Annotated in this window: 58 protein-coding genes (1 of these 58 running past the window's edge); all 58 read right to left on the reverse strand. The window is 54.7% G+C overall.

What is annotated here, in order from left to right:
* Positions 1 to 294: 294 nt before the first annotated feature.
* Positions 295 to 2,190 (reverse strand): transcription-repair coupling factor, encoded by a 1,896-nt coding sequence (gene mfd, locus WC515_01490; protein MFA5146039.1) that lies wholly within the window; start codon positions 2,188 to 2,190, stop codon positions 295 to 297.
* A gap of 28 nt (positions 2,191 to 2,218) precedes the next feature.
* Positions 2,219 to 3,901, reverse strand: coding sequence for an arginine--tRNA ligase (argS, locus tag WC515_01495; GenBank protein ID MFA5146040.1), 1,683 nt, complete (start codon positions 3,899 to 3,901; stop codon positions 2,219 to 2,221).
* Between the two features lies 1 nt (position 3,902).
* Positions 3,903 to 4,322 (reverse strand): ribosome silencing factor, encoded by a 420-nt coding sequence (gene rsfS / locus WC515_01500; GenBank protein ID MFA5146041.1) that lies wholly within the window; start codon positions 4,320 to 4,322, stop codon positions 3,903 to 3,905.
* Between the two features lie 189 nt (positions 4,323 to 4,511).
* Entirely contained in the window at positions 4,512 to 4,655 is a 144-nt protein-coding gene (locus tag WC515_01505; GenBank protein MFA5146042.1) for a DUF5679 domain-containing protein, read from the reverse strand.
* Positions 4,656 to 4,774: 119 nt separating this feature from the next.
* Positions 4,775 to 5,344: a nicotinate-nucleotide adenylyltransferase gene (nadD, locus tag WC515_01510; GenBank protein ID MFA5146043.1), complete on the reverse strand. Its 570-nt coding sequence runs from the start codon at positions 5,342 to 5,344 to the stop codon at positions 4,775 to 4,777.
* Between the two features lies 1 nt (position 5,345).
* Entirely contained in the window at positions 5,346 to 6,602 is a 1,257-nt protein-coding gene (locus WC515_01515; protein MFA5146044.1) for a glutamate-5-semialdehyde dehydrogenase, read from the reverse strand.
* On the reverse strand, positions 6,599 to 7,687 hold the full coding sequence (gene proB, locus WC515_01520) for a glutamate 5-kinase (protein MFA5146045.1): 1,089 nt from the start codon (positions 7,685 to 7,687) through the stop codon (positions 6,599 to 6,601). The genes WC515_01515 and proB overlap by 4 nt, the downstream gene beginning before the upstream one ends.
* Entirely contained in the window at positions 7,680 to 8,660 is a 981-nt protein-coding gene (gene obgE / locus WC515_01525) for a GTPase ObgE (protein MFA5146046.1), read from the reverse strand. Before obgE ends, proB begins: the two co-directional genes overlap by 8 nt.
* Positions 8,660 to 8,890: a 50S ribosomal protein L27 gene (locus WC515_01530; GenBank protein MFA5146047.1), complete on the reverse strand. Its 231-nt coding sequence runs from the start codon at positions 8,888 to 8,890 to the stop codon at positions 8,660 to 8,662. Before WC515_01530 ends, obgE begins: the two co-directional genes overlap by 1 nt.
* 11 nt (positions 8,891 to 8,901) lie before the next feature.
* On the reverse strand, positions 8,902 to 9,222 hold the full coding sequence (gene rplU, locus WC515_01535; GenBank protein MFA5146048.1) for a 50S ribosomal protein L21: 321 nt from the start codon (positions 9,220 to 9,222) through the stop codon (positions 8,902 to 8,904).
* Between the two features lie 115 nt (positions 9,223 to 9,337).
* Positions 9,338 to 10,852, reverse strand: coding sequence for an Rne/Rng family ribonuclease (locus tag WC515_01540; GenBank protein MFA5146049.1), 1,515 nt, complete (start codon positions 10,850 to 10,852; stop codon positions 9,338 to 9,340).
* 3 nt (positions 10,853 to 10,855) lie between these two features.
* On the reverse strand, positions 10,856 to 11,182 hold the full coding sequence (locus tag WC515_01545) for a TIGR03936 family radical SAM-associated protein (GenBank protein ID MFA5146050.1): 327 nt from the start codon (positions 11,180 to 11,182) through the stop codon (positions 10,856 to 10,858).
* Positions 11,179 to 12,909: a secretin N-terminal domain-containing protein gene (locus WC515_01550; GenBank protein ID MFA5146051.1), complete on the reverse strand. Its 1,731-nt coding sequence runs from the start codon at positions 12,907 to 12,909 to the stop codon at positions 11,179 to 11,181. Before WC515_01550 ends, WC515_01545 begins: the two co-directional genes overlap by 4 nt.
* Positions 12,899 to 13,303 (reverse strand): hypothetical protein, encoded by a 405-nt coding sequence (locus tag WC515_01555; GenBank protein MFA5146052.1) that lies wholly within the window; start codon positions 13,301 to 13,303, stop codon positions 12,899 to 12,901. Before WC515_01555 ends, WC515_01550 begins: the two co-directional genes overlap by 11 nt.
* 1 nt (position 13,304) lies before the next feature.
* The gene (pilO, locus tag WC515_01560) at positions 13,305 to 13,898 is read right to left on the reverse strand and encodes a type 4a pilus biogenesis protein PilO (protein ID MFA5146053.1); all 594 of its coding nucleotides are present in this window, start codon (positions 13,896 to 13,898) and stop codon (positions 13,305 to 13,307) included.
* On the reverse strand, positions 13,895 to 14,599 hold the full coding sequence (locus WC515_01565; GenBank protein ID MFA5146054.1) for a PilN domain-containing protein: 705 nt from the start codon (positions 14,597 to 14,599) through the stop codon (positions 13,895 to 13,897). The genes pilO and WC515_01565 overlap by 4 nt, the downstream gene beginning before the upstream one ends.
* 13 nt (positions 14,600 to 14,612) lie before the next feature.
* The gene (gene pilM, locus WC515_01570) at positions 14,613 to 15,647 is read right to left on the reverse strand and encodes a type IV pilus assembly protein PilM (protein ID MFA5146055.1); all 1,035 of its coding nucleotides are present in this window, start codon (positions 15,645 to 15,647) and stop codon (positions 14,613 to 14,615) included.
* Positions 15,644 to 16,156, reverse strand: coding sequence for a hypothetical protein (locus WC515_01575; GenBank protein MFA5146056.1), 513 nt, complete (start codon positions 16,154 to 16,156; stop codon positions 15,644 to 15,646). Before WC515_01575 ends, pilM begins: the two co-directional genes overlap by 4 nt.
* 7 nt (positions 16,157 to 16,163) lie before the next feature.
* On the reverse strand, positions 16,164 to 17,660 hold the full coding sequence (locus WC515_01580) for a hypothetical protein (GenBank protein MFA5146057.1): 1,497 nt from the start codon (positions 17,658 to 17,660) through the stop codon (positions 16,164 to 16,166).
* 14 nt (positions 17,661 to 17,674) lie between these two features.
* A complete protein-coding gene (locus WC515_01585) occupies positions 17,675 to 18,295 on the reverse strand; it encodes a prepilin-type N-terminal cleavage/methylation domain-containing protein (protein ID MFA5146058.1) in 621 nt (206 codons plus the stop codon).
* On the reverse strand, positions 18,276 to 18,782 hold the full coding sequence (locus WC515_01590) for a prepilin-type N-terminal cleavage/methylation domain-containing protein (GenBank protein MFA5146059.1): 507 nt from the start codon (positions 18,780 to 18,782) through the stop codon (positions 18,276 to 18,278). The genes WC515_01585 and WC515_01590 overlap by 20 nt, the downstream gene beginning before the upstream one ends.
* A 3-nt stretch (positions 18,783 to 18,785) precedes the next feature.
* Positions 18,786 to 19,136 (reverse strand): prepilin-type N-terminal cleavage/methylation domain-containing protein, encoded by a 351-nt coding sequence (locus WC515_01595; protein ID MFA5146060.1) that lies wholly within the window; start codon positions 19,134 to 19,136, stop codon positions 18,786 to 18,788.
* Between the two features lie 61 nt (positions 19,137 to 19,197).
* Positions 19,198 to 20,646 (reverse strand): hypothetical protein, encoded by a 1,449-nt coding sequence (locus WC515_01600; protein ID MFA5146061.1) that lies wholly within the window; start codon positions 20,644 to 20,646, stop codon positions 19,198 to 19,200.
* On the reverse strand, positions 20,643 to 20,975 hold the full coding sequence (locus WC515_01605; GenBank protein ID MFA5146062.1) for a prepilin-type N-terminal cleavage/methylation domain-containing protein: 333 nt from the start codon (positions 20,973 to 20,975) through the stop codon (positions 20,643 to 20,645). The genes WC515_01600 and WC515_01605 overlap by 4 nt, the downstream gene beginning before the upstream one ends.
* 81 nt (positions 20,976 to 21,056) lie before the next feature.
* Positions 21,057 to 21,401 carry a prepilin-type N-terminal cleavage/methylation domain-containing protein gene (locus tag WC515_01610; protein MFA5146063.1) on the reverse strand — a complete coding sequence of 115 codons (345 nt, stop codon included), beginning with the start codon at positions 21,399 to 21,401 and terminating at the stop codon, positions 21,057 to 21,059.
* 278 nt (positions 21,402 to 21,679) lie between these two features.
* On the reverse strand, positions 21,680 to 22,900 hold the full coding sequence (locus WC515_01615) for a type II secretion system F family protein (GenBank protein MFA5146064.1): 1,221 nt from the start codon (positions 22,898 to 22,900) through the stop codon (positions 21,680 to 21,682).
* 4 nt (positions 22,901 to 22,904) lie between these two features.
* Positions 22,905 to 24,629 carry a GspE/PulE family protein gene (locus WC515_01620; protein ID MFA5146065.1) on the reverse strand — a complete coding sequence of 575 codons (1,725 nt, stop codon included), beginning with the start codon at positions 24,627 to 24,629 and terminating at the stop codon, positions 22,905 to 22,907.
* A gap of 4 nt (positions 24,630 to 24,633) precedes the next feature.
* Complete coding sequence (locus WC515_01625) at positions 24,634 to 26,370, reverse strand: ATPase, T2SS/T4P/T4SS family (GenBank protein ID MFA5146066.1); 1,737 nt, start codon at positions 26,368 to 26,370, stop codon at positions 24,634 to 24,636.
* Positions 26,371 to 26,820, reverse strand: coding sequence for a hypothetical protein (locus WC515_01630; protein MFA5146067.1), 450 nt, complete (start codon positions 26,818 to 26,820; stop codon positions 26,371 to 26,373).
* A 3-nt stretch (positions 26,821 to 26,823) separates the two neighbouring features.
* The gene (locus WC515_01635) at positions 26,824 to 27,888 is read right to left on the reverse strand and encodes a type IV pilus twitching motility protein PilT (protein ID MFA5146068.1); all 1,065 of its coding nucleotides are present in this window, start codon (positions 27,886 to 27,888) and stop codon (positions 26,824 to 26,826) included.
* 16 nt (positions 27,889 to 27,904) lie between these two features.
* Entirely contained in the window at positions 27,905 to 29,320 is a 1,416-nt protein-coding gene (locus WC515_01640; GenBank protein ID MFA5146069.1) for a diguanylate cyclase, read from the reverse strand.
* 143 nt (positions 29,321 to 29,463) lie between these two features.
* The gene (locus WC515_01645) at positions 29,464 to 31,209 is read right to left on the reverse strand and encodes a TIGR03960 family B12-binding radical SAM protein (protein ID MFA5146070.1); all 1,746 of its coding nucleotides are present in this window, start codon (positions 31,207 to 31,209) and stop codon (positions 29,464 to 29,466) included.
* A 22-nt stretch (positions 31,210 to 31,231) separates the two neighbouring features.
* Positions 31,232 to 31,501: a hypothetical protein gene (locus WC515_01650; GenBank protein MFA5146071.1), complete on the reverse strand. Its 270-nt coding sequence runs from the start codon at positions 31,499 to 31,501 to the stop codon at positions 31,232 to 31,234.
* On the reverse strand, positions 31,480 to 31,890 hold the full coding sequence (locus WC515_01655; GenBank protein ID MFA5146072.1) for a MazG nucleotide pyrophosphohydrolase domain-containing protein: 411 nt from the start codon (positions 31,888 to 31,890) through the stop codon (positions 31,480 to 31,482). Before WC515_01655 ends, WC515_01650 begins: the two co-directional genes overlap by 22 nt.
* An 18-nt stretch (positions 31,891 to 31,908) precedes the next feature.
* Positions 31,909 to 33,006: a rod shape-determining protein RodA gene (rodA, locus tag WC515_01660; GenBank protein MFA5146073.1), complete on the reverse strand. Its 1,098-nt coding sequence runs from the start codon at positions 33,004 to 33,006 to the stop codon at positions 31,909 to 31,911.
* Between the two features lie 70 nt (positions 33,007 to 33,076).
* Positions 33,077 to 34,798 (reverse strand): penicillin-binding protein 2, encoded by a 1,722-nt coding sequence (gene mrdA, locus WC515_01665; GenBank protein ID MFA5146074.1) that lies wholly within the window; start codon positions 34,796 to 34,798, stop codon positions 33,077 to 33,079.
* Positions 34,795 to 35,307, reverse strand: coding sequence for a rod shape-determining protein MreD (mreD, locus tag WC515_01670; GenBank protein ID MFA5146075.1), 513 nt, complete (start codon positions 35,305 to 35,307; stop codon positions 34,795 to 34,797). The genes mrdA and mreD overlap by 4 nt, the downstream gene beginning before the upstream one ends.
* Positions 35,295 to 36,068 carry a rod shape-determining protein MreC gene (gene mreC, locus WC515_01675; GenBank protein ID MFA5146076.1) on the reverse strand — a complete coding sequence of 258 codons (774 nt, stop codon included), beginning with the start codon at positions 36,066 to 36,068 and terminating at the stop codon, positions 35,295 to 35,297. The genes mreD and mreC overlap by 13 nt, the downstream gene beginning before the upstream one ends.
* Before the next feature lie 21 nt (positions 36,069 to 36,089).
* Positions 36,090 to 37,163 carry a rod shape-determining protein gene (locus tag WC515_01680; protein MFA5146077.1) on the reverse strand — a complete coding sequence of 358 codons (1,074 nt, stop codon included), beginning with the start codon at positions 37,161 to 37,163 and terminating at the stop codon, positions 36,090 to 36,092.
* An 86-nt stretch (positions 37,164 to 37,249) separates the two neighbouring features.
* Positions 37,250 to 38,524: a 3-phosphoshikimate 1-carboxyvinyltransferase gene (aroA, locus tag WC515_01685; protein MFA5146078.1), complete on the reverse strand. Its 1,275-nt coding sequence runs from the start codon at positions 38,522 to 38,524 to the stop codon at positions 37,250 to 37,252.
* Between the two features lie 45 nt (positions 38,525 to 38,569).
* Positions 38,570 to 39,493: an RluA family pseudouridine synthase gene (locus WC515_01690; protein MFA5146079.1), complete on the reverse strand. Its 924-nt coding sequence runs from the start codon at positions 39,491 to 39,493 to the stop codon at positions 38,570 to 38,572.
* Complete coding sequence (gene lgt / locus WC515_01695) at positions 39,475 to 40,227, reverse strand: prolipoprotein diacylglyceryl transferase (GenBank protein MFA5146080.1); 753 nt, start codon at positions 40,225 to 40,227, stop codon at positions 39,475 to 39,477. Before lgt ends, WC515_01690 begins: the two co-directional genes overlap by 19 nt.
* 14 nt (positions 40,228 to 40,241) lie before the next feature.
* Positions 40,242 to 40,679, reverse strand: a complete 438-nt coding sequence (lspA, locus tag WC515_01700; GenBank protein MFA5146081.1) for a signal peptidase II — start codon at positions 40,677 to 40,679, stop codon at positions 40,242 to 40,244.
* A 1-nt stretch (position 40,680) separates the two neighbouring features.
* On the reverse strand, positions 40,681 to 41,106 hold the full coding sequence (locus tag WC515_01705) for a TraR/DksA C4-type zinc finger protein (GenBank protein MFA5146082.1): 426 nt from the start codon (positions 41,104 to 41,106) through the stop codon (positions 40,681 to 40,683).
* Positions 41,107 to 41,110: 4 nt separating this feature from the next.
* Positions 41,111 to 43,930, reverse strand: coding sequence for an isoleucine--tRNA ligase (ileS, locus tag WC515_01710; protein MFA5146083.1), 2,820 nt, complete (start codon positions 43,928 to 43,930; stop codon positions 41,111 to 41,113).
* 66 nt (positions 43,931 to 43,996) lie between these two features.
* Entirely contained in the window at positions 43,997 to 44,866 is an 870-nt protein-coding gene (gene mtnP / locus WC515_01715) for an S-methyl-5'-thioadenosine phosphorylase (protein ID MFA5146084.1), read from the reverse strand.
* A gap of 12 nt (positions 44,867 to 44,878) precedes the next feature.
* A complete protein-coding gene (locus tag WC515_01720) occupies positions 44,879 to 45,178 on the reverse strand; it encodes a YggT family protein (protein ID MFA5146085.1) in 300 nt (99 codons plus the stop codon).
* A 2-nt stretch (positions 45,179 to 45,180) separates the two neighbouring features.
* Complete coding sequence (gene proC / locus WC515_01725; GenBank protein MFA5146086.1) at positions 45,181 to 46,014, reverse strand: pyrroline-5-carboxylate reductase; 834 nt, start codon at positions 46,012 to 46,014, stop codon at positions 45,181 to 45,183.
* A 2-nt stretch (positions 46,015 to 46,016) separates the two neighbouring features.
* Positions 46,017 to 46,700, reverse strand: coding sequence for a YggS family pyridoxal phosphate-dependent enzyme (locus tag WC515_01730; protein MFA5146087.1), 684 nt, complete (start codon positions 46,698 to 46,700; stop codon positions 46,017 to 46,019).
* Positions 46,701 to 46,870: 170 nt separating this feature from the next.
* Complete coding sequence (locus WC515_01735) at positions 46,871 to 47,944, reverse strand: hypothetical protein (GenBank protein ID MFA5146088.1); 1,074 nt, start codon at positions 47,942 to 47,944, stop codon at positions 46,871 to 46,873.
* Positions 47,941 to 48,747 carry a cell division protein FtsQ/DivIB gene (locus WC515_01740; GenBank protein MFA5146089.1) on the reverse strand — a complete coding sequence of 269 codons (807 nt, stop codon included), beginning with the start codon at positions 48,745 to 48,747 and terminating at the stop codon, positions 47,941 to 47,943. Before WC515_01740 ends, WC515_01735 begins: the two co-directional genes overlap by 4 nt.
* Positions 48,744 to 49,673, reverse strand: coding sequence for a D-alanine--D-alanine ligase (locus tag WC515_01745; GenBank protein ID MFA5146090.1), 930 nt, complete (start codon positions 49,671 to 49,673; stop codon positions 48,744 to 48,746). The genes WC515_01740 and WC515_01745 overlap by 4 nt, the downstream gene beginning before the upstream one ends.
* On the reverse strand, positions 49,670 to 51,964 hold the full coding sequence (gene murC, locus WC515_01750) for a UDP-N-acetylmuramate--L-alanine ligase (GenBank protein ID MFA5146091.1): 2,295 nt from the start codon (positions 51,962 to 51,964) through the stop codon (positions 49,670 to 49,672). The genes WC515_01745 and murC overlap by 4 nt, the downstream gene beginning before the upstream one ends.
* Before the next feature lies 1 nt (position 51,965).
* Positions 51,966 to 53,066 (reverse strand): undecaprenyldiphospho-muramoylpentapeptide beta-N-acetylglucosaminyltransferase, encoded by a 1,101-nt coding sequence (gene murG / locus WC515_01755; GenBank protein ID MFA5146092.1) that lies wholly within the window; start codon positions 53,064 to 53,066, stop codon positions 51,966 to 51,968.
* Entirely contained in the window at positions 53,063 to 54,157 is a 1,095-nt protein-coding gene (gene ftsW, locus WC515_01760) for a putative lipid II flippase FtsW (GenBank protein ID MFA5146093.1), read from the reverse strand. The genes murG and ftsW overlap by 4 nt, the downstream gene beginning before the upstream one ends.
* Positions 54,154 to 55,545: a UDP-N-acetylmuramoyl-L-alanine--D-glutamate ligase gene (gene murD / locus WC515_01765; protein MFA5146094.1), complete on the reverse strand. Its 1,392-nt coding sequence runs from the start codon at positions 55,543 to 55,545 to the stop codon at positions 54,154 to 54,156. Before murD ends, ftsW begins: the two co-directional genes overlap by 4 nt.
* Positions 55,546 to 55,553: 8 nt before the next feature.
* Complete coding sequence (gene mraY / locus WC515_01770) at positions 55,554 to 56,642, reverse strand: phospho-N-acetylmuramoyl-pentapeptide-transferase (GenBank protein MFA5146095.1); 1,089 nt, start codon at positions 56,640 to 56,642, stop codon at positions 55,554 to 55,556.
* 24 nt (positions 56,643 to 56,666) lie between these two features.
* Positions 56,667 to 57,671, reverse strand: partial view of a UDP-N-acetylmuramoyl-tripeptide--D-alanyl-D-alanine ligase gene (gene murF, locus WC515_01775; GenBank protein ID MFA5146096.1) — the 3' portion only. The gene runs 366 nt beyond the window's last position; the window shows 1,005 of its 1,371 coding nt (coding positions 367–1,371); its start codon lies beyond the right edge, outside the window; it ends in the stop codon at positions 56,667 to 56,669.

Genomic DNA, 57,671 nt, shown 5'->3' on the forward strand with positions numbered 1-57,671 from the left:
TAGATAACCTTCGGCGAAATCCGCCGAAGCACCCGGCCTATTTAGCATTGAATGCGAAGGCGGAATTTACGTCGAGCGAATGCAGGAACTGACCGAGGCAAGAGATGAAAGGATATATGCACCCGTACAGAGGGGATTTATCAAGTAACGAGTTATTGATACAAAGGCCGAGGGAATTCCTGCAAATTCGCGAGACGTAAACCGCAGTGCACGGCGAAAAAATTCAGGCCGTGAACAGGACCCTGAAGTGCGGCAGGGACCGTAACTTCTATGGCCTGCACAAAATATTTTACGCTACCTTTCCTTTCCATACCCATCGATGGCGCTCTTGAGGAGGCGGCAATAGAGGTCGAACCCGACCGCGTGTATGTAGCCGTGCTGCTCTACGCCGAGCAGGTTCCCCGCCCCGCGTATCTCGAGGTCCTCCATGGCCAGCTTGAACCCGGAGCCGAGCTCCTGGAATTTCATGATAGCGTGGAGCCGTTTCTGCGACTCCTGGCTCAGGACGAACCTCTTCGGGATCAGGAGGTACGCGTACGCCTTGCGCGTGAACCGGCCTACCCTGCCCCGGAGCTGATAAAGGTCGGCCAGGCCGAAGGTATCGGCCCTGTTTATTATTATGGTATTGGCATTCGGTATGTCTATCCCGGACTCGATGATCGTCGTAGAGACGAGGCAGTCGATCCCGCCTTTTATGAACTTCAGCATCGTCTCCTCGAGAAGCCGTTCCGACATCTGGCCGTGCGCGACCACTATCTTCGCCTCCGGCACAAGCGCCTTCAGCGAGCGGGCGATCACCTCGATATCCTGGACCCTGTTATGGAGAAAGAAGACCTGCCCGCCCCGCCCTTTCTCGCGCATGACCGCCTCGCGTATGAGTTTCTCGTCGTAATGCGTCACTACCGTCTCGACCGGAAGACGCTCGGACGGCGGCGTATTTATTACGGATATATCCCTGCCGCCCATGAGCGCCAGGTAGAGCGTCCTGGGTATGGGCGTCGCGGTAAGGGTCAGTATGTCCACGGTCGCGCGGAGCTTCTTGAGGTGCTCCTTGTGACGCACGCCGAACCGCTGTTCCTCATCTATGATCACGAGGCCCAGGTCCTTGAAACGCATATCGCGGGAGAGCAGACGGTGGGTACCTATGATGATGTCCACGGCCCCGCTCGCGACTCCTTCGATTATACGTGACTGCTCGCCCGTCGTCCTGAACCGCGACAGCATCTCTACGTTCACGGGATACTTTTTCATACGGGAGGAGAAGGTATTGAAATGCTGTTCCGCGAGTATCGTGGTCGGCACGAGGATGGCGACCTGTTTATTGTTCATCACCGCCTTGAATGCCGACCGGAGGGCCACTTCCGTCTTCCCGTATCCGACATCGCCGCACAGGAGACGGTCCATCGGTTTCCGGGCCTCCATGTCCAGTTTCAATTCCGCGGTCGCGCGCGTCTGGTCGGGCGTCTCCTTATACGGGAACGCCGCCTCGAGCTCCTTCTGCCATTCGGTATCTTTCGAGAAGGCGAACCCCTGGCTGGCGGCGCGGCGCGCCTGCAGATCGAGGAGCTCTACGGCCACCTTCTCCACGCCCTTCCTGGCCCGCTCCTTGACGCGGGCCCATATCTTCGCACCGAGCTTATAGAGCTTGGGGGGTCTTCTTTCGAAACCGAGATATTTCTGTATCTTATGGAGGTCTGTGTGCGGGACGTAAAGCTTGTCGCCGTCGGCGTACTCTATGACGAAATGGTCTGTGTATCTCTTTTCGACCTTTACCTTCTCCACCCCCATGTAACGGCCTATGCCGTGGTCCACATGCACGACGTAGTCGCCCGATTCTATATCTACGAAGTTGTCTATCGGGGATTCACCGGAGGTGCCGCGGCGCCGGCCCTCTATCTTATGTTTGAATATGCCGCGTATGGGAAGGAGTATCGCGACGGAGTGGTCCTGTATGACCTCGTAGGTCAGCGGGTCGAGGCTGCGGATCTTTTTAACGCAGTTCCCTTCGAGCTCTATCCGGAGCGGATACTCGAAGGTGACGGGATAGACGGTGATCGTGTCTCCTACGGCGGCAAAGTCGCCTTCTTCGGCGACCCTCCTGCACGAACGATAGCCGTATTCGACGATATCCGAAAGCAATTTCTCGGTGTCGATCTCTTCGTTCAGGTAGATCTTTATGGAGTCGAACATGTGTCAGCTTTCAGCTATCAGCTGTCAGCTACATCTTTTTAGGGAGCGAGACGCCGAGGAGGCCCAGGCCGTTCGCGAGCACTATCCTGGCGCAATCGACCAGGACGAGCCGCGCCCTCGTCAATTCGAGATCGTCGCTGACAACCCTGTGCTTTGTGTAGAAGGAATGGAAGATAGCGGCAAGGTCCTGCAGGTATTGGAGCACTATATACGGGTCGAGAGAATCCGAGCTCAGGGCCACGATGAGAGGGAACCTGCGCATTATGCGCAGGAGCTCGAGCTCTTCCGCTTCTTTAAGCAGGGATGAATCATACTTCGCCGGCCCCCTTATCTTTTTACCGTAATCGAGGATCGACCATATCCTGGCATGAGCGTACTGGATATAATAGACGGGGTTCTCCATCGACTCTTTCTTGACCGACTCAAGGTCAAAGTCGAGATGGCTCGAGATCCTTCTCATCAGGAAACAGAACCTGGCTACATCCTTCCCGACCTCCTCCCTCACCTCGCGCAGGGTCACGAACTCGCCGGCCCTGGTGGACATAGAGACGACCTGGCCGTTCCTGAAGAGCGTGGCGAGCTGTACTATGAGCACGGAGAGAGAGCCGGCGTGGTAACCGAGCGCCGCGACCGCCGCCTTCATGCGCGGGATATATCCGTGGTGGTCGGGGCCCCATATGTCGACTATGCGTTTAAAACCCCTCCTGTATTTGTCTAGATGGTAGGCTATATCGGAGGTGAGATAGGTCATCTTGCCGTCGGACTTGAATACCACCCTGTCCTTATCGTCGCCGAACGCGCTCGACTTGAACCAGACGGCGCCTTCTTTTTCGTAAATATATCCCTTCTCCTTCAGTACGGCGATCACCCTGTCTATCTTGCCGGACTTACGCAATCTCCTCTGGCTGTACCATACGTCAAAATCGACTCCGAAGCTCTTCAGGTCATCCCTTATGTCGCGCATGATCCAGGCCAGCCCGAACTCCCTGAACGGGTCGAGCTTATTCTCTTTGATATATTTCCTGCCGAACTTCTTTTTGAGATCCTTCGCTATATCCATGACATAGGAGCCCTTGTACCCGTCCTGCGGGAAATCTTCCTTCACCCCGCAAAGCTCAAGGTACCGGACCCTGATGGAATTGCCCAGTATATCCATCTGGGTGCCTTCGTCATTTATATAATATTCCCTGGTGACTTTGTAGCCGGCGAATTCGAGTATATTGGCGAGGCTGTCCCCTATGGCTGCCTGGCGGGCATGCGCTATGGTGAGGGGGCCGGTGGGGTTGGCGCTCACGAATTCCACCTGCAGTTTCGTCTTCCTCCCCAGGGCCATACGCCCGAAATTGCCCTTCTTCCTCTTTATCTCAAGCAGTGACTTATACAGGTGGGCCCCGCTGAGAAAGAAATTGATGAACCCGGGCGGTTTTATCTCAACGCGGTCTATCTCGCCCTTTATATGGGAGGAGGCGAGATCTTCTTCGAATGACCTTTTGATATGTTCGGCGATAACGAGAGGGTTCTGGCCGGCGGCCTTGGATAACCTGAGGGCGATATTCGAAGCCAGGTCGCCGTGCGACCTCTCTTTCGGGATCTCCAGTTCGGGCTTCACGCCATCCGGGAGGACCGCGGAGGCATTGAGGTCCGCGAGGGCCTTCTTTACGGACCGCTCCAAAACCGAGATTATCCTGCTTTCGATCCCGCCATAATGCATCTTAACGCCTGGCTCTCTTCTTCTTTTTTTTCTTCTTCAGGACGCGCGCCTTCCTCCGGGGCACGGCCTTCCCTGTCTTCTCCCTGAAGCGCTCCTGCGGTATATCGCTCCACAGCTTTTCGAGATCATAAAAATGTCTCGTCTCTTCACCGAAGATGTGGGCCACGACATCGCCGTAATCGAGCACTATCCAGAGGGCCTCTCGCTCCCCTTCGGAATGCCACAGCTTCTCGCCCTTTTCCCTCAGCACTCTTCTGATATTGTCCGATATGGCCTTTACCTGCGTAGTGGATGTGCCGCTCGAAACGACAAAATAGTCCGAGACGCTGGGGACCTTGCGCATATCCATGATGACTATGTCGCGCCCTTTTTTATCCGATGCGGCCCTGGCGATCGCCGAGGCCTTCCTTTTCCCTATGATAAGATATCACCTCTTTCCGATACCAAAAAAATATACCCCGATAAACGGCTCATAAAAAGATTATCCCGCCTAAGAATGCTTTGTGGGCGACTCAAGGCGGGATCCCGCACTGAGTCATGACCCTCAGCATTCAGGCGGGGCAGCACCCTGCAACTCTGCAATCTGTATAATTCTTCTGATAAAGCCGGATTATTTCATTATCTTATACATCCCAGTACCGCAAGTTGTGCATTTGCCCTTCATTGCCTGGCGCTTGTTCTTCATGGTGACTTTCTGGGTGTCCTTCATCTCTTTCTTGGCTTTGCACTTTACGCAATATCCTATCTCTGCCATCTATATCACCCCCTTTGATCTTTCTATGCCCTATTTCAATACTTTTGTGCTAGTTTATCAGAAGATCTGCCCCTTGTCAAGGGGATATCCTCCATTACCCCTGCAGGAGGCCCATGTCTCTACCGGTATAACTTATGATCCGCGATGTAACGGCGCACCTTCTCGGGGACCAGGTAGCGTATGGACCTGCCCTCTTTTACCCGCTTCCTTATGTCGTGCGAAGAGACCTCTATGGGCGTTATGACCACCGTATCCACCTCTTTCGGGACATCCTGGAAAGGGTAGCCGGGGCGGTTCGCCACGATGAACTTGGATATCTTGAATATCTCGTTCACGTCCTTCCAGGAGAAGAGGTCCTTCAGGGAATCGGACCCGGTGATAAAATATAGCTGGCTCTCCTGGCCGTATTTGGCCCTGAATTCCTTCAGTGTATCTATGGAATACGACCTTTTCCTGGCATCTATCTCGAAACGCGACGCCTCGAGGGCCGGGTTATCCTCTATCGCCAGCTCCGTCATCCTGAAGCGGTCCTCGGCAGAGACGACGGGACCCGACTCTTTGTGCGGCGATAGATAAGTCGGGACGAATATGACCTTGTCCAGCTTGAGCTTGAAACATGCCTCTTCCGCAAGTATCAGGTGACCCATGTGTATCGGGTCGAACGTCCCTCCCAGTATACCTATGCGCATATCATCTCCGGACCTGCCCGTTCCCCCGCACCACGTACTTGTACGACGTCAGCTCTTCGAGCCCCATGGGGCCCCTGGCATGGATCTTGTCGGTAGAGATACCTATTTCCGCGCCCTTCCCGAACTCTCCGCCGTCGGTGAAACGGGTCGAGGCATTCACATACACGCAGGCAGAATCGACTTCACGCAAAAACTTTTCGGCCGTCTTCTTGTCGCCCGTAACTATGGCATCCGAATGGTACGACCCGTACTTCATGATGTGCTCTATGGCGCCGTCTACGTCTTTCACCACCTTGACCGAAAGGATCAGGTCAAGGTACTCGGTGTACCAGTCGGCTTCGGAGGCGGGCAGCACGCCCCTCACGATGCGCCTCGTCTCGGCGCATCCCCGTATCTCCACCCCCTCGCCTATCAGGCGCCTGAGCATGCCGGGGAGGAACTCTCCCGCTATCTTCCTGTGCACAAGCATCGTCTCCATGGCATTGCAGACGCCCGGACGCTGGACCTTGGCATTGAGACATATCTCCCGGGCCATCTCGAGGTCTGCGGCCTTGTCTACGTAGGTGTGGCATACGCCCTTGTAATGCTTGATGACCGGTATCCGCGACCTCTTTGCCACCTCCCTGATAAGGGATTCGCCTCCGCGCGGCATGACGAGGTCTATCAGCCCGTCCTGCGTCAAAAGCTCGTCCACTATGCCCCTGTCGGTATGCCGGACCATCTTCATCGCCCCGCGGGGCAACCCATGAGATATCGCCGCCTTCTCGAGCGCCTCGTATACGGCGATATTCGAATGTATCGCCTCGCTCCCGCCTCTCAGGATCACGGCGTTACCCGACTTCAGGCAGAGCCCCGCGCAGTCGCTCGTCACGTTAGGGCGGGATTCGTATATGATGAGTATCACCCCTATGGGGACACGCACCTTTTCGATACGGAGGCCGTTGGGCCGGCGCGTGCTTGAGATAAGGCCGCCGACCGGATCTTTCAATCTGGAGATCGAGACGAGCGAGTCGGCCATTTTGCGTATCCTTGAAGGGTCCAGGAGCAGTCTGTCGATGAGGGCCCCGGAAAGCCGTCTTTCGCGCGCCCGGGCGACGTCCTTTTCATTCTCCCTTAGTATGGATGACTCGTTCTTCCTGAGGGCATCGGCCATCGAAACGATGATCTTATCCTTGACCGCCGTATCGATGAGCGCCAGCGCCCTCGAGGCCTCTTTTGCCTCATTGCACATCACCTTAACGTTATCGCGTGCGCTCATAATATCACCAGGTTGTCTTTATGTATGACTTCGTCGGGCCCCTTATAACCCAGGACGGCCTTGAAGGCGGAGGTCTTCAGCCCCTTTATCTTGGCGGCCGCCTCCGAGGAGTAGTTAACCAGCCCGCGGGCGAACTCTTTTCCGTTCCTGTCGACTACGCTGACGGCGTCGCCCTGGGAGAAGTCACCGCTCACCGCGAGCACACCGGATGCCAGGAGGCTCCTGTCTTTCCGCGAGAGCGCTTCCCTGGCGCCGTCATCCACCTCGATACGGCCTTTTGTCCTGGATGAAAACGCTATCCACCTCTTCTTCGCGAGGAACTTCACTCCCTGGCACTTGAATGCGGTGCCTGCGGCCTTTCCGTCCAGTATGTCGGGTATGATGCCCTTCTTTGTGCCGTTGGCTATGACGCATTCCATGCCCGCCTCGCATGCGCTCCTGGCGGCCGCGAGCTTGGTGGCCATCCCGCCGGTGCCGAGGTCACAGCGGCTTGCGCCGCCCAGCTTCGCTACACGTGAGTTTATCTCTTCCACGAACTTTATGACACGTCCGTCTTCGTCCAGGAGGCCGTCCACATCGGTAAGGAGTATCAGCATATCCGCGCCGCACAGGTCCGCGACGAGCGCGGAGAGGCGGTCGTTATCGCCGCACTTTATCTCGTCTGTCGAAACGGTGTCGTTCTCGTTTATGACCGGGATGACGCCGTGGCCGAGAAGCGCGAGTATGGTGTGTTTGATATTAAGGTAGCGCTTCCTGTCGTTAAGGTCTTCCTGGGTCAGGAGTATCTGGCCCGTAAGGTAGGAGCGCGCCCTGAAGTACTCGCTGTAAAATTGCATGAGGTGGCCCTGCCCTATGGCCGCGGAGGCCTGAAGCTCCGAAAGGAGGGCAGGCCTCTTCTTCAACCCGAGGAGCCCCATTCCGGCGCCGATGGCCCCCGAAGTCACCAGGAGGACCTCCGTCCCGCGGTCTCTCACGTCGGATAGCTGCTCGACGAGGTTACGTATCCTCTCCCTGTCGAGCGTCCGCTCTTTTGACGTGATGACCTTAGTCCCTACCTTTACCACTACCCTCTTATATTTAGCCATTTTTTCTCTCTGCCCTGACCTTTTTATATATAGCCGTGAGCAGCTCTTTTATCCCCTCGCCCGTTTCGGCCGATACCGGAAATACCTTCAGCCGCGGGAACGCCTTTTTGAACTTCTGTATATTCTTTTTGGCCTCAGGGAGGTCCGTTTTATTCAGCGCGACGATCTGCGGTTTCGCGCCGAGTTCCCTGCTGTAGAGCTTTAGTTCTTTGTTCAGTTTCCTGTAATCGCCCGCCGGGTCCCTCCCCTCCCACCCCGATATGTCCACCAGGTGGAGAAGCACCTTCGTCCGTTCCACGTGCCGCAGGAACCTGTCCCCAAGCCCCTTTCCGAGGTGCGCACCCTCGATGAGGCCGGGTATCTCGGCGATCACAAAATGCGCGCCGGCGTACATCTTCACAACGCCCAGGACCGGCGCTTTGGTCGTGAACGGGTAACCGGCGATCTTTGGGTGCGCGCTCGATATGCGCGATATGAGCGTCGACTTTCCCGCGTTCGGATAGCCGATGATCCCCGCGTCGGCTATGAGCTTCAGCTCAAGCATGATCGTCTTCTCTTCTCCGGGGAAGCCTTTTTCATTCGACCGGCCGCGCGAATTCCCGCGACCGCCGTGCCCTCCCCGCGCGATGACGACCGACTCGCCCTCTTTTACGAGGTCACGCAGGACTATATCATGGGTCAGGTCCCTTATGGTGGTGCCGGCCGGCACCCTCACTAAAAGGTCCGTCCCTCTCTTCCCTTTTTTATTGCTTGAGCTGCCGTGCGATCCGGATTCTGCGGTAAAGTGCTGCTGATATTGGAAGTCTAAAAGCGTGTGGACGTTCCTGTCGACAAGGAAGACCACATCTCCGCCGTCACCGCCCCTGCCTCCGTCGGGCCACCCGACCCTGTTCCACTTATCGCGGTAAAAGCTGTGGCAGCCGTTACCGCCGGATCCGGCCTTGATGTAGATCTTTGTTTCATCTATGAACATTATTTTGCGGATTTGACGACGCTTACAACCTTGCTCTGGCCGAAGACGACCTTCCCGTCGATGAGCGCGTAGAGCGTGTCGTCCCTGCCGGCGCCGACGTTACGCCCCGGCTTGAATACGCGGCCGTGCTGCTTCAGTATTATCGTGCCGGCCTTCACCTTCTGGGCGCTGAAACGCTTGATCCCCAGGTTCTTAGGCTGACCGTCGCGTCCGTTTATCATGTGAGCCATATAGCTACCTCTTATCCTTTCGCTATCTCGATCTCTTTGACTTTTATCCTGGTGTAATCCTGCCTGTGGCCTATCTTCTTCTTCTCGCTCTTCCGCCTCTTATACTTGAAGGCGATGACCTTGTCGCCCCGTACCGTGCCGAGCGCCTCGCATATCACATGCGCCCCCTTTACGTGCGGCGTCCCAAAGTGGACGGAGTTGCCTTCCTTCAGGATAAGGACCTTGCCGAGTTTCACCTCGGCGCCTTCTTTGGCCTTCAGCTTTTCGACCAGGAGCACATCGTTCTTGGCTACTTTATACTGTTTCCCGCCTGTTTCCACAACTGCGTACATTGAACACCCCCATGTAGTTAGGCCGAATACTATACCATATCGGCCCCTTTCCCGTCAAGCACGTCCGGATCTGACATTGGAAATCGGAAATCAACCTGCAGGACCCTTAAAAATCCTACCCCCTGCCTTCCTCTATACGGATCTCTTCGATGTGGAGGTTGGGGTCTTCGATGATGCGGATGCTCTTCCTGAACCGCTTTTCGAGAGGCCTGATCATGTTGCGAGAAGGGAGCGAGCTCTCGGCGGCGACGTCGGGATGGAGCGATACGAATACCTCGCGCGCCCTCGTGCCGGCCAGGAAGCTCTCGAGCTTCCTGAAGAGCTCTATCGCCACGGTGGAGACGGACTTTATCACGCCCCGGCCGTTACAGTACGGGCACTTCTGGTAGCTCTTCCCCTCTATGCTCTTACGGACCCTCTGGCGGGTCATCTCGACAAGCCCTATGCTCGATATATTGAGTATGTTCGTCTTTGCCTTGTCGTTCTCGATGGCCCTCTCAAGCGCCTTGGAGACGGCCCTCCTGTGTTCGGGCACCTCCATGTCGATGAAGTCGATTATTATGATGCCCCCGAGGTCCCGGAGCTTCAGCTGGCGCGGCACCTCCTGCGCCGCCTCCATATTCGTCTTGAATACGGTCTCCTCGAGGTTCCTCCTGCCTACGAACTTGCCGGAATTGACGTCGATCGCGACGAGGCTCTCCGTCTCGTCGAATATGAGGTAGCCGCCGCTCTTAAGCCCTACGATACGGTTATATATCTTCTCTATCTGCGGTTCGACCTCGAATTTCTCGAAGAGAGGCGTCGTCCCGCCGTAAAACCTGAGGCGCGGCCTAAGGTGCGGTGAATATATGCTCAGGAACCTGTTTATCTCTTTGAACTCATCCCTCGAATCGACCTCTATCTTGCCGAAATCGGCCGTGAATATATCACGCACCACCCTGAGGATGAGGTCATACTCTTTATGGACCAGCTGGGGAGGCCTGGCGCGCCTGGCCCTCTCTTTTATCTGCTGCCACAGCCGTATGAGATACCTCGTCTCCCGGAAAAAGTCCTTCTGGCTCGCCCCTATCGCCGCCGTCCTCACGACGAACCCCATATCTTTCGGCAGTTTCAGCTCCTCCAGTATCTTCCGTATCCTGTCGCGCTCTTTCCTGTCCTCTATGCGTTTGGAGATGCCTATGTGGTTATCGAACGGCATCAGGACGATGAACCGCCCCGGTATGCTGATATGCGTCGTAAGGCGCGGACCCTTCGTCCCGATCGGCTCCTTCACGACCTGGACGAGCACCTCGTCGCCTTTCTTCAGGAGGGCGCTTATCGATTGGTTCTCTCTGCCCTTCTCCTGCCTCGCCCCCTCGATATCCTCCGACGACTCACCCAGCAACTTCTCATAACTCGACTGCCCGGTAACAACGTCGGTGACGTAGAGGAACCCGTTCTTCTCCAGCCCCATATCGACGAATGCGGCCCCCATCCCGGGCAGGACCGCCTCGACCCTGCCTTTATATACGTTGCCGACCAGGTTCACGGTATCCGAGCGTTCGATATAAAACTCTTCGAGGCGTTTATCCGCCATTACGGCGACCCTCTTTTCGTGCGGTGTTACATTTATATATATCTCTCTTGCCATTATCTATCCTGTCTCCTTAGCTTCTTTTATACGCACGCCCGCGGGCAGCATATTGTTCATGGACTCGATGAAAAGTCCTGGCTCGACCGGGGCCGACATATCGAATACGGCCTCTTCCGCCTGACTCTCCCTGCCCAATTTCAGCGCATTCAGGACACTTATCTTAAGGTGGGGGCTGAACCCTTTGGTTATCGCGACCGGAAGGCATGCCCTGCGCGAAGCCCGCTGGAAGAGCCGCATGAGGTCGAGGTGTGATATGAAACGCATGTCGCCTGTCTTCGAAAATATGACTTTAAGTTTAGTGGCCTGTACGATGTGATTGCCTGTTATAGTTTTTTCCTCTTCATCTTCTTCTTGTCGGCCTTCCGTTCGGCGTCTTCCTGGCTCACGTCATACATAGGCACATACGCCTTGCTCACGCTGGGGATATTCTTTATCTCCTTGCCCGAGACGACGAGGTTGACCGTTATGAAGAATATGAGCTCCGTCTTCTGCTTCGTCGTCTCCTTCTTGGTGAAGAGGAGCCCGAGATACGGGACGTCCCCGAGCAGGTCGCCGATGAACGGGACCTTCTTCTTGACGTCGACGTTATTCTCTTTTATCAGGCCCCCTATGAATATCGTCTCCCCGTCCTTTATCATTATCTGCGTCTTCGCCTGCCGTGAGGAGAAGACCGGCGCCACGACGCCGCTCGAGGCGTCGAGCGTATCATATCTCAGGAGGTCGCTTATCTGAGGCGCCAGGTCTACGACTATCTCGCCCTTCTCGTTTATGTGCGGCGTGACCTTCAGTATTATGCCGAGGTCCTTCGACTCGTAACCGGTTATCTCCATCTTCCCTGTCGTGGAGTTCCTCTCGTACTTGGGCAGGTTGAGCGTCTGGCCGACGTTGATGAGGGCCTCGACGTTATTGAGCGTCGCGATCCTCGGGTTCGAGACGACCTCTGTATTCGCCCTCGACTTTATCAACTCGAGTACCATCTTGAATTCGGAGAAGTCGAGCGTCCCGAACTTGAATGTGTCCTGGAATATCTCCTGCGAATAGTCGATGTACGGGAATCCCATCGAGCGGCTTCCGGCGCCGTCTGCACCGGCCGGGTATTTGCCCGGCGTGGTAGTGGTTGAGCTACCTGATCCATCCGGTGAAAAATTGCTTTCTACACCTTCTGTCTGTACAAGCGGCGTAAACTTCGACAGGAGTTTATTATCGACGTCATAGTAGTCGAAGGGCGCGGTTATGGGCCTCTTGGCGCCGCTCGCGGTGAACTTTATATTCCAGTCGATACCGAGCTTCTCCTCGTCGGTGAGCACCGTCTCTATGACACGCGCCTCGATCAATACCTGATCGGTCTTCCTGTCGAGCTTACTTATGACCTCGCCGATCTTATATATGTTTGTCGGTATATCCGTGACGAGGACTATATTGGTCCTGTCATCGTACATGACCTTGCCCCGATCGCTCACTATATCTTTCACCGAGGTGACTATATCCTTCGCCTTCCCATAATTCAGACTGAAGGCCTGGGTGACGAGCTCCTCCTGCTTGAGCTTATCTACGGTTATGACGCGTATGATATCGCCTTCCCGCTCATACGCGAAGCCGTAATTACGGACTATGATGTCGAGCGCCACCTTCCACGGCTTATTGTTCAGCTTGAGGTCGACAGGGCCCTTTACGTCCGGCGCCGGCACTATATCCACACCGGAGACCTCCGAGATATAAGCGAGGACGGTCCTTATATCCGCCCCTTTGAAATTGACCGTGACGTTACCGGGCATGACCACCTCTGCCGGCTCTTCCGGCCTCGCCGGTCCTGCATCCGGCGCTGCGGCGGTCTCGGCCGTAGGCGCGGCCTCGGCCGGAACTGTCCCGGCCGCTTTTTCCGCGGGCGCTGAAACCTGCGGCTCCTGGGCCGGGGGCACGGCCTCGGCCGGAACCGTCTCCTTACCCGTCTCTTCGGCAGAAGATATGCAATAGGCGAAGACGCATAACGGCAGCGCGCACAGGAAAGTAAATATCAATAATGGTCTCTTCCTTCTCCAGGACTTATTTCTCACGTTTGGTTCCTCCCTCTTCCGGCAGATTTATGTCGTAACTCTTACCCCCTATGGCGAGGGTAACGGTCTTATTGGTTATCTTCTTCACCTGCAGCATACCTGCAGAATATCCCTCTTTAGTCATCTCGCCGTTTATGATCGCCACCCTTTTACCGTTCGATCCTACGGCTATACCTTCAAGGTTGACATCGGTAATAGAAACGATGTCCTCGAGGCTTGCGACGACCGTCTTGTCGGGCCCCACCAAAGAGACAAAAGGATCCCGCTTGCCTCTCGCTTCATACCTGAACCTGTCCTCGCTCTCGGCGAGACGTATCGAGACAGCGAACGTCGCCACCAGTATGAAGGCGACGGCCGCCGTAAATGCCTCTCTTCTAGTTATCCTGGACGTCATATCACCTGTTCTTCTTCTCGCCCACAAGCGTATAAGTGCAGACGATCAATTCGACATCGTGCCGCTTGGGCGTGACCTTATTCGCCTTTATCTCTATGTCGACCACCTTCATGAACCTGTCCGCGTTCTCGAGATCGCTTAAAAATACGCCGAGCTCGTGGTACCCGGACTTGGCGCTTATCAGGATGGGGATCTCGTTATATATCTTATCTTTCTGGGCCTGCTGGTCCTTTAAAGAAGCGGAAAGCGGGGTTATCCCCAGTATCTTCACATTCGCCTCCTGGGCGATACGCGACAGGTTCTCGAGTAGGCTCGGTATCTCCTGCTGGGCGGGAAGCCGCTTCTCATAAAAATCGACCTTCCCTTTATACTCCTCTATGTTCTTCACGAACAAGGCCTTCTTCTTTATAAGCGCCTCTGCCGTATTTATGTCGGCCATCATCTTGCCCATCGCGCTGAGAGATTCCGTGAGGCGGGTCACCTGAGGCCCTATGAGAAGGTAGAAATAGGCAACTATGACAAAGACCAGGACGAGGGAGCCGAATATCATCGTCTGTTTTTTATTCTTTCCGAAGTCGAGCGGTATATTGATCATTTCGCCTCTTTATAAAGGCAGGTTATCTTAAAGTTCATGACTTCCTGCTCTTCCACCTTGTCCCTCTTTATAGACCCCAGCTCTATGTCGCTGAAATCGCTGTAAAAATCGGGGTTCTCCTTCAGGCTCTTTATGAATTTGCCGACCGATGCGGTCCCTTCCTCTCCCATACCTGTCGCATAGCCGGATATGATGAGGTTCTTCACCGGCACCTTCTCCACGATAGATTTCGTCGGGTTGGCCGGCCCCTTGCCCTTGGGCGTCTTGAGGTCGATCGTTACGGTCCTGTCGACTATCTTTTCATTATACGAAAGCTCCGTGAGCCATATCCCGGGCGTCATGGAATCGGCCAGATCGTTCAGTTTCCTGGCCCAGCTGAACCGTTTCACCATCAGCTCGTCGATGGACCCCACCTTCTTATTGATGGTGTCGACCTGTGATTTCAGGAGCTCGACCTCACGCTTCTCGGGCGAGATCTTCTTATAATCCTTCTCCATGGCAGATATGTGGGAAGTGGCATATATGCCTATCAGGAAGAGTAGGACCGGCACGGCGACGAGGAGAGCGGCCGTCCCTATGAGTATCTTTATGACGGGCACATTCTGGAAGTTCAGCTTCGAGAGGTCTATCTTCTCGAGCTGTATCTGCGGCTCTTTCTTCTTCTTCTTTAACTCTTCCGGGAGCAGGTTTATCTCTATCATGATAATATTTCTGTCACCTCAGGGCAAGCCCTGTCGCGACGGCAAAAGAATTTTTCGCCTTATCCAGCGCGGCGGCGTCGGCAGAAAGCGCGCTCTTGTCAAAACACTGGAACGGGTCCCATCGGTTCGGTTTTGCGCCGAACGTCTCCTCGAACTGTTCCGTCAATCCTGTTAGCTCGGAGCCGCCGCCCGTGAGATATATCTCGTCCACTGCCCTGCCGTGCTGATTCTCGTAATAGCTGAACGATAACCGCGCCTCATCCAGGATCCCGGCTATCACCGCCTTCGTGCACCGCGCTATATCCGGCGCCTTATCTGCCGGGGAGAGCTTCAACTCCGAGGCGGCTTTCAGATCGATGGCCAGCCCCCTGGAGATCGCCGCGTCGAACTCGTTACCCCCCATCGCGATATCCCGCACGAAACAGACGGTGCCCGCCCGGACTATGCTCAGGTTCGTCAGCGCCGCCCCTATATTCAGGAGCGCGTACGCCTTTTCCGGATCGAGGGACGGCATGTTCTTAAGGAATGAGTTCACTATCGCAAAACTGTCCACGTCTATGATACTCACCGAAAAACCGGCCGCCTCCGCTATCTTCATACGATCTTCTATGTAGGCCTTCTTGGCGGCCACGAGAAGGATCTCCAGCTTATTCTCCTGCTCTATCTTGCGTATTATCTGAAAATCGACCACGCATTCGTTTATGTTGAAAGGGAGGTACTTTTCCGCCTCAAATTTTATCGCCCCTTTCAGGTCCTCTTCCCTCATCTTCGGCATAGCCACAAACCTCACTATGACGGATGACCCGGATACCGATATGACCGCATCCTTCGCGGATACCTTCGTCTCTTCGGCAAGCGCCTTTACCGCGGCCCCAAGGGATTCTTTGGACGATCCTTCGACCCTCTTCACACCGGCTGCCGTCAGGCTCACCGTCTCCGCGGTGCGCGATACCTCGCATATCCTTACGAGATTGCTGCCGATGTCCAGGCCCACCCTGCTCTTCGCATGGCCGGAGGGCTTCTTCTTTGCGGGCTGCTCGTTCGTCATTTATTCAACACCTTCTGCCGTTTGTCTGCGGGAAAATCTTTGGCGCTGCATTTAAAACCGCTCACCGCCATCTTCTTAAGCATCTCCGAGACCGCCAAAAGACCCTTGGCCCTGTCGTCATTCGGGTCAACTTTCAGGGTCTCCTTCGACTTCATTATCTCCCTGTCGAGCGTCTCCATAAATTTTGTCTTATCCTGGGGGTTCACCCTGGCCCAACCCTCGATCATATTGTCACCGACATCCTCTTCCGGAAAATTCTTATACACCTCATCGAGGCTCTGGGGAGATTCTTTCACAGGCCTGGCGCCGGCCTCTTTGACCTTGCTTATGTCATAAGGGGCCTGCGGCACGATCTCCGGCCTCTTCATCCTTTCTCCGGGGGCGGCCGTCTCTTTCGGAAGAGCTTTCCCCTTTTCTGTAAATACGGTCGTCTTCCATACCATAACCACTATGGCTATAAGGCCTGCGGCCAGAGCGACATTCACATACAGGAGCTTTTTATCTTCCATGATCCTCTTAATCCCTTTGCCATACAGGACGGTGGGTCAACTCGTCCTCTTCGATGGTAAATTTAAATGTGACTATATTATCTTCGTATCCCGGGGGTAGGCCCAGGGGAAGCTGGCCTGAGTCCGTCCAGTCGATAGAACCCTTGTTCAGGTCCCGGTTCAGAAGTCCGGGAATAGGCAGGACCGTATCTACATATATATTGCCTTCGGAAAATATGGTGCCGTCGGTCCTACCGCCGTAGTACGCATTAAAATCGTCATGCGCATAGATCACCACATCCCCGCGGACGCCGCCGAATGCCCTGACACCGCCGGTCTCGACATCGCCGTAGGCGATCAGGGAGAGCACGTCATCGGTGCCGTTAGTCGGCTGGACTATCGTAATATTTTCCATCGAAATGACCGCGTGGTCTATGTCCGCACCCCACCAGGACGTATCGCTGAATAATATGTCAGCATTACCGTCGATAAATATGATAGAGGTGCCCTCCGGCACTGTCCAGGGTCCGAATGATTGATCGCCCGAATAATAATTCGCCTCCCCCGGCCCTATGCCGAGGCCGAACTTGTTCAGCTCGAACGTATAGTATGTATAAAAGGCATCGCTTGAGTCGATCGAGCCGATATAGCTTGAGGGCCTATTCGACGCCACAGGATAAGTGTCGTTGGTGTTGAATAGCGCGAGCTTCGCTAACTTGACGATGCGGTCCGGGTCGCTCTCCAGCACATCCGCATCCGTTATACTGCCATCGCCGTTCGTGTCCGTTATGCCCAGGTCGTCGGGAGGCGTGACCTGGCCGTCGCCGTTCAGGTCCTGGAGATATGAATGGGTCGGGTCTCCGCTATCGCTGACGGTGTAAAATGGCGCCTTCTGATATAGCTCCAGCTCTCCGCTTGAAGCGTTGACGGCGTACCCGTACCAGAAGGAGATCGGCTGGAATGACTGGTTTTCAAAGATATCACCGGTGACCTTCACATAGCTGTTCTTTGTGATCGTCGATCCGCTCTCGAGCGGCCCCTCTGCCCTGACCCATGACTTCAGGAAGCCGAGTAAACTCCTTCCGTACAGTTCCATGGCCGCGATCGAGCCGAGAGGGATGGCGCTCTGGAAATCGAGCAAATAGTAGTACTGCACGGTGACCCGCGCCGTCTTGCCGTTCACGGTGCCTGTGGCCATTATACCGAACTCATCGCCGTCCACCCTGTCCCCGGCGGCGGTAAAAGAACCGACGACAATATCGCCGCTTGCGGTAGGGACCTGGATATTGCCGCTTATGGGCTGGAAGAGGGTATTCCATGTCATCGTCTCATCACCCCTTGAGCAGAGGTTAAGGTACATGAGCTCGGCCCCGGACTTCGCTACTAAATACGCCTGGTCCTGGTCGCTCGTCGCCTTCGTCTGGAGGACCTCGCCGCATCCTATATTTATTATCGCCCACGCTACAAGTATGATGACGGCCAGGAACGCGCCTACTATTATTATGACGAAACCTCTATTCCTCATATTCGGATGCACTCTCATAAGTTATCCAGGTGTACCGTATCGCTGTACTCTACCTTTATGTGATAAGGCACCCCCCTGGTGCCTATTACATCCTTCTCTACGGTGGCGGTCACTTTAATTATATCGTCGTGGACCGTCGCCGTCCCTGTGCCGCCGAAGTCCTCGGACAGCTTTTCGAACTTCAGGCCCGTAAGACCGGATGTCGAGTTTATCTTGTAGAGGGTATTCGCATTGTCCCTATAGTAAACCGCGTTCTGTGCCGTATCCAGGTAGAAAGCCCTGACGTGTGAAGTGCCCCCGTCCTGCAGCAGGTCGAAATCTATCTCCCTGCCTTCCTGGAGCGACGGGATATCGTACGAAGTCGCCCACATGATACCGTTCCGCCTGGCATGCGTCGAAGTCCCTATCGTGGTGACGCCTGCTGTGGGATCGGCGGTGCCCTCCACTATGGACATCAGGGCCAGGCGCGCAACGCGCTCTGCCTCTATAACGGGAAGCGTCTCGTGCCACCACTTCCAGGTCATGATGAATATTCCCCATGCGCCCGCGAAGACATAAAGGGCTATCATCGAGGCCGTCATGACCTCTATGAGGGTGAAGCCCCGCTGCCGGGAACTACGGATGGCGCGCGACATATACACTCGACCTCTCTCTGCAGACAAAACCCTGCCCCCTGCCGAAAAAATCTTCGTTCCACTGGATATTGAACCCTATGATCTTGTAATTGTAAGCTCCCTCCCGGTAATAATAGAGCTCGCCCGAGGCGTCTTCGAGATTGCGCGGGAAGTAGGGCTCCGCGGTCACCGTGCCGGTGAGGTCATCGGAAGTGTCGACCGTGCCGCGGTCGTCTATCGTGACGGTGATAGGGTCAGGATTGGTGCCGTCAGTCGATACGACGAGCGGATTGGCGAAACCGTCGCCGTCGCTCACACCATCGTAGCCGTATGCCAGCTCGTAGTCGATATAGGACCTCAGGATATTCATCGCGGAGACCCTGTGCCTTGCATGGGCGGTGCTGAGCTTTGATACAAAAAATGCGCCCAGGATGCTGCACAGGAGGATGCTCAACAGGACGATGCTCGTAAGGGTCTCTACCAGGGTAACGCCTCTACTATTCTTCACCGCTCACTCCGCCAATTTGTGCCCTTCACCCTCTTCCAGACTGCAAGTCACCTGCGGCTTGCTCCCCACCTCATGCAGCGCATAGGTGCCGCCCGAAGGGCATGTCAGCCTAGCAGTATTCTTGATGTAATTGTATACGTCATCGGTGGGCATCGTACCGTCGGATATGTTATGTTCTATGGCCCACTGGTCGATGGCCGCGTCTATCTGTTTGAGATTATTGATGCATACGGTCTTCCTGGATGAGAAGCGCGTCTTAGCGTACTGGGGGAGGCCTATAGAGAGAAGGATAGCGATAACCGCCACCGCGATTATCACTTCGACCAATGTAAATGCCTTTCGGTTCATCATCATTATGTAATATAATATAATTACGCTATATTTTATATAAACTTATCATAAATCGCGGGGTTTGTCAAGGTTCCCGGTGCGGCGTACGCCCTATCCATATATCGGATGCCGCATAGTGCCACTCAAGGCCGGGGATCTTCGGCTCCTCCCCTGACGGGCGCCTCAGGATCAGGCGGTCCTCCGGGGCCATCTTCCTGACCCAGGGCTCGAACGACTGGTATGCCCCGTAATTCCACTGTATCTTCCTGAATACCGCAAGGTCTTCGGCCGGCATCAGGGCCGCTTCGAAACCGAGTATATATCTCCACGGAGCGCGCGGATTTTTAAAGAAGGTGTCGTAAAATATCACCATGCTGTCGCTATATACTATCCCGCCCGGGCCCGGAAGCCATTCTGCCTGGGAGGGGTCATCCTGTGAAAGGTACTCGGTATCCAGGTTATGGGTCCACCGGCCTCCGGCGTCGTTTGTGACCGCAAGATATAAGACGGAGACCAGCGCGACCGCCAGGACTATCCTCCGCACAGAATATCGCCTCATCGACGTCCTGAAGACGTCTTCGAACTCCCACGCTATCCACACCGCGAGGGCCGGCATACCCCAATCGAACCAGAAGCGCCTGACCGCAAAACCCAATACCCACCCGGAAAGAGCCAATATGAAGACGGGGTTGTCCAGGACGTTCCTGTTCCATCTCCCGCGCACGGCACGCCATCCCATCATGCCGATGACCGCCGCCGCGGTGAGACCATCGCCGTTAAACGGCTGGAACTCTCCTACGAGCAGCCTGGTCGGCGTATTATCTCCGAGAGAGAGGACCAGGTGGACGAGATTCTGTTTAAGGAAGAGGTACGGGTGCCCGGTTAGGAGCGCGCCGCCGATCACTCCGCACGCGACCGATAAGGCAAGCGCCCTGCCTATCCTCCACTCGCGCGCGGCAAAATACGCGGCCACCGGGAGCGCGAACAGGTACCAGCTACCGTGTATCCATGTCGCAAGCGCTACAAGTATAGCGATAAGCGCCATGGCCGGCAGGAGACCGGTCTTCTTTGATCTCATCGACGGCCACATGAGGGAGAGCAGAAGGACTACGGCCATGCTGAATATATACGGCCTGCCGAACAAGAGCCGCTCTATCAGCCAGACATCCGTCACCGCAAATATGAGAAATGCGGCAGGCCATGCCTCCGGCCTTTCCAGTCCGAAAACGGGGATGAATGTAAAGAGCACGAAGAGTATAAATACGGAAAAGACGACGAGCCCCGCCGGGGCCCACCCGGTAAAATCATGGACGACGCCCAGTATGGCATGCCATCCGGGGTGGTTATCCACCATATGCGCATCGCGCAGGACAAGTATCTCATCCCATCCCTTGCCGGAGACGGCCTTGGCCGCATGGCGGAGAGCGTCATCGTAAGGCAGGAAACCGTGCGCTATGACCTTTAAAACGATTAGCGACACACCGATAAGCACGATACAGAGAACGGCGAGCGGGACATAACGCGAGGTCTTCACAGGGTATGTTCGTTGAGATTACCGGGACAGGCAGGCACTGTATTCACCGCCACCGTGTCGTACGTCACCCCTTTGCAGCTGGGCCACTTCCTTATATAATCCGGCACGATGTCGGAAGTCGCGGGCGTATCAGAGTCGGTCTTATCGTTGGTGATCGCCCATACCTGTATGGCGCCCTGGATCTGCTTCAGGTTCTCGATGCATGCGTTCTTCTCCGCGACCTCCCTTGCCTTGATAAAATTAGGGATCGCTATCGCCGCCAACAGACCGATGATGGCAACGACTATCATTATTTCTACGAGCGTAAAGCCGCTGTTATGTATCTTCATATAAGGCCTCTACAAAAAACCCCGCACGCTTTTGAGGCGTGCGGGGCCAAAACTACCAGCCATTCCCAACTCCATACGCTTTTATAGCGTGTGGCCGTTTAGGTTGTTCGGGCAAACAGGGTCAGCGTTAACTGTCTGCGGGGACGCATAAGCCGTTCCCTTGCACTTCGGCCATGCCTTCATGTATCCTGTCGTGGCATTGGTCAAATCAGCTGATCCCACAGTATCTGACGCCGATTTCGCGTTATCGATCGCCCAGACCTGTACCGCACCCTGAACCTGCTTCAGGTTTGCAATACATGCATTCTTCTCTGCGGTCTCCCTGGCCTTGATGAAGTTCGGTATGGCTATAGCCGCCAATAAACCGATAATGGCAACGACTATCATTATTTCTACGAGCGTAAAGCCTCTTTTCTTCATCTTCATATATGGTCACCTTCCTTTCCCCCAAAATTGGGATCTTTTTTAACTACCAAGGTCTTTTAGAGAATATGTACAATAAAAAATCTCTAATCAGACCTTTTTCTTCTCTCCCTATTCTACACTTCGAAGGTCCAGTCAGAGATTCGTCCTGCAGTTGAGCTTTTCAATTTATATATAATACCTTTTTATTCTATCAACTATCTCTTCCGGTCCTTCTATACTAAGTATACCCTACTATTCGGCAATTGTCAAGGCCACCTGCCGGACTAAAGGACCGCCCCCTAGCCGCCCATTATGGACGTAACCTTGAATATGGGCAGGAACATACATATGACTATAGAGCCGATGACTATTCCCAGGAACGCTATGATGAGCGGTTCTATCATGCTCGTCAGGCCGCTCACGGCGGCGTCTACCTGTTCGTCATAAAAATCGGCTATTTTGGACAACATCTTCTCGAGCTGCCCGGATTGCTCGCCTACCGATACCATCCTGACGACCATCGGGGGGAATATCTTGGACTTCGCGAGCGGTTCGGCGACGTTCTCCCCTTCCCTTACGTTCGTACGGACATTCTCGACCGCTATCTCAACGGCCTTGTTCCCGGCCGTCTTGGCCACTATCTCAAGGGACGCCAGGATCGGGACACCGCTCTTTATAAGGGTGGAGAGCGTCCTGGTGAACTTGCTGATAGCCACCTTTTTGAAGAGTATGCCGAAGAGGGGCATCTTGAGCAGGAAAGAGTCAAACTGCAGTTTCCCTTTTTCCGTCTTTATATAACGCGCGAAGAGGATGCCTATCGCCACGATACCTACAACGGCAAGAAGGAAATACTTCTGGAGAAAGTCGCTTATCGTGATAAGCACCATAGTGGGTTTGGGAAGTTCGGCCCCAAAACCGGTGAATATGTTCTTGAAGACGGGTATCACCTTGAGAAGCAAAAGGAGCGTTATGCCGAGCGCCATACTGCTCACTACGGCCGGGTAGACAAGCGCCGACTGGACCTTCTTCTGGAGGGCGCTCGTCTTCTCCAGGTACGAAGCAAGCCGGTCCAGTATCTCATCGAGCATACCGCTAGATTCGCCGGCCCTCACCATGTTCACGAAGAGCGGCGAGAAGACCTTCTTGTGCTTGCCTATGGCATCGGAGAGGTTGGACCCTGTCTCGACATCGTTCCGGATCTTTATTATGACCTCCTGGAAGCTCTTGTTCTCAAGCTGTTCCCCGAGTATATCGAGCGCACCCACCAGGGGGATGCCGGCATCGACCATGGTAGCGAGCTGGCGGGAGAATACGACAAGGTCATCCAGTTTTATCTTCTTCTTCTGCATCGACGCGAACGCCGAGGAGAAAGAGAATTTAGGCAGCGCCTCGCTCACCGACACGATGATCAGGTCCTGCTTCCGGAGCTCCTCCACCGCCGCGTTCCTGTCATTCGCCTCGAGAGCGCCGGCTACATTGTTGCCTGACTGGTCCTTGGCTACGTATTTAAAATTTGCCATCTATCTAATCCTCCGAAGTTACCCTCAGCACTTCTTCAAGCGTAACAACGCCGTTAACGAAATTCTCCACGGCATTGTGCCATAGAGTCAGCATATTCTGTTCCTTCAGCGCATAATCTTTTATCTCGTCGCTCGATGCCTTCCTCACCACCATGTCCCGTAATTTGTCGTCTATCAGGAGCGCCTCGAGGATGCCGATACGGCCGTAGTACCCGGTATTATTGCACCTCTGGCATCCTTTGCCCCTGAAGAATACGTGCATCCCTTTTTTACCGAACTCTTCCGGCTTGATGCCGACCCTGTCCAGGACGTTCTTCGGTATCTCTATCTCTTCTTTGCAGTTCGTGCACGTCTTTCTCATCAGCCGCTGCGCCGCCGTCAGGACGAGGCTCGACCCTACAAGGAACGGCTCCACCCCCATATCGATCAGGCGGGTGATGGCGCTGGGGGCATCATTGGTATGGAGGCTGCTAAGTATGAGCTGACCCGTGAGCGACGCCTTTATGGCTATGTCCGCCGTCTCAAAATCCCGTATCTCTCCTACCATGATCACGTCGGGGCTCTGCCTGAGGACCGATTTGAGGCCGTTGGCGAAGGTGAGTCCTATGTCGGGCTTGACCGGCATCTGCGTGATCCCTTCAAGTTCGTACTCGACAGGGTCCTCCAGGGTTATGATATTCCTTTCCGGCTTGTTCAGCTGATTGATGATAGAATAGAGCGTCGTCGATTTGCCGCTCCCGGTCGGCCCCGTCAGGAGGATCATGCCGTAAGGCCGTTCCAGCGCGGCCCTGAACGTGGAGAGCGGCCCGGGCAGGAAACCGAGCCGGTCCAGGCCTATGCTCAGGTTAGATTTGTCAAGGACCCTCAGGACCACCTTGCCGCCGAAGACGATAGGAAGCACCGAGACCCTGAAGTCGATCTGTTTGCCCTCGAAGCTTATCATGAAACGGCCGTCCTGCGGGACGCGCGTCTCGGTGATGTCGAGTTTCGACATTATCTTGATACGGGCTATGACGGCGTTCTGGTTCCTTTTCGGAAGCGTCATGGCTTCGCGGAGCGTGCCGTCTATGCGGTACCTGACCCTGAGCTGTCTTTCGCACGGCTCTATGTGTATATCGCTGGCCCTGCGCTTCAGCGCTTCGTTAAGGATGAGGCTGACCACCTTGACGATAGGCGCCTTCTGGCTCTCCTCGGTCACCTCGCTTATGTCGAGCTCGTCCTCCTCGAAGAACTCCATATCCTCGGCGCCCTCCGTCTCCGCGAGCATCTTCGAGATCTCCTGCGCGTGAAGGCCGCCGCCGTAGTAGGCATTGATCGCCTCCCGTATGTCGTTCTCGGTGGCGATGACCGGGTCGATCTTGTAACTGGTGAGCATCTTCACATCGTCCATCGCGAATATATTGAGCGGATCGGACATCGCAACGGTCAATATGGTCCCCAGCCGGGATATGGGTATCATAAGATACTGCCGCGCGACCTTTTCGGGCATCAGGGCCAGGACCTCTTTGGTTATCTTATACTTGGTCAGGTCTATAGGCGGGATATTCAGGTGGTGGCTCATGACTATCATGAGGTCTTTCTGGGATATGAAGCCTCGGTCGACGAGCACCTTTCCGAGGCTGCCGCCCGACTTCTTCTGTATCTCGAGCCCCTTCTCAAGGTCCTTCTCTTTTACGAGCTTCCCTTTTATGAGTATGTCGACAAGTTTATCTTTGAATGATTCGTTCATCCGATCACCTTACGTCAAGGTCCTGATCGCCGACGGTAACACGTATGACCTCGTCCAGCGTCGTGGTGCCGGCCAACGCGTTCTGGATACCGGTCTCCCTGAGGGTCCTCATCCCCTCCCGCCTCGCCGCTTCCCGTATCTGGTATTCCTGCGCGCCTTCCAGGATGAGAGATTTTATCTTGGGCGTGAGGGCAAGGACCTCTATGAGGCCGACCCTCCCCTTATACCCGGTCTTCAGGCATGCGTCGCATCCTTTACCTTTATAAAATACCGGCTTGACCCCGCCCGTCTTTATCTTCAGCTGCTCCAGGCTCTTCCCGTCAAGCTCATGGGGCTCTTTGCACTTATTGCAGACCTTCCTGACCAGGCGCTGCGCGCCGACCATGATGAGGGACGATGTCATGAGGAACGGCTCAACGCCCATATTCAGGAGACGGATTATCGACCCGCTTGCGGTCGTCGTATGCAGCGTGCTCAGGACGAGGTGCCCCGTGAGGGCGGCCTTGATAGCTATATCGACCGTCTCAAAATCCCTTATCTCGCCCACCATTATTATATTCGGGTCCTGGCGGAGGATCGACCTGAGGGCGCTGGCGAACGTGAGGCCTATGTCCGGACGGGACGTGACCTGATTTATGCCGTCTATGAGATACTCGATCGGGTCCTCGACCGTTATTATATTCTTCTCCGGAGAGTTCACGTACGAAAGTATGGAATAGAGGGTGGTCGTCTTGCCCGAACCGGTCGGCCCGGAGATGAGGAGCATACCGTGCGGCTTCGTGGCGGCCTTCTTGATCTCCTCCGTAGATTTCTCGTCAAAGCCGAGTTTCTCTATGTCCAGTGTCGCCTGCGACTTGTCCAGGATACGCAGCGCTACCTTCTCCCCTTCGCTTGAGGGCAATACCGAGATCCTGAAATCTATGTCCCTTCCGTGCAGCTTAACCTTGAAACGGCCGTCCTGCGGGAGACGCCTCTCGGCGATATCGAGGTCCGACATGACCTTCAGGCGCGAGACGACCGCGCTCTGCAGGGCGCGGGAAAGGCGCCTTCCCTCCTCCAATATGCCGTCTATCCTGTAGCGTACGCGCAGTTCGGTCCCGAGCGGTTCCACCAGTATGTCGCTGGCCCGGGCATTCACCCCTTCGGAGAGGAGGAGGTTGGTGATCTTGACGACGGGCGCATCCTGCGTCATCCTCAGGAGGTCCGAGGAGCTCTGGAAGGCATCAGGCTGTTTCTCCTCCACCATGCGTATCTCGGCGTCCTCTTCCATGCCTTCGACTATCTTTTCTATGGCCGCGAAGGCGCTCTCTTCGTAATACTGGCTTATCGCCTCCGAGATGTCCTTGTCGGTCGTAATGACAGGGTTTATCTTGAAACCGGTCAGGGTCTTTATGTCATCTATGGCAAATATATTCAGCGGGTCGGCCATCGCTATCATAAGGGTGTCCCCCATCTTCGATATGGGGAGTATCTTATAGTGCTTGGCTATCTTCTTGGGGATGTGCTTTATGACCGAGGGGTCTATCTTGAACCTGGAGAGATTGATGGGCGGCACGCCCAGCTCTTTGCTCAACAGGACCATGAGATCGCTCTTGGAGATGAAGCCCAGCGTCACTATGACATCGCTCAGAGAACCGCCCTTCTCCTTCTGCAGGGAGAGCGCCTTCTCCAGGTCCTCCGGCTTGATGAGGTGCTTGTCTATGAGTATGTTGGTGAGCTTATCTTTGAGGCTTCCTACCATTTACTTTTTCCCATAGTATTTTTTTATCGAGTTATTGATATCGCTCATCGTGCTCACGAAGACCTGGACCTTGCATTTCGTTATCAGCTCGATATCTTCGACGGCCTGGACGTTCAAGGGGTTGGACATGGCGATGGTCACGAGGTCCCCTATCTTATCGATAGCTATAAGGTTGTACTGGGCGGCGACATTCTCGGGTATCAGCTTTATCGCTTCGGCGTTTATCTCGTAGTTATCGAGCGGAAGGTAGGGAAAGCCATACTGGACGGTCAGGGCCTGGGCGATCTCCTCTTCCTTGGCAAATCCTAGCATGACCAGTATCTGCCCTATGAGGCCGCCCTTCTCGCTCTGTATCTTGATGGCCTTGTCGAGCTGGGCCTCTGTTATGATACCCCTCTCGAGCAGGAGCTCTCCAAGCTGTTTAGATACTATACGTTTTATAGGTGTCATACGCTATTTTTTGAATATCCTCGCCAGGTCATCCGGATCAGAGGTCCTGCTGAACGCCTCTTCGTACGCGATCAGCTTCTTCTGGTACAGGTCGTAAAGCGCCTGGTTCATCGTCTTCATCCCGCCCTTCTGGGACGTCTGCATGACCGAATATATCTGGTGTATCTTCGATTCCCTGATCAGGCTCCTGACGGCGGCATTCACCAGGAGGAGTTCGGACGCAAGGACCCTGCCCGACTTTCCCATCTTCGGTATCAGCTGCTGCGACATGACGGCTATAAGGACGAAAGAGAGCTGTGTCCTGATCTGCTGCTGCTGATGCGCCGGGAAGACATCTATGACCCTGTTTATCGTCTGCACCGAATCCGACGTATGCAGGGTGGCGAATACGAGGTGGCCCGTCTCGGCTATATTCAGCGCCGATTCTATCGTCTCGAGGTCCCTCATCTCTCCTATCAGGATGACGTCCGGGTCCTGGCGCAGGACATGCTTGAGGGCCCCGCCAAAAGAATGGGTGTCCGTGTACACCTCGCGCTGGTCTACGATCGCCTTCTTGTTGGCGTGGACGAACTCGATCGGGTCCTCGACGGTTATTATGTGGCATGAGACGTGCTGGTTTATCCAATCTATCATGGACGAAAGCGTCGTCGACTTTCCGCTCCCCGTGGCTCCGGTCACCAGGACAAGCCCCTTTGGCCTCTGGCAGAGGTCCGTCGCGACATCGACGGGAAGGCCGCACTCTTCAAATGACCATATCTTATAAGGTATTAGACGGATCGAACAGGCGACGGAGTTACGCTGCTTGAATACGTTCACCCTGAAGCGGCTTACCTCTTCCATGGCGAAAGATATATCGAGCTCGAGCTCGCGCTCGAACTTATCGATCTGCGCCTTGTTCAGCATGCTGTACGTAAGCGCCTTCGTCTCTTCGGGAGAGAGCGGGTTGGCATCGACGGCGATCAGCTTCTCGTCTATCCTCAACTGGACCGGCGAGTGCGCGGTTATGTGAAGGTCGGATGCCTTCTTATCCGATAACAATCTCAAAAGGTCGTTTATATTATGGGCCATTTCATATCTCCTTGGATTATACTTCCACCCTGTTTTTGCCCAGCGATTTGGCGTGGCGCAGGCTCTCTGCCGCCTTCTTAAAAAGCTCTTCGGCGGTCGCGCCGTCGATCGGGTTCTCGCTCACGCCGCCGCTTACGGTAAGCTCCGTCCCGTTATCTTTCAGGAATTTAGCCGCCTCTATCTTCCTGCGTATCTCCTCGGCGATGCGCACCGCGGCCTTCTTGTTCCGTTCCGGGAGGAGCATCGCGAACTCATCCCCGCCTGTACGCGCGGCCTTGCCGGTCGGATCCGTGTTGTCCTTTATGAACTTCGCGACCTTCCTTATTACCTCTTCGGCCAGGATCTCCCCTTTCGACTCGCGGAACGCCCTGAAATTATCTATGTTGAATATGATGAAGGAACATGGGCGCTGGTAAAATATCGCCCTCTTTATCTCTTCCTCCAGGCGTGTCATGATGTAGTTCTTGTTATACAGCTCGGTGAGATCATCCCTTATCTCCAGCTCTTCGGCGCGGCGCAGGAGGAGATCGTTCTCTATGGCGATGGTCATCTGTTTGGCAAAGACCTTTACCAGGTCTATATCATCGCTCTTGAATTTAAAATTATCGCCGCCGCTGCCTATCAGGAGCAGGCCCATATTTTTCCTGCCCGAGAACATCGGGATACCGAGCAGACTATCCGCATCATAAAGCGCCTTGAAGTTCTCGATATCGCCCGATCTTTTGGTGCCTGCATCGATGACCACCACGGAGTGATCGTGTACAGCCTTACCGAGCAGCCCCTGCCCCGCCCGCACCACCAGGCCTTCCAGTTTTTCATTCTTAAGGTTGTATGATGTCTTGAGCATGAACTCTTCCCCGTCGGATTTCGAAAGATAGAGCGCCCCGTAGCCGGCATCGAATATGGTCGCGGCCTTCTGGACGGCCAGCTCCAGGCTGGCGGACAGGTCTATCGTGCCGCTCGATATGACATCCCCTATCTGAAGAAGGCTGGAGAGGGCAAGGACCTTTTTATGTATCTCCATGTTGATCTCGCGTGTCTTCTGCCCGTAGGTCTTAAGTTCATCCAGGTTCGATTTTATCCTCTGGGTCATCACATTGATCGATTCTCCCAGCTGCCCTATCTCGTCATCTCTCTGGACGGCTATCCTCCTGTCATACTCCCCTTCGGCTATGACCTTTGCCTCTATCGCCATCTCTATGACCGGGTCTATCATCCGTTTTGCGAGAGCCAGCCCCAGTATGGCGATAACGGCCGATAGCAGGACTACGGCGCTCACGTCCAATATATTATCAAGCTGAGGAAATACGTATATGGAAGCGATGTATGTGCATACGAGAAGGGGTATGATCGACATCAGGCTGAATGCGACCATTAGCTTATAGCGCAGTCCCCGCGGGACCATAGATAGCCGTCTGGATAGCCTACCCATAAAACCTCCTTGGGTGATAAATAGCAGTAGAGCGGTTTATTTCAGCCGATAGACCAGGATTATTAATAATATTTTAATTTTGAGTTAAGTATACTATAGATATGTAAGATTGTCAAATAGGTGGTTCCTAACGGAGCGGGGTTTTACTGCGGGACCCGGTCTTTTTTGAAGCCGATATCAATGAAATCCCACGGCAGTATCTCATCCGGGGCCATCTTCCGGGAGACATAGAAATGCGGGTCGACGCCGTTCTTTTTGAACGAATCGAGCCATCGCCTGAGATCGAACCTGTCGCGCCATGCATCGAATCTTCCGCCTCCGGCCCAGGCCTCATATATAACGCCCGAGAGCTTCCTGCTGCCCCGCGATAGCGCCGCCTCCAGGTAGCTCATTTCAAGCGAGTGAAAATCGAGCTCTGTCCTCTTTGACCTCGCCTCGGCGGCGAGACGTTTCTGCTTCTCGCCGATGGTCTTCATCTCGTCCATGGGTTCGCGCTGTAAAAAGGTGTGCGGCTTGGGGACAAAGGCATTGATGCTTGCCTTCACTTCCGCCGGCCTCCCGTCAACGGCCCTCTTAAGGTCCGATATCTTCCGGATTATACCGGCTATGGCCAGGAGATCCCCGTCAGTTTCGGAGGGAAGCCCTATCATAAAATATAGCTTGACGCGCCGCCATCCTGCCCTGAACGCCTCCGAGACCGCCCTGAATAACTTTTCTATATCGATATCCTTGTTCATCGCCTTCCTCAACGCCTCACTCCCCGCCTCCGGCGCGAAAGTGAGCCCCGCCTTCTTCACCTCGGATATCAGTGAAGGCAGGTCTTTAAGGATATCCTCGACCCGGAGGGACGGGACGGAAACGGATACGGCCTTATCCTTGAAGAGAGAGTTCAGGCCCGCTATGATATCCTTTATGCCGGAATGGTCACCGCTCGAAAGCGAAAGCAGCGATATCTCATCGTACCCCGTATTCCTGTAGGTCTCCCGGGCCAGTTCAAGCACCTTCTCCCGGGACCGTTCTCGGCACGGCCTGTAGATAGCGCACGCCTGGCAGAACTTGCATGCGTGTTTGCATCCCCTCATGATCTCTATCGTTATCCTGTCATGCACAACGCTTATATAGGGCACTATCTGTTTAGTGGGATAGAACGCGTTCTCCAGGTCTTCGACCACCCTCTTTCTTATCCTGGGCGGGACAGTATCCTCTTTCGGGAAGAACCTCTTTATCGTGCCGTCCGGGTTGTACTCGACGCCGTAGAACTCCGGAACGTAAACTCCCTCGATCTTCGCCAGCTCACGCAATATGGCCCTTCTCGAGCCGCGGACTGTGGACTGTGGACTGTGGACTGTGGACCTCGAACTCTTATACGCCTCTACGATCTCCCCGACCGCCTCTTCCGCCTCCCCGATGAAGAAGGCGTCTATGAATTCGGCGATCGGCTCGGGATTGTAACAGGACGGTCCTCCGGCGATCACGATCGGGTCGTCATCGGTCCTCTCGGAAGAGCGTTTAGGTATCCCGCCGAGGTCCAGGATATTCAGGATATTGGTATAGCTAAGTTCATAGGTGACGCTGAACCCGATCAGATCAAAATCTTTTATGGGCCTGCGCGATTCGAGGCTGAAGAGGCGGATATCGTTCTTCCTTAGCGCATCTTCGAGATCGGACCACGGAGAGAAGACACGCTCGCAGAGACAATCGTCCCTTTCATTCAGTATACCGTATAGTATCTTCATCCCCAGGTGGCTCATCCCCACTTCATACGTGTCCGGGAATGCGAGCAGGAATTTCACCCTGTCGGGCTTCCATTCCTTCCTGACGGAGTTCCACTCTCCTCCGATATACCTGGCGGGTTTTTGAACGGTCAACAGCAACTCTTCCAGACCCATCTCTACCCCATTTTAAAGGATATCATTCCACGTATCCGCAGCCCTCGTAGGGCGTGTTGTAGACGAGAACGTCGCGTATCGGCACACAGCTGAAGATGTTCCCGGATACCGTGTGCTGCGTCCCGATCCTGTTCGCGTAATCCCTGCAGAAGTATTTACCGTCATCGCCTTTAGCGAGGTTGACGCACGGGTCGCTGCCCCTGGACCCGCAGCATGCGCCGCACCGTCTGCACAGGGCCTCATGCTCCGCATGATCGCGGTCCTGTCTCTTTATATACGCTTCTTCATCCATCTCTTCTTCCGCCTCTTCTCGAGCGACTTTATCCTGTTCCAGTTGATAATGACCTGCCGGACCGACTTCACTTTTGTCGAGCCGAATACGTGCGGATGGCGCCGTTTCAGCTTCCGTATAAGGGTATCGATCACGTCCTCTATGTCGAAGCTTCCTTCCCTGGAGGCGATCTCGGAATGGAACATCACCTGCAGCAGTATATCACCAAGTTCCTCCTTCATGTTAGTATAATCCCTGCGCCTGACCTCGGCGATGAACTCATCCGACTCTTCCTTAAGATACGGCAGGAGCGTCTCGTGCGTCTGCTTCCTGTCCCAGGGGCACCCCTTCGGCCCATGCAGCGTCTTGAAGACCTTCTTTAACTCAATGAACTTCGTATCGTTTTTCATACGATATCCATGAAAATTTTAGAATCTCGAGCGGCGCAGTTCCACGTTCAGCAGGAGCCCGATCGCGATGAACGTAGTGATCATGCTCGATCCCCCGTAGCTCACGAGCGGGAGAGGTATACCCACCACCGGCATGATGCCTATCGTCATGCCTATATTGATGATGATCTGGAGCGACAGCATGACCGCGATGCCCGAGGCGACGAGTTTTCCGTATACGTCGTTAGCCAGCGCGGCGATATTGAACGCCCTGTTCGCTATGAGAAAATATAAGGCGACCAGGATAACCGCGCCCAGGAACCCCCACTCTTCCCCGATCACAGAAAATATGAAATCCGTATGCCTCTCGGGCAGGAAGTTCAGCTGGTTCTGTGTCCCGCTCAGCCATCCTTTCCCCAATAAACCGCCTGACCCTATGGCTATCTTCGACTGTATTATCGTATAGCCGGCGCCGAGAGGATCTATATCGGGGTCCATGAATACCATCAGGCGCTGTTTCTGGTAACCGTGCAGAAAATGCCACATGAAAGGGAGCGCCGCCGTCCCGCAGCCGATCATCACCGCCAGATGCCTGATATCCGCGCCGCCCGCAAGGAGGATGATGAAAAATATGGGCAGTAATAAAAGCGCCGTGCCGAGGTCCGGCTGAAGCAGGACCAGGATGAACGGTATCCCCAGGATCAGTGACGCCGTCAAGAGGCTCCTTATCGTCTTCATCGATTCCCGCTGTGAGCCGACATATGCCGAAAGGGCCAGGATCAGACTGAGCTTTATGAACTCTGAAGGCTGAAACGTGAAAGCGCCTATAGTGAACCACCTCTGCGCCCCCATCCTCTCGCCGCCTATAACAAGCACCAGCATCAACAAAAATACATTGGCCCCGTAGACGAGATACGCCATGTCTATGAACTTCTGGTACGAAATGGCTATGACGCCGGCGAGGAAGACCATCCCTATGACCGCCCAGGTGACCTGGCGGAAGAGGTAACTTTTAGTGAGCGGCATACCCTTCGCCTGCGTGGCGCTGTAAAGCACCAGGAGCCCGAAAAGGAAGATCACGAGCGTCACCGCGATCAGCCCTTTATCTATTCCTTTATAATCTTCTTTCATCCTCATAATATCTATACCCCATACCCCATACCCTATACCCTAACACTATAATCCTCCCCTAACCCCAATACCCCGCTCAAATATACCCTCTCTCCTTCGCTACCTCGAATATCCCTCCGGCTATCTCCGCCGGTTCCAGCCCTCCTTTGCCTCCGTGCTCCAAAAATACTACGAGACAGACCCTGGGGTCATCATAGGGGGCAAAGCCGGTGAACCACGCATGCGTCCTGCCCTGGGGGTTCTGTGCCGTCCCTGTCTTACCCGCCACGACGACTCCTTCTACACCGGAGCGGCGGCCTGTCCCGTCCGCGCTACTGACGACTTCGCGCATCCCTTCTCTGACCTTACGGATAGTATCACTGCGCAATCCTATATTTTTTGAACGAACATCGGCCACGACGCTTGAATCGATCTGTTTCACAAGATACGGCCTGACGATCTTCCCGCCGTTAGCTATCACGGCGGTCATCTGCATCACCTGGATCGGGGTCACAAGAAGGAACCCCTGCCCGATGGAATAATTGAGCGTTTCACCCTCATACCAATTCTCGTTCCTTGCAAGGCGTTTCCAGAGTTTCCCCGGTACCAGCCCTCCGACCTCATCCGGCAGATCTATGCCGGTCGGCCTTCCGAAACCGAACGCCTTGGCGTAGGCCTCGATGATATCGGCACCTATGAGCCGGCCGGTGGAATAGAAGAATACGTTGCAGGAATTTTTTAGGCCTTCGACGACCATCTGCGGGCCGTGGCCCGTCTCTTTCCAGCAGTCGAACTTGGATCTTCCGAGGGCGTAGCTCCCATTGCATACAAAGGTCGTGTTGGGGGTGATCTTCCCTGAGTTCAGCGCGGCGGAGGCTATGACGATCTTAAATACGGACCCGGGGGCATAGAGCGCCGATATCGCCCTGTCAGAAAGCGGCCTGCCCTTCCTGTCCATAAGGAGCCTAACCCGTTCATCGGACCCGTCCGGCCTTACGAAGACGTTGGGGTCGAACGCCGGGTGGCTCGCCAGCGCGAGCACCTCTCCGTTCCTCGGGTCCATCACCACTACGGCCCCGTTCCTGTCGCCCAGAAGCCTGTCTACGGTCTCCTGGATAGCGATATCGACGGTCAGGTAAATATCTTTGCCGGCGGACGGCTCTTTAACGCCGAGGACCTTCCTCTGACGCCCTTTGTTATCGACCTGTATCTGCATGCCGCCGTCAAGGCCGGTCAGATACCTGTCATAACGCTTCTCCAGCCCGGAACGTCCTACCAGGTCCTTCGGGCGGTACCCGTAATCGCGGAGCCCCTCGAGCTCTTCCTCGGTGACCTCGCTCAGATACCCGAATATGTGGCTCCCCGAATCGTTATATATGTAATGGCGCCTGGACCGCGTCTCTATGACGAGGCCGCTGATATCGGTGCTCGCCTCTTCCAGTACCATCGCTTTATCTTTGCCTATATCTTCTATCACGGTCACCGGCGCATAGGGTTTCGCGCTCGCTTTCGATAACGCCTTCCGTATCTTTTCATCCTGGATCCCCAGGACATCTTTCAGGGTCTGCATGAAGTGCGTCCTGTCCCGCAGCTCCTGATATACCACCGCCACATCGAAGGCAAGACGGTCCCGCACAAGCGGCACGCCCCTCCTGTCGAAGAAAGTCCCGCGGGGACCGTCTATCGGGATTATCCGGATGACATTATTCTTCGAGAGGCGCGAATAAAAATTGAACCTCACAAGCTGCGTGTAGAAGAGCGCTATGACAAGAGAGGCAAAAAGTACGGATATGGCCGCGCGCACGGTTTTCTCGTTCATAAGAGATCGTCCGGCTCCCTGAGCCCGTATACGGCTATGAGCTTTGAAAATATCGGGATCGATACCAGGGCGGTATAGAGACCGGAGGGCACTATGGAGTGCATGAGATAATCGGAGAATGCGATACCGTGCAACTCCGCGGCCAGCACAGAGATCTTGAAATGAAAGGCCATCGACAGGAAGACGAATATCAGCACGATGTAAAATTGCGTAGTCCTGGACTCTTTAAAAAATTTCGCATTAAGCGCGCCCACGGTGAGGCCCGTGATACCCAGGACCAGCATATTGACACCGAAGATGTCGGCGGAGAAGAGGTCTTTCAGCAATCCGCCTGCCAGGCCCGCCTCCAATCCTTTCTTCGGGCCGCAGAAGAGCGCAAAGAATATCACCAGCGCGGATACGAGATCGGGGGAGGCGCCGAATATCCGCACGCGATGCAGCACGGTAAGGTGCAGCAGGACGGCGGCCAGCATGAGCATATAGAGCCCTCGCCTGTTTACCGTATGCACAGCACCTCCTCCACTTTCGCTAGGTCCTGCGCAGGCTTCACGATCGCGTATTTGTAGAGCCGCCCCGGTTCCTTGTCCACGCTCTCTACATAACCTACAAGGACGTCCCTGGGAAATATGCTGCCCAACCCGGCGGTGAATACTACGTCCCCCTCTTTCACATCCGCATCGAGCGCTATGTATATCATCTTGCAGTATCCGTCGGGCCTGCCCACAAGGATACCGCCCTGGCGGTTCCGCTGTATAAGGACGCCCACTTTCGAGTTAGGGTCGCTGATCAGGAGGATCTTGCTCGAACGCCTCCCAAGCTCCACCACCCTGCCGACGAGCCCGCGCACCGAGAGGACGGCCCTGTTCTGCCTTATGCCGTTATTCAGGCCTTTGTCTATTATTATGGAATTGGACCAGTTTGACGGGTCCCTGCCGATGACCTGTGCCGCTATGGTCGCGTAAGGCAGCTCCTTTTTGAATTCCAGTATCTCCCTGAGCCGCGCATTCTCAGCCGCGAACGACTTCATCTCCTCTATCCTTCTCGACAGGTAATCGATCCTGGCCCTCAGGAGACGGTTCTCCTCCCTGAACGAGGCGAACGGGATCATTCTCTTTATGGCACCGGGGATGCCATGGACCGTCTTCAGGACCGGCGAGGCAGAGTCGACCGACGCTATCCTGAACCGGCCCGGATCGTTTCTTATGACAAGGAATATGATGAGGAAGAGGGAAAAGAGGAGAAGGGTCTTTAATATCTTATGCTTGTGCACATCTACCGTTGGTAGTCCGTCTTACCGTTCAAGTCTGGGTATTATAGTGACTTTCTTGAGATACTTTATCTCGCTCAGGACCTTGCCGGTGCCGAGAGCAACGGCGGTCATCGGGTCTTCGGCCACATGCACGGGCAGGCCCGTCTCTTCGGATATCAGCTTATCTATGCCCTTCAGGAGAGAGCCGCCGCCGGCCAGCACTATCCCCTTTTCGATGAGATCGGCGGATAGTTCCGGAGGGGTGCGCTCAAGGGTTATCCTGACCGCTTCCACTATCTGAGCTATAGGTTCCGCCATGGCCTCGCGTATCTCTTCGCTGGTTATGGTAACGGTCTTGGGAAGCCCCGCAACCAGGTCGCGCCCCTTCACTTCCATGGTAAGCTCCTGCTCGAGCGGATAGGCCGAACCTATCTTTATCTTTATATCTTCGGCCGTGCGTTCGCCTATCATGAGGTTGTAATTTTTCTTGAGGCTGTTTATTATGGCTTCGTCCAGCTCATCGCCGCCTACCCGCACCGACTTCGAGAAGACGATGCCCGCCAGCGATATGACGGCCATTTCGGTGGTGCCGCCGCCTATATCGATTATCATGTTACCGGAGGGGTCCTGTATGGGAAGGCCTACGCCTATGGCAGCCGCCATCGGCTCTTCTATCATGAATACTTCGCGCGCGCCGGCATGGAGGGCCGAGTCCTTTACCGCGCGCTTCTCGACTTCGGTGATCCCTGAAGGTATTGCGATCACTATGCGCGGGCGGACGAGGCGCCGGGACTGGTTCACCTTCTTTATGAAATACCTGAGCATCGCCTCCGATATCTCAAAATCGGTGATGACGCCGTGCCTCATGGGCCTTATCGCGACGATGTTGCCGGGGGTCCTGCCGAGCATCCTCTTCGCCTCTTCCCCTACGGCAAGCACGTTTGAAGTCCCCGCCTGTATGGCCACGACCGACGGCTCACAGAGCACGATCCCCTGGTTTTTCAGATAGACGAGCGTCGTCGCCGTGCCGAGGTCGATACCCATATCATTTGAAAAAAGACCAAGCACTTCGTTATAAACTTTGGTAGAAATACTCAGGATATTCTTCAAATTCATGCGGTATCTCCGGGTTCTATTTTTATATCTCAAGCGATATTAACAGAAAAGAGCACCTTTGTCAAAATAAATATTCTATCACCTTACTATATAAGGGATTGAAGCGCCCGAAAAAATCCGGGGAATGATTTGGAGACGCACGCGATATCGTCGATGGCGCTCTCCCCCCTGGCGGTGAGCGCCGCTATCGCCATAGCCATACAGGTCCTGTGGTCCCCAAAACTTTTGAGCGCCGCCCCCCGCAGGGAATCGATGCCCTCTATTACTACATCCTCCCCGTCCGGGCGGATGCGCGCGCCCATGGCGGTCAGGTTCTCTATCATCGAGTGTATCCTGTCCGTCTCCTTGACCTTCAGCTCACCGGAACCCTTTATCGTGGTCCGGCCTTTTGAAAGCGCGGCCAGCACAAATATCACAGGGAGCTCGTCTATCACGGATGGTATCGACTCCCTCTCTATCGTTATGCCCCGGGTCCTGCCTGAACGGACTATGATATCCGCACAGGGCTCAAATGAGTTCTTCCTGTTGACTATCTTCACGGAGGCGCCCATCCTCGACAGTATATCCAGTATCCCCGCCCTGGTCGGATTTATACCTACGCCTTTTATCCGGACCTTCGACCCGCCCAGGAGCACCGCCCCCGCAATAAAAAAACTGGCGCTGGATATGTCCCGCGGGATCTCGAACGATCTCGGCTTCAGCTCCCTCCGGCCTTTCAGCAGGACCGTCTTCCCGGTGACCTTTATCCCCGCGCCGAAGTGTTTAAGCATCCGTTCGGTATGGTCCCGCGACCTGAAGCTCTCGCGCACCGTGGTCAGCCCGTCCGCGTAAAGGGCGGCCAGGAGCACTGCCGACTTCACCTGTGCGCTCGCAACGGGCATCCTGTAGTCGATGGGCCTGACCGTACCGCCCCTGACCACCAGAGGAGGATATCCGCCTTTCTGAGCGCGGATATCTACACCCATCAGGGAGAGAGGTTCCGTCACCCTCGCCATGGGCCTGCCGGAAAGGGACTCCGCGCCCGTCAGGGTCGCCTCAAAATCCTGGCCTGCCAGTATGCCGGCCAGAAGACGCATAGAAGTCCCGGACTCTCCTACATAGATATTGCCGGACGGTCTCTTTAATCCGTTCAACCCGCTGCCGTATATGGCGGTGATGCCGTTCGTATCCGATACCCTGATACCCATATCCCGGAAGGCATCTGCGGTGTACCTGCAATCATCGCACTCAAGGACGCCTTTCGCTTCCGTCTTCCCCTTCGCGATGGCGCCACAGATCAGGGCCCTGTGGGAAATGGATTTATCGCCGGGGAGCGTTATCTCCCCCGACAATCTCCGTATAGGATTTATAATGGTACTCACATTTATTCCTCTTAAGCTGAAAGCTGATAGCTGACAGCTATTATATCACACCTTCTTCTTAGTTTCTTTCTCTATAACTCCGGCTATATCGTCCGGCAGGTCGCTTGAAAATTCCATGTATTTCTTCGTTACCGGGTGGACGAATCCGAGCATCTTTGCGTGCAGCGCCGGCCGCGACAGGTCCCCTCTCGTACCATACTGGGCATCCCCGAGCACCGGGTGGTCTATATATGCCATGTGGACGCGTATCTGGTGGGTCCTGCCTGTGCCCAGAATAAGTTCCAGAAGCGTAAAATATTTAAACCGCCTGAGGACGCGATAGGATGTCCTGGCATCTTTACTCGTCTCTTCGAACCTTACCGCCATCTTCTTCCTGTCATGGGCGCTGCGGCCGACGGGCAGATCTATCACGCCGTTATCCAGCTCGACGACGCCTTTCACTAACGCTACGTAGACCCTGCGCGTCGTCTTATTTTTGAACTGTTTGGCGAGAGACCTGTGGACCGCTTCGTTCTTTGCCACGACCAGAAGGCCGGACGTCCCCTTGTCGAGCCGGTGTACTATGCCCGGCCTGAGAGCGTCCCCCGAGGCAGGCAGCCCTTTGCAATGGGCCACCAGGGCGTTCGCAAGCGTCCCGGTCCAATTCCCTGGCGCCGGATGCACGACCATGCCGGCAGGTTTATTGACCACGAGCAGATACTTGTCTTCATATACGATATCGAGCGGGATATCCTCGCCTTCCAGTGAAGGCGGTGAGGCGGTAGGCACACGGACCTCTATCATGTCTCCCGACCTCATCCTGTAATTATTCTTTCCCGGGGCGCCGTTCACCGTGACATCGCCGGAGACGATCAGTTTCTGTATCGATGCCCTGGAAAACCTGTCAGGGAGGCTCTCCGCTAAAAATTTGTCAAGCCGCCTCCCGCGATTCCCCTCGGTGACGCTTATCTTTATGGTCTTCTTTTCCATAGCATGATCCTGTAGATGAGAACGGACACGGCGCACAAAAACAGGGCGGCGCTAACGACTTGAGAGAAAGTGAGGCCATACGCGACCGGCGCGTTGTCGCCCCTTAAGAACTCCGCCAGGAACCTCTTGGACGAATAGAGGACGCAGTAGCCGAGGAATATCTCCCCGTAGAATTTCCTTCTCCCCTGCCAGATACGCAGTATAACGAATATGGCCAACAGCGCCAGCGCGGAGTATACCTGGGCCGGGAGGCGTAACTCGGAAGATCCGGGGAAGATGACGCCTAAAAGAGAGCCGGGCTGCGCTTCTTTCCCGAAACAGCATCCGTTAAGGAAGCACCCTATGCGTCCGAAACTTTGAGCGAGGGCCACATAAGGAGCAAAGAGATCGGCGGTATTCCAGAAACTCAATTTCTGCCATCTAAGATAAAACCACATGGCCGCCAGGCCGAAAAAAAACCCGCCGTACCACACGAGCCCGCCCTCCGGCAGTTTCAGGACATCAAGCGGATGGCGGAGGTAATAGGGCGAGTTCATGGCGACGTACAGGAGCCGGGCGCCTGATATGCCGGCTATGAGCACGATGACGGCAGTATCCGTCATACGGTTACTGTCCAGTCCGAACCCGGACGAGTTACGCCGGATCAGAAAGAGCGACACCGCGAAGCCTATCGCCAGCATGGTACCGTAGGAATATATAGAGAAGGCGCCTAAAGTGAGAAGGACGGGATGCATACTTTTTTAACGGCTCAGGTTTTATGTTTCAACAACCGTAACGCCAGGATGACGGCGCCGACCGTTATGCAGGAGTCGGCCACGTTAAAGACGGGCCAGATACGGAAATCGAGAAAATCTATAACGCACCCGAACCTTAACCTGTCTGCGAGATTGCCGAGCGCGCCGCCGAGCACCAGGCCCAATGACAGGGCGAATAACGGATCGCCCGCCCTGCGGATGAGGGCATACGCCGTTAAAGATAAAGCGGCGATCACAGAAAAAACTATAAAGAAGGCCTGCTGGTCCCTGAAGAGCCCGAAGGCGACGCCTTTGTTCAGCACCAGCGTAAGGTGAAATATGCCGGGGATCACCGCGACCGGTCCGGAACCGGAAAGGGTATTATATATGACTATCTTCGTGATCCGGTCTGCGATGAATACACACGATGCTGTCCAAAAGACGTATGACACGTCATTTGACCTCTTTGGCTTCCTGGCATACGATACAGAGTTCCGTATACGGCAACGCGGTGAGACGCTTCTTCGCTATATTCTTTCCGCACTGGAGGCACATGCCGTACGTGCCCTCCTCCACCCGCTTCAGCGCTTCATCTATGAAGAATAAGACCTTCTGTTCATCACTGGCCCTGCCGAGAGAAAACTCCCTTTCGTAATCGTCGCTCGCCATATCGGCCATATGATAAGAATATCCGGAGAGGTCACCCGATGCGTCGCGCTGGGATTTGTTGAGAGTATCTTCCGTGAGATGAGAAAGCTGCCCGGAGATCTTCTCCCGCTCTTTGAGGAGGAGCTCCTTGTACGCCTTGAGCCCTTTTTTGTCCATCTTCTTACCTGCGGCGGCCTTCTTCGTCTTCTTCGCCCGTATGATCTTTTTCATTTATCTATTTATCTCCTTTTTTCACCACGCCTACACATCTTTCGCATAAGGTCGGATGGTCTTTGTCTGAGCCGACCCGTTCACTGTAATTCCAGCATCTCTGGCATTTTTCTCCCCGCGCCTTTTCCACGCGGACGATGACGGATGGCGTACCTTCAGCGCCTATGCCGGAGGTGCCGGACGGCTCCTCCACCTCGACCTGCGACACTATAAAAAGATAACGGAGGATATCCCTGTTATCTTTCAAGACCCTCTTATACTTATCGTCCCCGGAGATCACGGTAACGGATGCCGCGAGGCTCGACCCTATGACGCCCTCCTGGCGTTTCTCCTCGATCTTCTTAAGGACCGATTCCCTGACCTCTATCAGCCGGGACCATTTTTCATCCAGTGCGGTATCCGCCCATCGGCCGTACTCTCTTTCATCCGGCCAATCCTGGGTGTGGATAGGATCCCCCGAAGGGCCGCCGTGTAGATAACCCCATGCCTCGTCCGCCGTAAACGCAAGGAGCGGCGCGGTGATCTTCAAAAGACCCGTCAGGAGCGCGAACATGGCCGTCTGTCCCGAACGGCGTTCCCGCGACGCGGCACTAAATGTATACATCCTATCTTTCAATATGTCAAGATAAACCGATGATACTTCATATACGCAAAAATTGTACACGTCGCGGTATACCTTGTGGAAGGCGTATGTCTCATAGCCGGAGGCCGTCTCTTTTATTAGCGAAGCGAATCTCGACAGTATCCACCTGTCTATCTCGGTCATATCGCCGTATGCGACGGCGTCCTTCGCCGGATCAAAATCGTACAGGTTGCTCAGGAGATACCTGTACGTGTTGCGTATCTTCCTGTACGCCTCCGAAAGGCGTTTCAGTATCTCTTCGGATAGCCGCACATCTTCGGAATAGTCGCTTGAGGCGACCCATAGCCGCAGTATATCCGCCCCGTACTTCTTCATGACGTCCTGCGGGGCTATGACGTTCCCCAGCGATTTCGACATCTTCTTCCCGTCGCCGTCGACGACAAAACCGTGCGTCAGGACGCCCCTGTACGGCGCTCCTCCGTCGATAGCCATGGCCGTTATGAGGGCTGATTGGAACCAACCCCTGTGCTGGTCGGACCCTTCGAGATATAGCTCGCACGGATAGTCGAGCCCTTTATTGCCCTTCAGCACCGCCTGGTGGCTGACCCCGGAATCGAACCAGACGTCTATTATATCGGTCTCTTTAACGAACCCTTTCGATCCGCACTTCGGGCAGACGACACCTTCAGGCAAAAGCTCCTCTTCCTTCCTGGTGAACCATACATCGGCGCCCTCTTTCTCTACCAGGCCGGCGACGTGCGCGATGACTTCCGCGTCAAGGAGGACCTCCTTACAATTTTTACAATAGAACGCTATTATGGGAACGCCCCAATACCTCTGCCGTGACAGGCACCAGTCAGGACGGTTCTCCACCATAGCCGATATCCTCGATGCTCCGGCTTCCGGTATCCATCGTATATTCGAACCGATCTTCTCGAGCATCCTAAGCCGCAAATGATCATGATCTATCCTCAAAAAGTACTGGTCGGTGGCCCTGAATATGATAGGCCTCTTGCACCTCCAGCAGTGCGGATAAGAATGCGTAACCTCCTCCTCATGGAGGAGGGCGCCCAGTGATCTCAGCTTTTCGATAATTGGTTTATTGGCCTTATAGACCTCCATGCCGCTGAATTCGCCGGCCGTCTTGTCGAACTTCCCCTTTGTATCCACCGGCATTATAGTCGGAAGACCGTACTTCTTGCCGGTCAGGTAATCCTCCTGGCCGTGGCCGGGCGCGGTATGCACGCAACCGGTGCCGTCCTCCATCGATACGTAGCCGGCCGACACCACTTTAGACCTTCTGGCGATAAAAGGATGGTCCGCCTCCGTCCCCTCAAGATCTTTCCCTTTCACGGTCTTAAGTATCTTGAAACCTTTTATCCCGAACTTCTCCATCACCGTCTCAACAAGGCTTCTGGCAACTATATATATTTCCTCCGAGCTCCTGGCTCCAAGCCCCGAACTTTTAACATACACATACTCGCTCTCCGGGTGCACCGCTATCGCGACATTGGCGAGTAGCGTCCACGGGGTCGTAGTCCATATGACGAAAGAAGTCGGGAGTTGGGAGTCGGGAGTTGGGAGTTGACCGTTAGCGACTTTGAATTTTACGTAGATCGAAGGCGACGTCTTATTCTCGTATTCGACCTCGGCCTCCGCGAGGGCTGTCTCGCACGTCGAGCACCAATTAACAGGTTTCAGGTCTTTGTATATATACTTCTTCCCGACCAGGAGGCCGAACGACCTCACTATGGCCGCCTCATAATCCTTCGAAAGCGTAAGATACGGCTTCGCCCATTCGCCCAGTATGCCGAGCCGCTTGAAGTCCTCCCTCTGGATCGCTACGTACTTCATCGCATAGTCGTATGCCAATTTCCTGAACTTTACCTGGTCTATGTCGTATTTGGTCAACTTCAGCTCCTTGAAGAGCTGATGCTCGACCGGCAGGCCGTGGCAGTCCCATCCCGGTATATACGGGGAATCGAAACCGCGCATCGTCTTGTATTTTATGACGATGTCTTTAAGGATCTTGTTGAGGGCGTGGCCCATATGTATGGTGCCGTTCGCGTACGGCGGGCCGTCATGGAGCACGAACTTATCCTTCCCCTTACGTTTTTTACGGATACTTTCGTAAAGGCCCGTCTCGCTCCACCGTTTAAGGATATCCGGTTCGCGGCGCGGCAGGTCCGCCTTCATGGGAAATCCCGTCTTCGGCAGATTTAATGTATCTTTATATTCCATTTTTTCCATACCCTATACCCTATACCCTATACCCCGCTAATATAATCCTTGCCTAGCCCCTATACCCTACTTCACATACTTCCCTATTATCAGCCCGAGCTTCTTCTTCGTCTTCGCCGGGATATCCCCGGACCTCGTGACGATCGAGTTGGCAAGGGCGCTTCCGCAACCGCAGCTGCGCTTGCCGCCGAGCCGGCGCAACACCTTCCTCAATATGCTCTTCGACATATCGACATTCTTCATCAGGTTCTGTATGATCATCTCTATCGATACCGTCTCCTGCGACTCATCGAGGTACCAGCAGTCGTAATCGGTGATGCATGCAAGGGTCGCATAACAGATCTCCGCCTCGCGCGCCACCTTCGCCTCTCCCATATTCGTCATGCCTATGATATCCATACCCCAGGAGCGGTACAGCTTCGATTCGGCCTTGGTGGAGAACTGCGGCCCTTCCATATTTATGTACGTCCCTCCGAGGTGCATGGCCGCTCCGGCGGCCTTGCCGGCTTCATACAGCTCCTTCGAAAGCTCCGCGCAGACCGGCTCGGCGAACGGGATGTGCGCCACTATCCCATCACCGAAGAACGTCATCCTGCGCGCCTGGTTCGTCCTGTCTACGAACTGGTCGGGTATGACTATATCGAGCGGTTTCAGTTCCTTCTTCAGACTGCCGCAAGCGGATACCGATATTATGCGCTCAACCCCGAGTTTCTTCATCCCGTATATATTGGCACAGTAGTTGATCTCCGTAGGCAATATACTGTGGCCTTTGCCATGCCGGGCCAGGAAGACGACGTCCTTCCCTTCAAACTTGCCGGTCACGAAATCGCCGGACGGCCTGCCGAACGGCGTGGTGACCTTCACCCTCTTCAGGTCCTTTATACCGTCTATATGATATACCCCGCTTCCGCCTATTATGCCTATCTTTCCCATCATCTCATTCTCCTTTTAACCTAACCTCGCCGCGATGCCAAAAAGCGTGCTTACCAGAAATAATTTCAGGAACCATACGGCGATCAGCGCAAATATCGGAGAGATGTCTATCCCCACCGTGTAAATGGGGAATATCTTCCTGAACGGCTGTAATATCGGCTCCGTCGTCTTATAAAGGAACTGGACTATGGGATTGAACGGGTCCGGGTTCACCCAGCTTATAAGGGCCCTTATGATTATGAGCCAATTCGCTATGGTGAGGGCGTAATCCGTTATCGTCGCCAGCGCAGCTATGAAGTTGCCTAATATGAACATCCTTATGCTCCTTTGAGTTTGGAGTAAACTTTAGATATCTCCTTTGAGCGCTTGCAGGCTGCCTTGACCGCCGCCTTTATGATCGCCTTGAATTTTTTCGATCCGAAGACCTTGAAGGCGGCTTCCGTCGTCCCGCCCTTAGAGGCCACTTTTTTGCTCAGATCACCGGGACTCTCTTTAAGCACCTCCACCAGTCTCGAGCTGCCTGCGGCCGTCTTGCGCACCAGGGCTCCGGCTGTATGCTCATCCAGTCCGAGCTCTGCGGCCGCTTCCATAAGCGCTTCCATCATATAGAAAAAGTAGGCGGGGCCGCTGCCGCTCAAGGCCGTGACCGCGTCCATTAGACCCTCATCCACCTCAACGACATCGCCGACGGCCGAGAATATCTCTTTGGCCGTCTTCATATCCTCGGCGCCTGCCGAGGGCCCCGCGCTTATGGCGGAGATCCCCTCGCCTATAGTTGCGGCCATATTGGGCATGACCCTTATCACCGGTATCCCCTTACCGACCATCTGTCCTATATAGTCCGTGGTGATACCTGCCGCGATCGATATCAAGAGCTTATCTTTGGATACGGCGCGGCGTATATCCTCATAGAGTATCTTTTCGAGATCTTTCGGCTTCACCGCAAGTATAACGACATCGGAATGGCTCACCAGATACGCGTTGTCTATCCCGGTCGCTACGCCGTACTTTGCCTTGATGGAATCTCTCCTGGCAGGGTCTGCGTCGCTTGCTATCAACAGCCCGGGGTCTGCCACGGCGGCCGAAAGTTTCCGTATCATCGCCTCGCCCATATTGCCGCATCCGATCATGCCTATCTTCTTGTCGATCATATTCAATCCTTAAATATCGCGCGCCCCACTCTGATCATCGTCGCGCCCTCTTCGATAGCGACCTCGAGGTCGCCGGTCATACCCATTGATAATTCGGGTATAGGGTATGGGGTATAGGGTATAGAGTTTATAGTATCGCGCAGTTCCCTGAGTTTTCTGAAATATGGCCTGACCGTCTCCGGGTCATCGACTTCGGGGGCGATCGTCATCAGTCCCTTAATATTAATATTTTGACATAGAGAGATATCTTTAAACAGACCCGCGACTTCGTCCGGCCCTATCCCGAATTTGGTCGATTCGCCGGAAGTATTGACCTGGATCAGGACGTCCTGCACCTTGCCGATCCTCTCCGATTCCCTGTCGATAGCCCTGGCAAGCCGGGCGCTATCTACGGAATGTATGAGAGAGAATATCCTGACCGCGTCCTTCACCTTATTCGTCTGCAGGTGGCCGACCATATGCCATACGGCCCTGTCACCTATCACCTTATATTTAATCGAGGCGTCAGGTACGCGGTTCTCCCCTATATCCCTCACGCCGAGGCCCAGCACTTCTTCGATCTCGCCCGGGCCGACTTCCTTGGTGACGCATACGAGCCGGACGTCCTCTTCAAGTCTCCCGGATTTTACGCAAGCGCTTATGATCCTTTGTGTTACGATTTCGAGGTTACCGGCTATCGTGCCCATTTTGAGAGGATACGATATCACAAAGGGTCGGAAAAGTCAATGCAATTAAGAGCTATCAGCTATCAGCTATCAGCTATCAGCTATCAGCTATCAGCTATCAGCTATCAGCTAAAATAAAAGCTGACGGCTGAAAGCTAAAATATTGGGAATATTTTGCAAGTACGGAAGGGCTAGAAGTAGTTGTTGAATATATCGACGACTTTGTCGGATAGACGGCGGGCGAGCGAGCCCTCTTCCACCGTCTTCTTCCTGAGCTTTGCGCAGGCGTACTTCACGGCCCCGATGGCTGTGGATACCTTCATACTCTCCATGCTTGAGATGTTGCCGCGTACGTCCCGCACGGTGGCCACCTTCACGGGCACGGCCAGACGCTCCTCCAGGAGCTCGGCGGCACCGTCGACGAACGCCATACCTCCGGTGAGGATGACGGACCGGATATCCTCCCCCCTTTTTGAGAATTCGTCGATCTTCCCCTTAACGCGTGATACTATATCGTTAAATTCTTTCAGGTCTTTAAGCTCTCCCCTGAAATCGGCGCTGCCTATCCCCGCCACATCTATCTCCTTCAGGATCCCTCCGGAAAATACGGATATCTCGGTAAGCGAAGCGCCCATACCCAATAATAAAGACCCCTCTTCCTTCTGCCCGGTGTCGAGGAGCGCTTCCCCGTCCGCTATGCCCGTGAATACGACCTCCTTGACATCGTAACCGGCGTTATTAACGCACTTATATATGCTCTGTATGTGGTTCACGTTCGCGGTTATTACATATATTTCGCAGGCAAGCCGCGACGCGTACAGGCCGAGCGGGTTCTTTATCCACGGCTGGTCATCGATAGAAAAATCCTGCACTATCTTATGCACTATCTCCCTGTCGAACGAAAGGCGTATGGTGCTTGCGGCATTGACGCACCGTTCCATATCGCCCTTTACGACCTCGCGCCCTCTCAGCGAAAGCGGGACCATGCCCCTTGACCGTTCTCCCTTCAGGGACTGGCCGCTTATCGTGACATATACGTCCCCGCGCCGGGGGGCGGGAGTCCCGGCGGAAAGCTTCGAAAGGACCCTGGATACGGCATCGACCGCCTCGTCCAGGTTCACTATCGCGCCCCTCGAAACACCTCCGGACGGGTATGAAGCGTGCGCGACGATCGTGAAGAGCCCGTCCTCTCCGGCCTCGGCGGCTACGCCGGATATCTTGGACGACCCTATATCAAGACCGATGATGATCGCAGGTTTTTTCATTTAGGACCTATAACGACGTCGTTGAACCGCAGATCTATATACGCTATCCTGTCCAGCAGGATCCTCGGATCCTTCAATGTCTTTTTAAGAGTGGAAAGACGCGCCTTTATGTTCTCACAACCTATCTTCACCTCGAGGCCGTTCTTCAGCACGAACGAAAGGCCCTTCAGGTCTCCGGCATCTATGGAGACGATACCGTATTCCGCGAGGAACCTCGCCCTGCGCATCTCCTTCAGGAGCTCCAGCGCACCGTTCAGGTTCTTCAGGTCGGCCCTCTTACCCTTCCGTCCCTCGTTCCTTATGCTGATCCCTGTTATGAGCGGTATATCTTTCAGGAACCGGGCGTCTACGTTGGGGAGGACATAGCCGTCCTCGTCAACCGGGTACTGGCGCACATTGCTGAGTATGGCCACGGGTTTCCTGAAATTCAGGTTCACTACGAGACGGTCCGGCATGGCCCTGGTGACGGTAAGGCGGCGCGCGTCCGGGTAGGTCTTCTTAAGCGATCTCGCTATCTCGTTCACGTCGGTCTTAAATATGTTCCTGCCTTTATATGACCTGAGCAGGTCCATGCTCAGGGCAGCGGTAGATTCCTGGTCTACCAGTATATCTTTGACCTCAACCGCCCTTATCCTGAAGTAATCCGACCTGACGAGAAAGATATTTATGAGAAAGACCCCTGTAAGGACCAGGGCTAAGATGGTAAGGAGGGCAACTATCTTTTCAACTATGAAATCCCGGGCATCCCTGACAAAATCCGGCAGTTTCATCTTAATGCCTTTGAACCTTCTCTGTTTTTTCATGATCTCTTTCTTCTCTTAAGCGCATCCTCTACCAGACGGATGCACAATTTCCCGAATTCCAGCCCGCTCGTCATGGCCGCCTTCGGAAGCAGGCTCCTCTCGGTCATCCCCGGGATGGTGTTCACCTCCAGAACGAAAAGTTCCCCTCCCCTATCCGCCATCATGTCGACCCTGGAAAAACACCTGCATCCGAGCGCGCGATGAGCCGCTTCCCCGAGCTCCTGCGCCCTCCCGTACACGCTCTTCCCGACCGGAGCGGGCACCTTATAAAGCGTCTCCGGATCTTTATATTTTGCGCTGTAATCGTAAACCCTGTTCTTGGGCACCACCTCTATGACCGGCAAAGGCCTGTCATCCAGTATGCCAACCGTAAGCTCTCGGCCGTCTATATACTCTTCGACCACGGCGTTCTCGCCGTATTCGAACGCCCTCGCGAGGGCTTCGCTGAGAGAGGCCTCTTCCCTGACGATCGACAGACCTATGCTGGACCCTTCGAACCGGGGCTTCACGACCACCGGAAATCCGGGTAACCTCACGGTGCCTGCGCGAGACTTCCCTTTCGACATAACGGCATACTGCGGCGTCGGTATCCCCTTCTTCAGGAAGACCTCTTTGGAGGCGACCTTATCAAGGGCCGTCCTGGAGGCCTTTACGCCCGAGCCGGTATACGGTATGCCGGCGTCTTCCAGTATCTTCTGGACCGTGCCGTCCTCCCCGAATCTCCCGTGGAGCGCGATGAATGCAATATCTATCTGCGACCGTTCGATTATATCACATACGCTCTCGCGGACATCAAGAAAAATCGCATCGCACCCTTCTTTTGACAGGGCTTCACACACCGCCCTGCCCGACCTCAGGCTTATCTCCCTTTCGTTTGACGGGCCGCCGGCAAGGACGCCTATCCTTCCGAACCTGCTTGATGTCATATAAGTTTCACCTCTAACTCCAGGCCCACATTGTAATTATCCAGGACCTTCTCCTTTACAAGCGAGGCCAGCTTCATGACATCGGAACAGGTCGCGCCGCCCCTGTTGATTATGAAGTTGGCGTGTTTTTCCGATATCTCGGCTCCGCCTATGCGCCTGCCCTTAAGACCCAGCATGTCTATCATCTGCCCGCAGGTGAACTGAAAATTTTCAGGGTTCTTGAAAAGACACCCGGCGCTCGGGATATCGAGCACCTGTTTCTCCCTCTTTATCTTAAGGAACCTTACACATCTGGAGTTGAGGCCCGCAGGGTCCGCCTCCTTAAGCTTGAAGGTCGCCTCAAGCACTATATACTTTTCAAGATTGGAAGACCTGTACCCGAACTTCAGGTCTTTCTTCCGGAGCGTCTTTGTCCTGCCCTTACGGTCCATGACCTTCACGGAGGTCACGAACTCGCCCACGTTCCTGAATATCGGGCTCTTCCACCCGCCCGCATTCATGTAAAGCGCGCCGCCGACAGTGCCGGGTATGCCAACAAGCGATTCGAAACCGCCCAGACCTCCGGCGCAGGCCGTCCTGACAAGGCGGGGCATGTCGAACCCGCCCCCGGCCGTGATATAAGCGCCTTTCACCTTGAGGGCCCTGAAGCACGGAGAAGCCAGGCGGACCATGATACCGCGGAATCCGCGGTCATCCGCCAGTATGTTGGTGCCGCGCCCTATCACGCGCAAAGCGATACCGTTCCCCGCCGCAAACCTTAGCAGTCTCTTAAGGTCGTCGGCATCGCGCGGCTCGGCCCATATATCCGCCGGCCCGCCTATCCTGAACGACGTATGCCTGGCCAGGGATTCGCCTGTGAGGATATCCCCTTTCAATACTTTACGGAGCGCCGAGACCGTCTCCTCTGCCCGGGGCCCGGCCCCCTCCTTCAACCGGAAAGCCAGGTCATCCGCAACTTTGCATATATTCCCCGCGCCCATCACCACGATCATATCCCCGCGCTCTTTGATGCGTTCTATATGGCCGGCTATCCGTTCCTTCTTCATGACCGTGACATCACGCATGCCGTTCTCGATCGTCTTCTCATAAATATTCCTGATAGACACTCCCCTGATCGGTTTTTCGCTGGCCGCGTATATATCGGTCAGGATCAGTTTGTCGGCCCCTGCGAAGCACCTCCCGAAATCGTCAGCCAGGAAGAGGGTGCGGGTATATCGGTGAGGCTGGAATATGACTATCAGGCGGTTGTATCTCCAGTTACGGCATGCCTCAAGCACGGCGCGTATCTCGGTCGGGTGATGGCCGTAATCGTCTACCAGTATCAGGTCGTCGGTGTTTATCCTCAGGTGGAATCTCCGTTTCGCGCCTTCGAAACCGGCCAGCGCCTCTGCTATCTTTTTAAAAGGTATACCCATCTCCATGCCGACCAGTATTGCGGCCAGCGCGTTCAGGACATTGTGCCTGCCCGGTATGCGGAGGGTGATCTTTCCGAGGACCCTCCCCCTGTGAACGCAGTCGAAATATGTTATGCGCCCTTCCATCCTTATGGCGCGCGCGTATACGTCTGCGCCTTTAGTTAGGCCGAAGGAGAGGCCCCGGATGCCGGTCCCTTTGGCCATCTCCCGCACGCGCGGATCGTCGTTATTATAGAAGACCGTTCCTCCCTTTTTGGTCTTTTTCAGGAATGACCTGTACGATCTCAGGATATCGTCCAGCGTCTTATAATGGTCGAGGTGTTCCATCTCTATATTCGTTATCACGGAATAGAACGGTTTCAGTTTCAGGAACGAGCTGTCGCTCTCGTCGGCTTCGGCGACCAGATAAGGCCCGCGGCCGTACTTGGCATTTCCGCCGAACTCGGCCACCTCTCCGCCTATTATAACGGTCGGATCGATGCCGGCACGCTCGAGCATCACCGCTATGAGCGAGGTCGTAGTCGTCTTGCCGTGCGTCCCGGTAACGGCGATGCCCTTCTTCCTGTTCAGTAGTTCCCCCAGGACCTGTGCCCTGTGCACTATCTTTATCTTCTTTCTGGATGCGGCAACAAGCTCGGGGTTCGTCTTCTGTATGGAAGATGAGTATACAACGAGTCCTGTACCCGATGCTACGTTCGAGGACCTGTGGCCCCTGAAGACCCTGCCTCCCATACGCTCTATCTTCTCCGTGAGATCATTACTGCTGAGGTCCGAACCGGAGATCTTATACCCCATCTCGGCAAGGACAAGCGCAAGGGCGCTCATCCCTATACCTCCTATCCCGACAAAATGTATATTCCGTTTTTCCGGTAACATCTTACCGCCTCGCCATCTTGAGCACTTCCTGCGCCAGTATATCCGCCGACTGAGACGTAGCCAGACGTTTTGCTTTATCGCCCATATCCTTCAGCCGCGCCCTGTCGTTCATAAGCGACACTACAGCGTCCCTGAAAACGGCCGGGGTGAGCGAGCCCTCTTCCATGACCACTGCCGCGCCCTTCTTCTCGAAGACCCTGCCATTTTCCGCCTGGTGTGCCCGGGCAAACGGGTAAGGGACAAGTATCATCGGTTTTCCGAAAAACGCCAGCTCGAAAAGCGCCGACGAGCCGGACCTCGTTACCACAAGGTCGGCGGCGCTGTATGCCTCCTCTATGCTGTCCACGAACGAATATACGCGGCTCTCTACGGCCAGGGACTTATATTCTTCCGTGAGCCGGTCATAATCCTTGATGCCGCAGATATGCACCACCTGCAGGGAAGCTTTCACATTATCGTCCAGGAGGGCCACCGCCCTGACGAAGACCTCGTTCAGGAAATGGGCGCCCTGGCTGCCGCCTATCACCAGGATGCTGAATTTCCCCTGGGAGAGCCCCATCCTCCTTGCGCCCTCTTCCCTGCCTACCGTGACTACCGATGCCCGTATGGGGTTACCGGTCACTATCACCCTCTTCTTCCTGGGCAGAAGAAAGTGTTTGGTCTCTTCGAAACTTATCGCTATCGTATCCGAGAGGCCGAAGAGCATATTATTTGCCCTTCCGGGAACGACGTTCTGTTCGTGCACTATCCGCGGTATCTTCAATATCCTGGATATCAGTATAACCGGACCGCATATATATCCGCCGAACCCGATCACGGCTGCGGGCTTGTACTCCGATATTATAAAAAAAGATCTTACTATATCGGATAATAACCTGAATAAGAAGGCCACGTATCCGAAACCGGGGCGGTAAGGCAGTTTATTGGCGGAAAGGAGGGCAAAACGGAAACCTCCCTTTTCGAATATCCGCCTGTCGAGCGCCTTGTCGCTGCCCACAAAGAGTATGTCGATGCCCCGCTCTTTTGCAAGAAGCGTTTTAGCGACGGCGATCGCCGGAAATATATGTCCGCCTGACCCGCCTGCGGCTATCAGTACCTTCACCTGTAAACCTCACAAGTCCTTGCGACATTGAGAAGAAGCCCAACGGCTATAAAATGGAATATAAGGCCGCTCCCCCCGTAACTTATGAAAGGCAGAGGGAGGCCTTTGGTCGGCAGCGCGCCCGCGCTTACCCCTATATTTATGATCGCTTCCAGCGCTATGAGGGAGACGACCCCCAGGCTGAGCAGCCGTTCGAACGTGTATTCCGATCTAAAGACGATCTTCATCCCCTGCCACACAAAGAGCATGAAGAGTATGACTATCGAGGCGGCCCCCAGGAATCCGAGCTCTTCGCCTATTATGGAAAATATGAAGTCGGTGTGGGATGCCGGCAGATAAAAGAGCTTCTGCCTTGACTGCCCCAGGCCCACTCCCAGGAGGCCCCCGGAACCCAGCGCCACAAATGACTGTATGATCTGGAAGCCGGTACCGCGTTTATCCGCCCACGGGTTCAGGAACGCCATGATCCGTTTCTTACGATAAGGCACGCTGAATAGGAGCAGGTAAAGCACAGGCAGGCTCGCCAGGAAAGATGCTGCAATATGGGACACCCTTACGCCGGATGTGTAGAGCATGATCATTGATATGACGGAGATCGCGATCGCAGTGCCCAGGTCCGGCTCCAGGAGTATGAAGCCGACCGTAAGGCCGAGGACCATCACGGGGGGCATATATCCGTAAATAAAACTTTTTGCCAACCGCTCTTTCCTCGACATGAAATCCGCTATGTAGAGTATGACGGCTATCTTGGCGAACTCTGAAGGCTGAAAATTGATCATACCCACCTTGAACCACCTTCTTGCCCCCGCCGTCTCTCTCCCTATGTGCGGGATGAGGACGAGGACGAGCAGCGCTACGGAGACGAGCAATATGGGTTTGGCCAGGCGCTTCAGGGTGTTTATATTGACCACCATGGCCAGGACCATCATCACCATCCCTATGCCGAGATACGTAAGGTGCCTCTTGAGATAATATAGACTGTCGCCCATCTTCTCGTAAGCGTATATGGCGCTCGTCGAATATATCATGACCACCCCGACCGCCGACAGGGTCATCATTATGAAAAATATGGAACTGCGCACGCTTCTCATCGGGCGCCTTTCGCGGAGACAGGATGCGCCCTGATGCCCTGTACAGCTCTCCTGAATATGTCGCCGCGCTCTTTGTAATCTTTGAACATATCGAAACTGGAGCACATCGGAGAGAGGAGGACGATCATGCCTCTTTGCGCCAGGCCGCGCGCAATTACGACCGCATCATCCATGCTCTTCGCGTTATGGGTATCGACACAGTCGCCCAGGATGCCCTGTATCTTCGGCGCGGCCTCCCCTATCAGCACCAGATGCTTCGCCTTTTTGCGCACCATATCTTTTATCACACCGTAGTCGCTCTTCTTATCTTTGCCTCCGGCGATCAATATGACCGGCTTATCGCACGACTCAAGCGCCCTGTAAGTGGAGTCGACCGTAGTCCCTTTAGAATCGTCCACATATTCAACGCCTTCTATGGTATCCACCGTCTCGAACCTGTGGGAAAGCCCTGTGAAAACGGATACCACCTTCCTTATCGAGCCGCTATCCACTCCGTTCAATACCCCCATGAGGCAGGATGCGGCCACGTTCTCAAGGTTGTGCGATCCTTTCAGGCGTATATCGCGCACAGACAACAGCTCCTCTTCGCGCCCGCGCACTGTCGAAAGTATCATATCTCCTTTGACGTACACGCCGTCAACATTTCCGGACCTGCCGTACCATAATACCTTTGATCGCGCCATACCGGCAAGAGGCCGCAGGTTGCCGGCGTCGCTGTTCAATACCAGGATATCGTCCTTGTCCTGATTTGTGAATATCCTGAGCTTCTCTCTGAAATAATCCTTAAAGGTGCGGTACCTGTCGAGATGATCGTCCGTGATATTCAATATCACCGCGATCTCCGGCTTGAATTTTTCGGTCAGTTCCAACTGGAAGGAGCTGACCTCCATGACCACGAGAGTCCCCTCCTTTATCCTCTGTATCTCTCCGCACAAAGAATTCCCGATATTCCCGCAGACGACGACATCCTTCCCGCCGGACCTCAGGATCTCCCCGGTCAGCGTGGTCACGGTGCTCTTGCCGTTCGTCCCGGTGATGGCGATTACCTTTCCTTTACAGAACCGGAAGCCCAGCTCCATTTCGCCGATGACCGGTATGCCCAGTTCCCGGGCCCACCTGATCGGAAGAGATGTCTCCTCGACCCCGGGACTCACCACGACCAGAGAACTCCCCTCGATAAATTCTCTCGTGTGGCACCCGATCTCTATCCGTATGTCGCGGTTCGCCAGGTTCTCTACGGCGCGCCTTATGCCGGGCGTATCGCCTGCGTCGGTGGCCCATGCCGCGGCGCCTATGTCATCCAGGAGAACGGCGGCATTGGACCCGCTATTACCGAGCCCCACCACGGTGACCTTCTTATCCTTCAGGTCCATATATTCGGTACCCATGAAAATTTTTACTGTAACTTGAGCGTCGCTAAGCTGAGCAGCGCGAGCACGATCGCGATTATCCAGAACCGTATCGTTATCTTCGACTCAGGCCATCCCAGGAGTTGGAAGTGATGATGTATAGGCGACATGAGAAAGAGCCGCTTCCCGGTCAATTTGAACCATATCACCTGTAGCACCACCGAAAACGCCTCCATCACGAATATCCCGCCCACTATGAAGAGCAGCAATTCCTTTTTTATCAATACCGCCACGACGCCTATGGCCCCTCCCAGGGAAAGAGACCCCATATCCCCCATAAATACGTTTGCCGGATGAGAATTGAACCACAGGAACCCGAGCCCGGCGCCTACCATAGAAGCGCAGAATACCGCCAGCTCACCCGCCCCCTGCAGATAGAATATATTAAGGTAGTCGGCAAACCTGTGGTGGCCGGTGACGTAACTGAGTATCGAATATGTGAGGGCGACTATTATAGTGCACCCTATCGCCAGCCCGTCCAGGCCATCGGTGAGATTCACCGCATTCGTCGAACTCGTAAGGACGAGTATGACGAAAAGGATATAGAATATCCCCAGGTTTATGACGAGGTCCTTGAAGAACGGCACGCTGACGATCCTGGGTATCGGCGTATAGACCATTACGAATAGCGCCACGAGGAAACCGACAAGCGCCTGATATAAGAACTTCCGGCCTGCCGTGAGACCGAGGTTCCTCTTCTTCAGGACCTTTGTGCGGTCATCGATGAATCCTATCCCGGCCAGTAGCAGGAATGAGCCGACGGTCACCAGCACATAGCCGTTACTGACATCCGACCACAGGAGCGTCGACAGGGTTATGGAGAAGACTATCAGTATACCGCCCATCGTAGGCGTCCCCTGTTTATGTTTGTTGATGTTATAAAGGGATTCGACGTACTCCCTGCGTATATTCTCTCCAAAACTCAATCTTTTAAGGAACCGTATCACCGCGGGGCCTATTATTAGGGATATCAAAAATGCGGTCAAGCTCGCCATGGCGGCGCGGAAGGTTATATACTTGAATACGTTGAACCCGAACCACGCATCCCTTAGAGGATATAACAGATAATAGAGCATAAGATCCTTCTCTTGAGCTTTGAGCTATGAGCTTTGAGCCGTGAGCCCTTTTACGACTTCCTCCATCCTCATTCCGCGCGACCCCTTTACCAGGATTGCGTCCCCTACTCCTACAACTCTCCTTAATGCCCGTGAAAGCTCGCCGTGCGTCTTGAAGTGCCGGCACATCTCTTTCGTCATGCCGCAGGCCATCGCCGCTTCCGCTACACGTTTTGATAAGCGGCCGAAAGTGAACACCCCGGAGAAGTTCAGTTCCGCTATACGCCGCCCAAGCGCTTCATGGAAATACCCGGCGCGCGCGCCCAGTTCCAGCATATCTCCGCAGACGACCCATCTCCCGTTTGCCGGACTATCCCGCAATACCTTAAGCGCGCATTCCATCGACAGGGGATTTGAATTATAGGCGTCGTTCATGACCGTCAGCCCGCCCGGCAGGCGTCTTATATTGAGCCGCATCGCCGGGGGCCTGTAAAGATAGAGGGCCCTCTTCATATTTTCATAAGATACGCCCAGTATCGAACCAACGGATATCGCCGCAAGCGCGTTGTATACATTATGAAGCCCGGCCAGTCTCAATGCAAACCTTTTTTTGCCGTTCAGGACGAACCTGATAAAGCCCGCATCCGAAGATATCTCCCCGGCCCTGAAATCGTTCTTCCTGCCGAGCCCGAATCTTATCATATCGACGCCGCGCACCTTAAGGGCCCTCAGGAACCGGTCGTCACCGTTAACTACGCCCTTCCCGCCCGGGGTCATGGATTCGAATACCTCCGTTTTTGCGCGGAAGACGTCCTCCAGTCCTCCCAAAAACTCCAGGTGAGAAGGCCCTATATTCGTTATTACGGAAACGCCGGGCCGGGCCATCTTCCCCAATGACCTTATCTCCCCTTTATGGTTCATACCCATCTCGAGCACGCATACCTCGTGACGGCTCTTCAGTCTGAGGAGCGTCTGCGGGACGCCTATGTGATTATTCTTCGTCCCTTCGTTCTTTAATACATCATATTTCGCCGAAAGGACTTTTGCTAT

The organism is Candidatus Omnitrophota bacterium (genome assembly GCA_041650805.1).
GTDB lineage: Bacteria > Omnitrophota > Gorgyraeia > 2-01-FULL-45-10 > 2-01-FULL-45-10 > JBAZKM01.

Coding starts and splice junctions, on each gene's coding strand:
- mfd (MFA5146039.1), bottom strand. CDS start 2,190: ATGTTCGACTCCATAAAGATCTACCTGAACGAAGAGATCGACACCGAG.
- argS (MFA5146040.1), bottom strand. CDS start 3,901: ATGCATTATGGCGGGATCGAAAGCAGGATAATCTCGGTTTTGGAGCGG.
- WC515_01505 (MFA5146042.1), bottom strand. CDS start 4,655: ATGGCAGAGATAGGATATTGCGTAAAGTGCAAAGCCAAGAAAGAGATG.
- nadD (MFA5146043.1), bottom strand. CDS start 5,344: ATGCGCATAGGTATACTGGGAGGGACGTTCGACCCGATACACATGGGT.
- WC515_01515 (MFA5146044.1), bottom strand. CDS start 6,602: ATGAGCGCACGCGATAACGTTAAGGTGATGTGCAATGAGGCAAAAGAG.
- proB (MFA5146045.1), bottom strand. CDS start 7,687: ATGGCTAAATATAAGAGGGTAGTGGTAAAGGTAGGGACTAAGGTCATC.
- obgE (MFA5146046.1), bottom strand. CDS start 8,660: ATGTTCATAGATGAAACAAAGATCTACATCAAGGCCGGATCCGGCGGT.
- WC515_01530 (MFA5146047.1), bottom strand. CDS start 8,890: ATGGCTCACATGATAAACGGACGCGACGGTCAGCCTAAGAACCTGGGG.
- rplU (MFA5146048.1), bottom strand. CDS start 9,222: ATGTACGCAGTTGTGGAAACAGGCGGGAAACAGTATAAAGTAGCCAAG.
- WC515_01540 (MFA5146049.1), bottom strand. CDS start 10,852: ATGGCAAGAGAGATATATATAAATGTAACACCGCACGAAAAGAGGGTC.
- WC515_01555 (MFA5146052.1), bottom strand. CDS start 13,303: ATGACGTCCAGGATAACTAGAAGAGAGGCATTTACGGCGGCCGTCGCC.
- pilO (MFA5146053.1), bottom strand. CDS start 13,898: ATGATCAATATACCGCTCGACTTCGGAAAGAATAAAAAACAGACGATG.
- WC515_01565 (MFA5146054.1), bottom strand. CDS start 14,599: ATGATAGAGATAAACCTGCTCCCGGAAGAGTTAAAGAAGAAGAAGAAA.
- pilM (MFA5146055.1), bottom strand. CDS start 15,647: ATGACGAACGAGCAGCCCGCAAAGAAGAAGCCCTCCGGCCATGCGAAG.
- WC515_01575 (MFA5146056.1), bottom strand. CDS start 16,156: ATGGAAGATAAAAAGCTCCTGTATGTGAATGTCGCTCTGGCCGCAGGC.
- WC515_01580 (MFA5146057.1), bottom strand. CDS start 17,660: ATGAGGAATAGAGGTTTCGTCATAATAATAGTAGGCGCGTTCCTGGCC.
- WC515_01585 (MFA5146058.1), bottom strand. CDS start 18,295: ATGTCGCGCGCCATCCGTAGTTCCCGGCAGCGGGGCTTCACCCTCATA.
- WC515_01595 (MFA5146060.1), bottom strand. CDS start 19,136: ATGATGATGAACCGAAAGGCATTTACATTGGTCGAAGTGATAATCGCG.
- WC515_01605 (MFA5146062.1), bottom strand. CDS start 20,975: ATGAAGATACATAACAGCGGCTTTACGCTCGTAGAAATAATGATAGTC.
- WC515_01610 (MFA5146063.1), bottom strand. CDS start 21,401: ATGAAGATGAAGAAAAGAGGCTTTACGCTCGTAGAAATAATGATAGTC.
- WC515_01615 (MFA5146064.1), bottom strand. CDS start 22,900: ATGGCAAATTTTAAATACGTAGCCAAGGACCAGTCAGGCAACAATGTA.
- WC515_01620 (MFA5146065.1), bottom strand. CDS start 24,629: ATGAACGAATCATTCAAAGATAAACTTGTCGACATACTCATAAAAGGG.
- WC515_01625 (MFA5146066.1), bottom strand. CDS start 26,370: ATGGTAGGAAGCCTCAAAGATAAGCTCACCAACATACTCATAGACAAG.
- WC515_01630 (MFA5146067.1), bottom strand. CDS start 26,820: ATGACACCTATAAAACGTATAGTATCTAAACAGCTTGGAGAGCTCCTG.
- WC515_01635 (MFA5146068.1), bottom strand. CDS start 27,888: ATGGCCCATAATATAAACGACCTTTTGAGATTGTTATCGGATAAGAAG.
- WC515_01640 (MFA5146069.1), bottom strand. CDS start 29,320: ATGGGTAGGCTATCCAGACGGCTATCTATGGTCCCGCGGGGACTGCGC.
- WC515_01645 (MFA5146070.1), bottom strand. CDS start 31,209: ATGGGTCTGGAAGAGTTGCTGTTGACCGTTCAAAAACCCGCCAGGTAT.
- WC515_01650 (MFA5146071.1), bottom strand. CDS start 31,501: ATGGATGAAGAAGCGTATATAAAGAGACAGGACCGCGATCATGCGGAG.
- WC515_01655 (MFA5146072.1), bottom strand. CDS start 31,890: ATGAAAAACGATACGAAGTTCATTGAGTTAAAGAAGGTCTTCAAGACG.
- rodA (MFA5146073.1), bottom strand. CDS start 33,006: ATGAGGATGAAAGAAGATTATAAAGGAATAGATAAAGGGCTGATCGCG.
- mrdA (MFA5146074.1), bottom strand. CDS start 34,798: ATGAACGAGAAAACCGTGCGCGCGGCCATATCCGTACTTTTTGCCTCT.
- WC515_01680 (MFA5146077.1), bottom strand. CDS start 37,163: ATGAATTTGAAGAATATCCTGAGTATTTCTACCAAAGTTTATAACGAA.
- WC515_01690 (MFA5146079.1), bottom strand. CDS start 39,493: ATGGAAAAGAAGACCATAAAGATAAGCGTCACCGAGGGGAATCGCGGG.
- lgt (MFA5146080.1), bottom strand. CDS start 40,227: ATGCATCCCGTCCTTCTCACTTTAGGCGCCTTCTCTATATATTCCTAC.
- WC515_01705 (MFA5146082.1), bottom strand. CDS start 41,106: ATGAAAAAGATCATACGGGCGAAGAAGACGAAGAAGGCCGCCGCAGGT.
- ileS (MFA5146083.1), bottom strand. CDS start 43,930: ATGGAATATAAAGATACATTAAATCTGCCGAAGACGGGATTTCCCATG.
- mtnP (MFA5146084.1), bottom strand. CDS start 44,866: ATGATGGGAAAGATAGGCATAATAGGCGGAAGCGGGGTATATCATATA.
- WC515_01720 (MFA5146085.1), bottom strand. CDS start 45,178: ATGTTCATATTAGGCAACTTCATAGCTGCGCTGGCGACGATAACGGAT.
- proC (MFA5146086.1), bottom strand. CDS start 46,014: ATGATCGACAAGAAGATAGGCATGATCGGATGCGGCAATATGGGCGAG.
- WC515_01730 (MFA5146087.1), bottom strand. CDS start 46,700: ATGGGCACGATAGCCGGTAACCTCGAAATCGTAACACAAAGGATCATA.
- WC515_01735 (MFA5146088.1), bottom strand. CDS start 47,944: ATGAAAAAACCTGCGATCATCATCGGTCTTGATATAGGGTCGTCCAAG.
- WC515_01740 (MFA5146089.1), bottom strand. CDS start 48,747: ATGAAAAAACAGAGAAGGTTCAAAGGCATTAAGATGAAACTGCCGGAT.
- WC515_01745 (MFA5146090.1), bottom strand. CDS start 49,673: ATGACATCAAGCAGGTTCGGAAGGATAGGCGTCCTTGCCGGCGGCCCG.
- murC (MFA5146091.1), bottom strand. CDS start 51,964: ATGTTACCGGAAAAACGGAATATACATTTTGTCGGGATAGGAGGTATA.
- ftsW (MFA5146093.1), bottom strand. CDS start 54,157: ATGAGAAGCGTGCGCAGTTCCATATTTTTCATAATGATGACCCTGTCG.
- murD (MFA5146094.1), bottom strand. CDS start 55,545: ATGGGTACCGAATATATGGACCTGAAGGATAAGAAGGTCACCGTGGTG.
- mraY (MFA5146095.1), bottom strand. CDS start 56,642: ATGCTCTATTATCTGTTATATCCTCTAAGGGATGCGTGGTTCGGGTTC.